Source organism: Chelativorans xinjiangensis (assembly GCF_009812055.1).
In the GTDB taxonomy this organism is placed as follows: domain Bacteria; phylum Pseudomonadota; class Alphaproteobacteria; order Rhizobiales; family Rhizobiaceae; genus Chelativorans; species Chelativorans xinjiangense.
The window spans coordinates 1-55,940 of sequence record NZ_WQNH01000025.1 but is presented as its reverse complement, the minus strand read 5'-3'; the positions used below and the strand labels follow the sequence as shown (position 1 = coordinate 55,940).

Sequence of the window (55,940 nt, the reverse complement as noted above, 5' to 3'; positions counted from 1 at the left end):
AAACTCCGCGAATGCGACACCGAACAGCCTGGCAAGCGCGATGACGTTTCCCACCCGATCGATCGGTCAGCCCCCCATAGGCCACGCCCTGTGCAGGTCGTCGATGACGAAGGCGTGCGCGTGGCGGTTGCGCCGCGCTCCCTTCAGGTGCGGATGATCGGCTGGAAGATCGTCATGCCCATGCTCGATGATTTCCGGGTCGCCGGCAGGCCATACACGCGAAGCGATCACAATTGCAGCCGCGGCAAGGGCAGAAAGCAGAACCGCGGTCGCCGGCAGGCCGATCGAGGTGCCGGCCCACCCGGCCAGCGGAGAGGCGATCAGCCAGCATGCGTGCGAGAGGGCGAACTGCGTGGCAAAAAGGGCCGGACGATCTTCGGATTTCGACGATCGGCGCAGCAGACGGCCTGCAGGGATCTGCGCTGTGGAATAACCCAATCCAATCATGAACCACAGCGGTAGCAGCCATTCATAGTCCGGCACTGCCGCAGCCGTCAGCGTGCCCCCGGCGAGCAGTGCCGCGCCAAGGAACATGGCCCTGCGATCCGGAATCGCTTCGAGCAGCCTGGGAAGCGCCAGCGCGGCGACCATCGAACCGCCGCCGAATGCCGCGAGCGCAAGCGCCGTTGCTTGTCGGTCCAATCCGAAGAGGGCTTGCACATCGCGAGCATCAGAAATACTTGGCAATTTCCATGAACTCGTCGACGGAGTCGCGCTTGCCATGCGGCAGTCGGCCGATCGTCTCATTGCAGCATCCTATCCCCAAGTGAGGATAGTACAACCTATCTCCTGCTCAGTTGCCGGCTCGGTCATGTCTTTGCCTCGATGGCGTATAGTCCCATCATCCCCAGCTCGCTGACACGCACATCCGCGAAGCCGATTTCCTGCAGCCTTGCCGCCGCATGGTCGGGATCGACCCCGCCATGCGAATGAAAGCCGAACAGCTTGGCCGCTCCGCTCGCCACGCCGAAATCGATCAGCACCAGGCGACCGCCCGGTTTCAGCACGCGCCGCGCTTCGCGGGCGAAGGCCGCCCGCGCCTCGGGGGAAATATGGTGCAGCATCAGCGTTCCCGTCACTACGTTGAAGTGTGCATCCGGGAAGGAAAGGGACTGGGCCGTGCCCTGTCTGAATTGCACCACCACTCCCGCACGTCGCGCCCTGACTGTCGCCCGTTCGAGCATTTCCTTCGAGGCGTCCACGCCGACGACCTCTCCCGACGCCCCTACCTCGCCCGCGGCAGCGATGGCGAGCGTACCCGTGCCGCAAGCGACGTCAAGCATTGCCTCACCCGGCCGTAGCCGCACGACGCCGAGCATCGCTTCACGCAGCCGCCGCTCCCGTCCAAGCGTCATCACCGATGCGACCAGGTCGTAGAAGGCGGCGCCATGGATCGTGATGCCCGCATTGCCGTGCGCGTCGTCATGCGCGCTTCCTTGGGTGGCCATGCCGTGACGGAACAGAGCGACCGCCCCTAAACCGAGCAGCAACGCGACAAGTACAGCATGCAAGGCCACGGCCCAGCTCAGCAGTCCGGTCCAGTAAGGCACCAAAGCCAGCAGGGCGATGACGAAGGCAAGCTTCGCGACAAGTATGATCCGGAAATGACCGAGCCTTGAGCCGGCCGAGGGTCCATGTACGTGCCGCAGTCCATGCATGATCTTTCTCCCGATTGGTTGAGATACTGGACGCACAGTATGATACTGGACAGTATGTCTGGAATCAGAGTTCCTAGACATCGTGAAGGCCGCTGTCTGCAACCGAACAGGCGAAGTGGAAATGCACACGAAAAGTCGCACGAATGACCGGCCGGTCGCGATCGACCGGCGCGTGGCTCGCACGCGCGCCTTGCTGAAGCAGGCGCTCGTCGAGTTGATCCCTGAGCGGGGTTTCGCTGCGATTACAGTGGAAGAAATCTGCGCCCGCGCCAATGTGGGGCGGTCTACCTTCTACACCCACTATGAGGACAAGGAGGCATTGCGTCAGGCAACGATGGAGGACCACCTCCAGAAAATTGGGCGGGCGCGCGGATCGCAGCATGAGGGCGACCAAGCCTTCGCCTTCAGCCTGCCGATGTTCGAGCATGCGCTCGAATTCGGACCCTTGCACAGGGCTTTGATTGCGGATCGGCGCGACGCCATCCACGACCAGCTCCGCGACAAAGTACGAAAGGCCGTGCGTTGCGAGCTTGCGGGCCGAACGCCCGACGGCATTCCCGATCAAATTGCGGTCGAGTTCCTGACAGGAGCGTTCCTGGCCCTTCTCGGCTGGTGGGTCGAAAGCGGGTACCCCCTTCAGCCCGTCGAACTTGACGACCATTTCCAGAAGCTTGCCACGGCCGGATTGCCGCTCACCGGCTCCGAGCAGGCTACGTCACAGGCCCACGCATAGGCCGGAACGGCGACAGAGTTCATAGACACCGCCCGACACCGATCATCATCGACATGTTCATCCTCGCCGGTGCTGGCGACCAGCCTCCGAGCCCGCTCCACGAGCTTGGCGTTGATGGCCACGATGACGGTGCTGAGCGACATGAGGGCCGCGCCGAGGGCCGGCGTCAGCAGGAGACTCCACGAATAGGCAACGCCTGCCGCAAGCGGAATGGCGAAGGTGTTGTAGCCGGTCGCCCACAACAGGTTCTGGATCATCTTGCCGTAGGTCGCGCGCGACAGCGCCAGGATAGCGAAAACGTCCCTGGGATCGTTGCGCACCAGCACGACGTCCGCCGACTCGATGGCGCTTCGGTGCCGGCGCCGATCGCAATGCCGAGATCGGATTCGACGAGCGCCGGCGCGTCATTGACGCCGTCGCCGATCATGGCGATGGTGAGTCCCCGTTCTTCCTTGCTTAGCGTCGTCGAGGCAAGGTCTTCGCGAGCATGCCGCGAACCGCGCGCGCAAGCAGTCCAGTGACGTCTATGGCGTTGGAAGCATGGGCGACGGTGTTCGACGTCGCGACGCGTGCCGCGCCAGCCTGGAGCAGCTCCTGATAGGCGTTGCCCGCGAACAGGCCGTGTACCGCAGCGCATACGGGCGGCCGCATGCCGACACGCAGGAGATGGCGCACCGTCTCGATCATCGTACGCGCGGTCGAGACGATGTCGTCGACCAACACTGGCGTGCACTCGCGCCACTCATCGATGTCCGGGACCGAAATCTCGGCGTCGCGATCCCCACGGCGGATCTTGCGCAGCACTACATGCGGCGCGCGTGCCTCGCGCGCGACCGCGGCCACCCACTGCTCGCTCTCCTCGTCCGGGCCGACGAGAAGAGGCCGCTCTACGGATTGACGAATCCACTCGGCGATCAGCGGTGCTGCGTGCAATGCCACTGCCGGCATGTCGTACAGCTCGGAGAGTAAACTGTGCCGATGAAGGTGCGGGTCGACTGTGACCAGCCAGTCGACGTGACCGGACAGAATCCTGGCGAAATAGGTCGAGGTGACCGCTTCGCCTGGCCGGAAACGCCGATCCTGCCGCATATAGGCCAGATACGGGCTCACGAGCCCCACCGATGCCGCACCCAGGTCGTGGGCCGTGTCGGCGGCAAACATGAGCGGGAGGAACTTGTCGGCCGGCCGGTCGAGCGAGCAAAGCAGCAGGACAGACCTCCCCGAAGGAGCCGTATCGTAGCCTAGATAGGTCTCGCCGTCGGGGAAGCGACGGACTTCGACGCAAGCAACCTCCCCGCCGACAGCCTCCGCCAGTGGCTTCGCGAGCGTTTCGCCTTCGCGCAGCGTGACAATGAGTGGCCGCATCACGCTTCCCTCGCCTCGATGATGTCTGCGTTCGCCGCCACGTAGTCGAGGCTGTAGGCAAGCTCACCCGGCGCCTCGGCGTGCACGGTATAAAGTGGCTCGCCGGCGTCGACCGTTGCACCGAGGCGGACGTGGAGTTCGACCCCCGCGGCCTTGTCGTCCGGCGCCCCGGCAAGCTTGGCCACCTTGGCCAGGCGGCGATTGTCGATTGCGGTGACCTTTCCGCTCCTTACCGCGAGGACGGGACTGCGGTGGGCCGCTCTTGGCGGCTCGCGCATCCCGCCCTGTGCCGCGCAGATACGCTGGAACTTCTGCCACGCCCGACCCTCATGGAGCGTGCGGGTGGCAAGCTCGGCGCCCCTGCCCTCCGCCGCGGCTCCGCCGAGCTCAAGCAGGGTCGCCGCCAGAGCGACGGACCGTTCGCGCAGATCCTGCGGGGCATTCGGCGCAGCTTGCAGCACAGCCAGGACATCCCACGCTTCGAGGGCGGGCCCGATGCCGCGGCCGACCGGCTGACGCCCGTCCGTGATGATCGCGCGCGCCTCGATATCGAACGCGCGGGCAACTGCCACAAGGCTTTGCGACAGGGCCGCCGCGGCCTCTGGGCCGCGCACTTTCGCCGTCGGCCCCACCGGCAGGTCGAGGACGACATGGGAGGCGCCTGCGGCGATCTTCTTCGACAGCACGGAGGCCACGAGTTGGCCCTCGCTATCGAGATCGAGCGCCCGCTCGACACGGATCAGCGTGTCGTCCGCGGGGCTCAGCCGCACCGCGCCGCCCCATACCACGCACCCGCCCTCCTGCTCGACCACCCGCCGCATGACCGGAAGGTCGAGATCGACCGGCGCCAGCGTCTCCATGGTGTCCGCCGTTCCAGCGGGCGACGTGATGGCGCGTGAGGAGGTCTTTGGCATGGTGAGACCGCAGGCGGCTGCGATCGCCACAACGATGGGGGTGGTCCGGTTTCCCGGAAGACCGCCGACACAATGCTTGTCGACGACCGGTCGCGTGTCCCAGGCCAGCCGGTCGCCGGCCTCGGTCATGGCCTTCGTCAGCGCGACGGTTTCGTCGTGGTCGAGCGGCCGCGCGGAACAGGCCGTGATGAAGGAGGAAAGATGGATGTCCGAATAACGGCCGGCGACGATGTCGCCGACAATTTCCTTGAATGCACCCGCATCGAGCCGCCGTCCATAGACCTTGCCGCGCACGCTCCTCAGCGAGTCCAGCGGGCGAGGATGGCTCACCGTCACCGTTTCGCCGTCACGCAGGCCGAGCCGCCGCCAGGCGGCATCCGACAGGCCCGCCTCATCGCGCGAAAGGAGATCACCCGTGGTGTGGTAGAGCGTCGCGATGACCGTGTGCCCGCCATGCGTCAGGCGCACGCGGGCATGGGAGGTGAAGCCTTCCGAGCGGCAGACCGGACAGTCGTTGTGCATGAAGACAACCGCTTCGTATTGCGTGTCTATGCCCAGCCGCCGCGCACGCAAGACGTTTGAGTCCGGGACTGGCTGCTTCGTGTCGCCGATGCGCCTTGTGCTCATGTGAGGACGGTCTCCTCCCGGTGCTCGGGCACCCAGCAGGCCCAGCCATACTCACTCTCGATCCTGTGGCGCAGCGCGTCCGCGGCCTCCGGTTCACCATGGGTGATGAAGGTCATGCGCGGCGGTTCGGCGAAGTTGCCGAGCCAGTGCATGATCTCGTCCGCGTCTGCATGTGCCGACAGCATGTGCAGGTTGTCAACCTCCGCACGGATCGGGACCTGCGCACCATGGATCTTCACGCTTTCCGCTCCGGCCGTGATGGCCGCGCCGCGCGTGCCGCCGGCCTGGAAGCCGGAAAACAGGATCGTGTTGCGCGCATCCGGTGCGTAGCGCTTGAGATGATGCAGAACCCGACCGCCGGTTGCCATACCGCTCGCCGAGATGATGACCTTCGGCATCGGATCCCGATCAAGTGCCTTCGACTCCTCGGTTTCGCGCACATAGTGCGCGACGTTGCACGACCACCTGCACTGATCGGCGGTCAGTCGGTGGTCCCCGAGATGCTTGCAGAACACCTCGCTGGCATTCACCGCCATGGGACTGTCGAGGAAAACGGGAATGTCGGGAATGCGTCGCATCTCCTTGAGGCGCTGCAGATGGAACAGAAGGGTCTGCGCCCGCCCGACAGCGAAGGCGGGGATAAGCACCGTTCCGCCACGACCCGCCGTACGAGTGATCACATCGGCAAGGGCTTCCTCCGGATCCCGCTTTTCATGCCGACGATTGCCGTAGGTGGACTCCACCAGAAGATAATCGGCATGGCTGACCGGGCTGGGGTCGAGCATCGTCGCGCTGTTCGTCCGGCCGAGATCGCCCGAAAAGACGATGGTGCGATCCGCATATTTCACTTCCACGATCGCCACCCCCAGGATGTGTCCCGCCGGCAGGAAGCGGACCGAAAGTCCGCCCGAAACCGTACGTTCCTTCCTGAACGGCACGGGTGCGAACCGCGCCAGCGACACTTCAGCGTCGCGGCGCGTGTAAAGCGGCAGTGCCGGATGATGCTTCGAGAAGCCGTGGCGGTTGGCGTAGTCGGCGTCCTTTTCCTGCAGAAAGCCGCTGTCGGGCAAAAGGATCGCGCAAAGATCGCGCGTCGCCTCCGTGCAGATGACCGGTCCCGAAAAACCGTTCCTGACGAGCAAGGGCAGGTAGCCGGTATGGTCGAGGTGCGCGTGGGTGAGGATGACCGCATCGATGCTCGCGGGATCGACCGGAAACGGCGCCCAGTTGCGCAGGCGCAGCTGCTTGAAACCTTGAAACAACCCGCAGTCGACGAGCACGCGGGCTCCGTCGAACTCAAGGAGGTATTTCGAGCCCGTGACGGTTCCGACACCGCCGAGGAATTTCAGATTCATCGGATGCTTGCTCTCCTGGTCGCTATACGGATCTGGGCCATTTACTTCCCCGCCATTGCCGGCAGGTCCACGAGATCGCGGCCGCAGTTCATGCAGAACGGTTTCGACGCGCCCGGGCGGCGCTTGGGATGGTCAGGCCGGCATTCGTCACAGGCCTCAATCGTCCGCGACCCCGCCACGCCGACTTCCGAGAGGTCACGTTGCAGCAACTCGGATACGTCGACGTGGCAGACATTCGGTTCGCGGATCAGGCGCCGGTAGAGGGCATGCGGTGTCCATACCCAAGTACGGGCGACCGAGCAGATACGCGGCAAGAGCAGCACAGTTCATCCAGCCGCGGAACTGGCCGGCGTTGCCAGGGATCGCCTCGCGCACCAGGAGCACATCTCCAAGAGCACCCCAGCGCAGAAACTTCTTCGCCTGTTCGCTCGTAATGGTCGCGGTCAGAAGCCGCGTCCACCACGGCTCAAAAAGCGTCCACTTGCAGTTTTCGGCCGGGCGCATGGCAAAGACGTGCTTGTGCCGACGATGAACGAACGGGTGCCACCACTGCTTGTAGATTCCGGAAACGAAGCACACGAACCAGTCGCCAGGTTCCAGTTCCACAAGCGATCCATCCGGGTTCAGCTGGAGCTTTGCGACCTTGGGCTGCCCGACCCGTTCGACGGCAGTCGACTTCGGTGCTACGCTAATCCGTTCGCCGTTGATTGATGTGACATGCGTATGCATGCTACCCATTTGGCGGCGCTTCCGCTCAACCGTCTTTGACCGAGATTAAATTGCAGGAGCCTTGTTTCGTCGGCCGGGCACCTCCGGCCACCTCCCGCATGCCCGTTCTCCGATGAGCGTAAGGACGGAACGACCGTGGGATTGCAGCGGGAAGTCCTGAGCAGGAGGGATGACCAGAAGTCACACATCTTCGCCAGATGAGCCGGCCACGCGTCCGGCTGGATTGCGTTGTTGAAGATCGGCCCCAGGAGATCGTCGTTTCGGATCGCGTGGTAGAAACCATGGACCACTTCACGGATCATCTATTCGTCCAGTGCGTCAGGCAGCGGCACACCATTGACGAGAATGGTCTTCTTGGTGGGAGGGGATGCGGCCATGCGTGCTCCTGGCTCGCGCCATCTCAAATTGCGTATAATGATCGTTGATCAATCGGAGATGAGGTCTCTCGCTCCGGTCCGAGAAACCGGGGCGCCAGTCGAACTGATGGTGTGCCGATCAGTAGTCGGTGAACTCCCTGAACTCGGCCGGTATGTCGTCCTTCGACACCTCCCGTTGCTCGGCTTCGTCGTGGGCGAAGGCGACGAGATTGAGAAGCTCCTGTCCGGTGAGGTTGATCTGCTCGCCCAGAAGCTCCTGCTGCATCCCGACCATCGCGCCGGCACCGCGCCACATGCGGGCAGCAAATTCGAAGGCATTCATCGGCGACGGCATGTCGGCGGCGTTCAGCGCGGGACCGATTTCTCCGCCCACGTCATTGACCTGATGGCAGGCTACGCAGCCCTTGGCCATGAAGAGCTCGCGGCCGCGATGGGCATCCATTGGCGGAACCGCCAGGCCGATATCCGTCATGACCCGGATGACGCGCTGCATGTCCTCCGGCGCCATTGACTCGATGGCCGCGAAGTCATGGCCGTGCTCATGGCCCTCGTGCATCTCGCGCATACGCCCCACCATCGTATCGGTTTCCGGCGAAGCGGCGTGTTCATCGGACCCGTGAGCGTTGGCGGGTTGCGTCATCGCAAGTGCAGCCAACATCACGGATATGGTCAGTGATCCCCGGACAAGGCGTGCCATGGTGTCCTCCGTCGATTGGTGGCCTACCGTGTGAGATGGAGACATGTGCACAAACTGCGACCGTCGTCCCATATCACTTGGATTTCTTTGGCCACGTAACGGGCAAAGCCTACATCCTTCACCGGCTTGAGCTTTGATGGACATCAATTATGCGGCACGGGAGGCGCACCGGAACTTCAAGCGTGGCACTTTTGCGGGCCTAAGCTATCTCCCTGGAGTCCGATACAGACGAGGTCGCCAGATCGGGCAGTCGGGACGGTGGTCGCCGGCGCAGGCGGCGACCAGGTCTGCCAGCGTATTGCGCATCGCCTGCATGGAGCTGAATTCGCTCGCCTCCGGGATTTCCACCCCTTCAGCGCGTGCCGCATTCACGATCGCCGTGCCTATCGGATGTTCCGAGTACTCTTCCACGGCGGCGACCAGCGCCAGCACCTCGTTACGGTCGAGCCCCTCGGTCATGACCATGTCCGTCAGGGCGGGTTTTCCCGCGGTCAGCAGAACCCCCGCGAGGAGAAGGACACCCCAAACCGCAAAACAGTGATCGATCGCAAAGACCCGCTGCCAGCTTTCGGAAAAGAATCGCGATCCGAAAACCTCCCGCTCGCAGAGCGCGCCCGATGATCATGTGTGTCGGTGTGTTCATGGCGAGCGGTGGATACGAACCGGTAAACGATCGACGCTGCCCGGACCTTATCTGGAGTCGGCGTGGGAGCAATTGAGTTGGTTTTTTCACAAAGACGATCAGATTGGTTGTGATCGTACGCTATCGGCTCGCCCGGACAGCAGCGAACGCCGATAATGCGCGATGGCCACCTCGGTGCTGGCAACAACGGACTCTCGCGACAGAACCTGGCCAAGCCAGGTTCCGTCCTTCGGGGGGTCCTCGATTTCAGGAGGCTACAATGATGACGGGATACGGAATGGGCGGCCTCGGCATGCTGCTCGTCACCGTCCTGGTGGTCCTCGCGATCGCCGCCCTGGTGAAATACCTGCGGAAATAACCGACATCCACATACACGGAGGCTTTCATGTCCTACACGCTCAATCGCAACTTTCCCGGTTCATCCTTCGCTTTTTGATCGCACGCTTCCTCGCAACCGGAAAGACCGGCAAAATGCAGATTTGACCAACATCAATGCCCGATGAGGTTCGCCAGCTAGAATTTTACGAGATCAAATGGATCTTGTGATGTTCTGGACTGCAGCATATCGAGCGAACAGATCCGCCCCGCCAAGACGGATGGGGGCATTTGTTGCACTGTTCGCGCTCATTTTCTCCGTCGCGATCACCGTCCAGTCGTTCCCCGCTGAAAACATCGAACACGCCCTGACTGTGACCGTCAGCCATACCGCTGATGCCATCGGGTCTCAATCCGGACCCTTGGATACGAAGGACGACTGCGGAACTTCGATCCATTGCCACCATGCACCAGCGGTTCTGCCACATGCATTTGTTCTCGGCGCCAGCGTCGAAGATAACCAGACGGCGCCGGCAAACGAGCACGGCGCATTCCGGCTCGTGCGGATTCCAGTTCCCCCTCCCAGATTGGTCTGACCCGAAGAAGGTGCAGCCTCATGGCTGTCCACGTCGGGGCGAGCGGCAATTGCGTGATGAAGCAAGTCCGTGCTCCGGGCTTCCGGCGGTAATCCGGGCGAGACTGGGCATATCCCGTCGTTCGCGGATCAAGAGCGCATCACCTGCGCGACTGCTCAACGGCTTCGTTCCGCTTTCCGAGAATAGGAGTGAACAGCATGAATACAGAGAAGTCCAAAGCCGTGGCGAAGACCGCCGACAACCGGCTGGTCGTTTTCGGCGTTCTTTCAGGTACGGCGGGCGGATTGGCCGAAATCCTGTGGGTCTGGGCCTACTCGGCGAACTCGCACGCGGATGTGGCAGAGATCGCACGCGGCGTTGCCGAAGCCGTGGGTGCCTACGGAATCCTCGACACGGTGACCGTCGGCATCGCGGTCCACATGGTCCTCGCCGCGCTGCTCGGGATCATTGTGGGCGCCGGCCTCAATGCGCTCCCTCTAAGGATGCGCTCGTGGCCCGGCGAGCTTGTGGTCACGGTCGGAGCCCTGGCCACCGTCTGGGCATTCAATTTCCTCGTCCTGCTGCCGGCCCTGAGCCCGGCATTCGTGACCGCCGTACCCTACTCCGTCAGCTTCATCTCCAAGTTCCTGTTCGGCTTGTCGGCCTTCCTGGTTTTCAAGCTGACGGAACCCAATCCCAAATCCTGAGCCCGGGAGAGGAACATGTCGAAAGAACTCATACTGATGATCCACCCGGCCGTCGGCGTGCTCGGTGTTCTCGCCGCGGTCTGGGTCTTCGCAGAAACCCTCAATGCCTCCGCAGACAATATCGGCCGCATCCGAACCGCGTCCCTCTTGTCGGCGGCATTCATCTGGCTGGCCTATGTCGTCGGCGGCTACTGGTATGTCGTTAACTACGCGGCCGACAAAGCCCTGATCAAGGCGGGACCCTGGCCGTTCGCCCACGAGTTCTTCATGGAGGCGAAGGAGCACGTCTTCCTCTCGCTCCTGCTCGTCGCAACGCTTCTGCCGATCGCAACGTTCGCCGACCTGAAGTCGAACCGGCCGGCGCGCCTGTTGGTCTACTGGTCCTCAGCCATCGTCGTCGCCCTCGGCCTCGGGATGGAAGGTGCTGGAGCATTCATTGCCATGGGCGCCAAGGTCGCGCTCGCCGCGCAGTGACCCGTTCCGGACAAAGAAAGGAAACCCATCATGTCAACCACACAGCAGAATGCTCCCTTAGAGATCGCGTCGAGTATGGCCAGCGAATCGCGCGTCAGCCGGTATGCGGCGGCCTTCGCCGTCTCGGCCGGGATCACGAGCGTGCTCAGCGCGCTTCTCGTCGTCCTCAAGGAAAGCAACGAAGACACCGTCCTGGCATGGATGAAGGCGGCTACCGGTCATCACTGGGTGACCCACGGGCTGATCGATCTGATCCTGTTCATCGTGATCGGGCTGTTGGTCGCCCGCACCTCCCCCGGCTTGGAAAACCGGCCGGGTGTAGTCGTCGGCTGGCTGGTTGGCGGCGTCGCGGTTGGAGCCGTGATCATCGCCGCGTTCTTTGGCTTATGACGATGGCAGGCAAACCGCCGCCGTTGTCCCGATCCAGCAATGGAGTTCATAGATGACAACAATCAGAACAGGTCTTGCGACAGCGGCACTCGTTGCGCTCCTGCTGACACCCGCGGCAGCCTCCGCAGCCACCGTCTACATTCCCGAAGGGAGCGCTGGCGAGATACTCGTCGTCGACGCCGATACTGGCGCCGTCAAAGCGCGCTGGACCGGGTTTGAGGCCGTTCACGGCTTGGCCGGCGCGCCGGGAGCCAAGTATCTTGTTGCAGGCAGCTACACCGAAGTAGCGAAAGACGAGGCCGAAGTACCGGAGAAACCGGAAGGCATTACGCAGGACGAACACGAGGCGCATCACGCACGCAAGCCTGCGCCAGCCATGCCGATGGATGCCCCAGTCAGCATCCTGACCGTTCTAGATGCGCAGTCGGGTGAAGTCGTGCGACGGATCGAAGTCCCTGGCGCCGTCCATCACGTGGCAATGTCGCCGGATGGCCGCCACGCGGTCACCTCCCATCCGACAACGGGCGGGATCGGCATCGTCGATCTGGACACCCTATCCTTCAGGATCTTCGTGCCGACCGGCCCGAACCCGAACTATGCGGTGTTTGCGCCCGATGGCCGTTCGGTCTTTGTCACGAATGCCGACAATGGAACGGTCAGCGAAGTCGATATCGAAAAGGGTTTCGTGAAGCGCAACATCCTGTCCGGCGAAGCGCCCGAGCACGTCGTCATCTCACGCGACGGCGAGCATCTGTACGTCGCCGACGCGTATGCGGGTGACGTGCACGAGATCGCATTGCCTGCCGGCAGGATCGCACGGACCTTCCCGGTCGGCGGCGAAATACACGGGCTGGACCTCTCGGATGACGGCGAGACGCTGTTTGTAAGCGGGAAAGGCGAAGACAAGCTCGTCGCGGTCGCCCTGGACACAGGCACGCAGAAGACCACTACGCTCGCGCCCTCTCCTTATCACCTGGCGACGGTCACCAGCACGGGCGCGCTTTTCGTTTCCAGCCGCGAGGAACCGAAAGTCTGGATCGTCGGGCAGTCCGGCATGGCCGTGCGTGGCGAAATCGCCGTTTCGGGCGAGGGCCACCAGATGGTCGTGCTGCCCTAACCGCTCCCGGGACAAGACGAACGGAGGCATCGATGGACTGAGGAGTCCCGCCATGGAAACGGATCAGTACCCGACCAGCGAGATCACAAAGCGCGACTTCCTGTATGTCGCCACGGGAACGGCCGCGGCGATCGGCGCAGCAGCGGCCGAGGGCGTGTTGAAGCAAGCCCAAGCCCGAAGGCGGCAGAAGCGGGTTGTGCGTCCTCGGTATTGCCCGGGACGTATACCATTGCTCGATGATCAAGAGAACCACTGCCTAGTGCAAGGCGATCTGCAGTCGCGTGTATCGGGTGGCTGCCTGATTGACTGATGAGATCGAGGACATGACCGGGCTGTTGTCGCCTGTTGGCCGTGTAGACGCAAGTCTGGCGACGCCGGCTCTATGCGGGCCTCGACTGTCTGGTTCGGCTCCTCATCCCCCATCACGTCACGAACAGGCGTGTCAGACACCTTCCGCGCGTATTGCCTTTCGGTGATTAGACCAAATGGCATGGGCTAAAGGCTGTCTCTTCATTCATCGCTCCCTGCGCGCGGCCACGGCCACACCGTCAGCGATGCTATCGCTAGGGTGCAGGATCACCTGTTCGCCGGGTGACAGTCCGGCAAGAACTTCTGCTGTTCGATCCGTGCGTCGCCCGATATCCACAGTGGTGCTTCGCGCGCGTCCCTCTCGGACGACGTACGCTGCCCAACCGTCTCCGCGCCGGAAGAGGGCAGCCACGGGTACTGCGAGCGCATCCGCGGAACTCCAGACGGTGACATTGACGATCACCCGGAAGTCGTGCCCGAGCCGTGGCCAGGCTTCCGGTGAATCGACCAGCTCGATGATGCTGCCTACGCGCTGCTCCTCGATGCCGAGGGCGGAAATCTTGGTAAAACCAGCCGGGTCGATGCGCCTGACCCTACCCCGAAGCGGCGGTCCGCCCCAGCCATCGATGCGCGCGGTAGCGCCAGGCTCGATCCGCGCAGCCTCGCTAGAGAGCAGGTTGACTACGACCTCGAGATCGCGTGGATCACCGATGTCGATCAATGGCGTGCCTGGCTGGACAACGGCCTCGCTCTCCTGGTGGATGGCGAGGACGCGGCCCGATACCGGCGCGCGAAGCTGGATGCCCCACGCCGCATCCTGAGAATCCGCCTTTCTTCTAGGTTCCATCAGGCGTGCCGCCAAGCTCGCGTGCTCGCTGCGCCGCACTGCAAGCTGAGCCTTGGCGCTGGCGAGCGCATGCTCGGTCGTCTCGACATCGACTTGCGCCTTCTCCATTGCCTGAGCGGAAACCACCTTGCGACGCGCAAGCGTCTCAGCCCGTTGAAGCTCGTCCCGTGCGAATTCGAGACCCCTTTCGATCCGATGCATCTCATGTTCGGCCAACTCTACGGCCGACTCAGCGGCGGCGAGCGCGGCCCGAAGCTCCTCGCGCGAGCGTATGTCGAGAAATCCCGGTGCCGTCGCTTGCATCACAGCGACCACCGTCTCATCCGCGACGACCTCGTCACCCACATGCCGAGGCGTCCTCAAAACCTTTCCTGCGATGGGAGCGGAGACGGTGTATATGTACCGCACGCGCGTTCTGCCTTCGTCCTCGATCGTCACTTCCATCGGTGCGCGGACGATAGATGCGAGGTCGACCGGAATTGGCTGGGGCCAGGCAAACCAGACAACACCGGCAACCGCTGCCGCGGCTATCAGGAGTCCTGCCGTTCGTTTTATCCAGATGCGGCGCATGGTTCAGTCTCTCGTTTTCAGGACGGCGACAAGGTCAAGCCGGTTGATGCGCTCGCGGACGACGAGCGCAGACAGCAGGGCGGCGGTGACAACGATTGTGCTGGCAAGCACATAACTCAAAGGCTCAACGATCAGCGGCGTACGCATCAGTTCGCCGGCCATTTCGGTGTTGATTAGCCACGCCAGGCCGTAGCCGATCATCCAGCCTGGAAGCTGGGCAATCAGGGTGAGAAGCGCGAGTTCGAGAAACAGCAGGCGGAAAACCTCGCCGCGGTGGAAGCCGAGCACACGCAGACTGGCGAGTTCCCGTGCCCGCTCCGACAGCGAAATTCGTGCACTGTTGTAGACAACGCCGAAGGCAATAGTCGACGCAAGTCCGATGTAGATGCTGGCCATCGTCGTGACGATGACAGCCAATGCTTCACGGAAGTTCACCAACGAAACACGCTGCAGCGCTACGCCGCTGACGGTCGGCATGCGTCTGAGCGCCTCGTAAAGCGCATCGAGCATGCTCTCGTCGAAGCTGAGATGAATACTGTTGACGGCGGGCGCTTCGCGCATCAGCCGCGCCAGCGCTTCCGAGTCCATCATGGCGTTGATGCCGAAATAGTCCTCGACCCGCGCCGCGACGGGAAGAGACACGGTCCTGCGGCTCCCTTCAAGCAGATCGATCTCGACCAGATCGCCGACGGTTGCATCGAGAATGCCGGCAAGCCAGTCGGAGATCGCCAGGCCCGCTTCGGGCAGCACGACAGGCCGCAGATTGATGTCGATGATGCGGCTGAGATCGGCGTCGCGCGGCCGGCCGCTGAGCATTACCCGGCGCTCCACATGCCCTTTGCGAACGCGGATCGGCACCTCCCGATAAGGCTCCACGGCCAGAACGCCCGGCAGGCGTGCAACTTCGAAGACGGCCTTGTGCGGCCGCTTTTCGACAAAGCTCACCGTCGCGTCCTGCCGATCGGCCATGAAATATGTCACGTCGACAAGCTGCTCCATCGCTCCATTGAGGAACAGCGATACGATGAGGATGCCAGTAGCCAGCGCCATGCCCAGCGTCGTCAGGGCGGAACGCACCGGATGGCGCGTAATGTTGCGCAGGGTCATCACGACGGGTTGAGGAAGCATACCGCGGACGGCAAAGCCGTGCGGCAGCAGGCGGCGGAACCGCGGCGGAGCCGGTGGTTGCATGGCCACGGCAGGCGACAAGCCGATAACCTCGCGCAGGGCGCGTACGGCGCCAAGCATCGCCGCAGCAAGGCTGAGGCCCGCGGACAGCGCGTAGAGATCGGGATTCCTGATGAAAAGGAGGAACGGGAAGTGGTAATACTCGGCGAGGAGACTGGTGACGTAGCCGCCGAGCCAGGTTCCGGCAGCACTGCCGATGGCAATGCCGACAAGGCTGATCGCAATGACGAACTTCAAATAGTGCCCGGCGATGGCTGTGTTGTCGTAGCCCACCGCCTTTAGGAGCCCCACCTGCTCGCGCTCAAGCACAATCAGACGGCTGAGCGTGAGATTGACGAGGAAGGCCGCGACGAGAAGGAACACGGGTGGCAGCGTGCGGCTCATGTTGCCCAGCATATCGAGCGAGTGGTCGAGGAAGGCGTGCGAGGTCTGATCCCTGCGCCCATGCTCTCCCGATCCGCCGTAGCGGTCGAGCATGGCGTCGAGACGGTCGATGACCTCAGGCTCCGACGCGTCCGGCAGCAGCTTAAGGGCAACCGAGGAGAAGGCGCCTTCCAGGTCGTAGATGCTGGCCAGCGCTCGTTCCGACATCCAGATGATGCCGAAGCGACGGTCGTCGGGCATGATGTCTCCCGGCCCGATCGTGTAGACGAACTCGGGCGAGAGGGCGATGCCGACAACCGTCAGGGGCCGCTTGCGGCCGTTCAGGATTGCGGAGAAGCGCGAGCCGGGCACAAAGTCGTGCGCCCTGGCGAAGCTCTCGCTGACGACAACCTCCTCGGCTCTGTCGGGTTCCGGCATCTGACCGAGCCGCAGGTAGAGCCTGTTCACCTGCGGTTCGCGGTTTTCGGGTAAGGAGATGAACTGGCCCGTGGCCGGCTCGCGCATGCCGGGGATATCAAGCAGCGCCAGCTTGGCGATGCGCGCTTCTACAGCGACCACGCCGGGAATCTCTGCGATTCGTCCGACAAGCGACTTCGGCGCACGACGGACGGACGCAAAGACGTCAGCGAATTGATAGCGTTCGTAATAGGCTCGGCGGGTCTCGTCGAGCGATTGGTAGGAGCCCACCGCCATGAGGAGGGCGGCGACCCCGCCAGCGATGACAAGCGAGATCGCCAGCGCCTGCGCCCAGAGCCGCCTGATGTCACGGAGGAGTTTGCGGTCGAGCATGCGCATAGCTCACCAACTCACGCCGCTTGCGGCGAGCCGCACTTCATTCTCGTGAATCGCAGACACACGGCCGTCCGTAAAGGAAATCACACGGTGGGCCACGGCCTGGATACCGGCATTGTGCGTAATGATGAGCGTCGTCGTGCCGAGCTGAGCATTGATAGCAAGCAGCGCCTCGATCACCCGGATGCCGGTCTTTGAATCAAGCGCTCCGGTCGGCTCGTCGCACAGCAGCACGTCCGGCCGCTTGGCGATCACGCGCGCGACAGCCACGCGCTGCTGTTCGCCACCGGAAAGCTGGGCCGGGAAATGGTCCATCCGCGCTTCCAACCCGACGAGCGCCAGCGCATCCTCCGGCTCCATGGGATTGTCTGCGATCTCTGTTACCAGCGCGACGTTCTCATAGGCCGTGAGGCTCGGTATCAGGTTGTAGAATTGGAAGATGAAGCCGACGTGCCGACGGCGATAGTCCGTGAGCGCCTGATCGCCTAAGGAGGTAAGCTCCAGATCCTGAAAGAGCACGCGGCCGCTCGTGGCGTGATCGAGGCCGCCGATTATGTTCAAGAGAGTCGACTTGCCGCTTCCCGAGGGGCCGAGCAGGACAACCACTTCGCCGGCCCGGACATCAAGGTCGACACCGCGCAGTGCCTGGACCTCCACCTCGCCGGAGAGGTAGATCTTGGTCAGCGCCTGCGCGGTAAGGACCGTTTCTTTCATCTTCGCAATGACCTCCCTTCCAGCGGGAGAGCGCTCATTTCCGTTGGGTATTTCAACCGAAGCATCGCTTCCCGTTTTCCGACGAGCGGCACGGCGGCCTCGGTCAGGATCGTTCGGACGCCGAGAGGGGATGGTCATCTACGATCGCGTTTCGACGCCCGTTGTTGACACCGCCACTTGCGCCGGCGAGGACGCCGTCAGCCAATGTGGATCACGCCGCGCTTTGCGCACCGCTCACCACCGATCTCCCGGCGCTGTCTTCCGCATCGCTGAAGAGCGTCTTCAGTTCCTCCCCGCTCAGCGTCTCGCGAGCCAGCAGCACCTCCGCCGCCTTGTCCAACGTCTCGCGCCGCTCTTCAAGCAACGATGTCGCTCTCTCCAACGCCGCGTTCACGAGTTCGCGCACGGCGTCGTCGATCCGCTGGGTGGTGCTCTCGCTGTATCGCCGCTCAAGCATTCCTGGCATCGGCGCAGTGCCGAGAAAACGGTTGGGTTCATCCTCGTAGGCGATCGGGCCAAGACCTTCAGCCATGCCGAAACGGGTCACCATGCTCCGGGCGATGTCCGTCGTCTTCACGAGATCGTCGGCAGCCCCGGTGGAAACCTCGCCGAACACGATGCTCTCGGCCGCCCGCCCGCCGAGCAATACCGCCATCCTGTCTTCCAACTCCTTCCGTGACATCAGATAGCGGTCCTCGGTCGGCCTCTGGATCGTGTAGCCGAGCGCGCCGACGCCCCGCGGGATGATCGACACCTTGTGCACTGTGTCGGTGCCGGGCAGGGCCATGGCGACGAAGGCATGGCCAAGCTCGTGATAGGCAACAACCATGCGCTCGTGCGGATTGAGAATCCTGCTCTTCTTCTCCAGCCCAGCGACGATGCGCTCGATCGCACGGGTAAAGTCGGCCATCGTGACTGACTCGCCTCCCCTCCGCGTTGCCAACAGCGTCGCTTCGTTGACGAGATTGGCGAGGTCGGCTCCGCTGAAGCCCGGGGTTATCGCAGCTATCTGATCGAGGTCGGTGTCCGGCGCCAGGTTGACTTTGTTTGCGTGCACGCGCAGGATTTGCGCCCGTCCGATCTTGTCGGGGCGGTCGACCAGTACCTGCCGGTCGAAGCGCCCGGCGCGCAGCAGGGCGGGATCCAGGATTTCCGGACGGTTCGTCGCGGCAAGCAGGATCACTCCCTCCCGCGGATCGAAGCCGTCCATCTCCGAAAGCAACTGATTGAGCGTCTGCTCCTTCTCGTCATGGCCGCCGCCCCACGGAAAGGCGCCACGCGCCCTGCCGAGAGCGTCGAGCTCGTCTATGAAGATGATGGCCGGCGCGGCCTTGCGCGCCTGCTCGAAAAGGTCGCGCACCCGCGCGGCTCCGACGCCGACGAACATTTCGACGAATTCGGAGCCACCGATGGAGAAGAACGGCACGCCCGCTTCTCCTGCCACAGCGCGTGCAAGCAGCGTCTTGCCTGTTCCCGGCGGCCCCACGAGCAGAATGCCCTTGGGCATACGCGCGCCGAGCCGGCTGTGCCGGGGCGGATCCTTCAGGAAGTCGACGATCTCCTGCAACTCGCCCTTGGCTTCATCGACGCCCGCGACGTCGTTGAAGCTCACCTTGATGTCCGTCTCGACATAGACCTTCGCCTTGCTCTTCCCGATCGACATCATGCCGCCAAGCCCCTGCCGTTCTGCGATACGGCGAAAGACGAACATCCACAGGCCGAAGATCAGGGCAATGGGGATCACCCAGGACAGGAGATCACGCAGAAACGTTGTCTCGACAACAGCAGAAAACGGCACATCGTACTGATCGAGGCGCGAGGCCAAGGCCGGATCGACCCGGGTTGCGACCACATGCTGCGGTCCGTCCTCCGCTGCGCCTTTCAGCGTGCCCCGGATCTGTTGTGAAGTGATGACCACCTCGCTGATCCGGCCGTCTTTCAGAAGGGACTCGAATTCGCTGTAGGGAACGGTGGTCACATGGTTGGTTTGCGACAGCAGCAGCTGAAAGACCGACATGAGCAGGAGCGCCGCCAAAACATACCAGACATTGAAGCGTGTCTGCTTGTCCATGGATTTTCGCTCTCCAGACCAACGGCCTTGTCTTGCTGCAAACAAGTCTACCGGCACCGCGCTCCACGCGGATTGAGCGAGATCAAGGCCGGAGCAGCGTGGCAGTACTCTTTTGGTGCGGATGCTAACCTGACGCCGCCGACCGCAAAGAGAGCGCTTGGCTCAACGACGTCAACTGGTGCTGCGGCGTGATCGACTCGCGAGGATATGTTGCTGCCGCTTCGAGCCCTCCGCATAGCAGCTGCCTTTGCCGGCCTGCTCATGCTTGCGGTTCGCCGGCGCCTATGGCCGAGTGCTCAGGGACAGACCGTGCCACAGCGATTTCGCAGCACGCTCGAACGACTCGGCCCCACCTTCGTAAAGTTCGGCCAGGCTCTCAGCCTGCGGGGAGACCTGCTGCCCGACGACTACCTTATCGCGCTCAGCGATCTGCATGACAAGGTAGCTCCTTTTCCCTCCTCTGTAGCACGCGCGGAAGTGGAGCAGGGCCTCAAGCAGCCGATCGGGACGCTTTTCGCGGAATTCGAGGATCAGCCGATGGCGGCGGCTTCAATCGCGCAGGTCCATAGGGCCCGGCTGAAGGATGGGCGTCGCGTCATCGTAAAGGTCCGCCGCCCCGATATTGCCCCGCAGATCGACCGTGACATGCGCACCCTCATCGCGGTCGCGCGCTTTGTCGTGATCGTCGCACCGCGCCTGTCGCGCTTCCAGCCGGTCCGCCTGGTCCAGGAAATCTGGACGAACCTGCGCAAGGAGACAGATTTCCGACAGGAGGCACGCAATATCCGGCGCTTTGTCGAAGCGTTCAAGGACTGGGCCACCATCCATGTGCCTGATGCTGTGGACGACCTCGTCTCCGAAGCTGTGCTTGTCCAGACACTGAGTGGTGGCCACCGGGTCGATGATCCGGCCGTCAGGCCGGATGGGCCGCGCCTCGCACAAGTCCTGGTCGATGCCTACCTCCATCAGTTCTTCGTCGTTGGGCTGTTCCACGGGGACCCGCATCCAGGAAATCTCTTCATAACGCCCGAGGGACGCATCTGCTTTCACGATTTCGGCCTGGTCGGCTATCTGAGCCGGGAGACACGGAGGGGACTGGCGATGTTCCTGCAGGGCTTCGTCCATTCGGATCCGGAATGGACCCTCGATGCGGCAATCGATCTTGGCATCCTTGGCGGACAGATGGATCGTGCGGAATTCGTACGGAGCATTGAGGAGATCCTTGGTGACTACGCCGGCCGCCCCCTGAAGGACTGGTCGCTGGCCGAGGCCTTCCTACAGGTCACCCGGCTCGGTAGCGGCCAAAACATCGGCGTGCCCCACAATCTACTGATCCTGATGCGCGCGCTCTTCATTGGAGAGGCCACGCTCAGAACACTCGATCCGGATCTCCGGATCCTTGATACGCTGGTCGCGCGTGGCGAGGAGATGCTGAAGGCGCTCATCCGAGAAAAGCCGCCGTTGGGCGATCTTGCGCGGCTCAGGCAAGAGATCGCACTCGCCGCACAGGACGTGCCGGGCTTGCTGGCTGTTTGGCTCCACAAGATGCAGCGGGAAGGCGGTCGCGTCCCGATCCGCATCCAGCACGAAGGACTGGAATCACTTGGGCGGGAGATGAACCGCGGAAACAACCGGATTGCAGTCGCGATGGTGACGCTCGGGCTCTATGTCGGGTCGTCGTTGCTCATGCTCCACAGTGTCGGTCCTCGCGTGTTTGGCGACGTGCCGCTGCTGGCGGTGATCGGCTATGGACTGGCGCTGTGGCTCTCTTGGCATCTTGCTCGCTCAGTCCGTCGCACCGGCGGCCTTTGATCCGGGAAGCCGATATCGCATTTGACGCACGTCAAGGACGCCGGATCGGATCTGCATCTGGCTTTTCGTATGATTATGCATGGCGGACATGACAGCGTGTGGGGCTGGAGAGGGCTGCATTGACTATGGATTGTTGCGCCAGGGGGCTATCAGCCCTCGGCGTTGAGAGCCGGCTTCTGTTTCCAGTCGCGAGACTCTGCTGCCGCGCGCGACTGCAGCTGCGACCACGTCGATTACCGTTGCAACTGGCGCGAATGCCGGGCCGAGCTCAGAGCGAAAGCTCTCTCGAGATGACGAGCTACAGTTTCGAACGTGTGCTACCATACGATAGCGAGGTGCTCTTCGATATCGCCGCCGATGTCGAGCAGTACCCGGAATTCTTGCCCTCGTGGAAGGCGGCGCGCATCACCAGACGCGAAGGAAATACCTACTGGACCGACCAGACCATCGGTCTTGGTCCTCTGCGCGCGAGATTCGGGCTCGAAGACGATTCTGAGCCCGCCTCAGCGGATCGAAGTGGTTTCGAGCGAACCGCCTTTTCGGTCGTTCTGCTTATCCTGGATCTTCGACCCGTACCCCGATGGGCGGACGCGGATAACCTTATCTGCGCAATTCGATCTCCGTTCCAAGGTCCTTGAGAGGATGGTCGAGCCGATCCTGCGCGGCATCACTGTAGCAACCGTTACCGCCTTTGAAGCGCGAGCGGCGCGACTGCATGGGGATCGCTAAGCCTTCTGGAAGCTTGGCTGGAAAGATCGCGTTGGCCATGGATTGGCTTATGCCTCTCGATAGACCCCGCGCAAAACATCGCTGCGCTCATCCGGCAGGATCTGACCTCCCAGCCTGATCGCTGTTTGACCAGGATCAAGGGATTGGGCCGGCACCGGCGCCTAGGATGAAAGTGAGCGTTGCCCCGTTCCTTCAGTGGGCGCTCGATATTGCCAGTGCCTCAGGGCCAGCCCGGCGCCGTGGGGGAACGAGCACGATCTGGACGGCGGTGCTGAGCTTCAACCAGGCCGAAGGAGACACGCATGGCCGAAGCGAAAGAAGCTACGAGGGAGGATCTCGAACTGAGGCTACTGGAGCAAGTCGAGCCGCGGGCCGCCGAGCGTCGCCACATCGACATGACGATGGGCGGCATGACCTGCTCGCATTGTGCGCCAGCCGTCGAGAAGGCGCTTCAGGCGATCGATGGTGTGATCTCCGCCCACGTCAATCTCGCCAACAAACTGGCAACGGTCGACTACCACCCGGCCCGCGTCAACGCCATGGACCTGGTAAAGGCCATCCGTACCGCCGGCTATTCGCCCGGGGCTGCCACGGTCCGCATCCCCATCAAGTCGATGCACTGCTCGTCCTGCGAAATGCGCATCGAGCTCGCCCTGCGGATGACGCCGGGTGTGCTCTCGGCGCGGGCCAATCTCGGGACCAGCGCAGGGGACGTGGAATATGATCCGAGCACGGTCGATTTCGAGGCCATCCGGCGTGCCATCGAGTCGTCAGGGCACAAGATCGCGGAGCCCAAGGCGGCAGCGATCAAGGCGGCGGTCGAAGAGGATTCCGATCCGGAGCAGATCGTGCGCGAGGAAGAATATCGCATGCTGCTCGGCGTGCTGAGTCTGCCCTGTCCGAGACGCGCTGAACTGGCCATCACCGGAGGTCCCACGCCTCCAGAACGATCACTGTTCCCACGTCCCCGATCACCTGGCGGTTTGAGGTTGTCCGCGCACAAGCTCCGTTGAGCTGCGCAAGGCGGCCTGGCGTTCATGGATCAAGGTGACAACATGCCAGACGGTTCCTCCAGCAGCGCCCCCACGCGCGACCCTGCACAGCTCAAATTGACGATTGGGTTAATTGCAGGCATTTGGATCGCTTCCGACATCGGATACTATTTCCTGCTGCCCGCGCTGGGAGAGAAATCCGACTATAATGATGGCCCGATAGCAACCGCGCTGTACTACTTTTTTTGGACAGGCATCGGGATCATCGCATTCTGGCCCCAGTATGCCAGCTGGCCTCTCTACGCCAGATGGGCCACCTTCGAGAATCGCCTGACGAGTATCATCGTATGGTCTCTCGCTTTTGCAGTGAGCGTGATGTTCGCGGCCTATCTGCTTCCTGCCTTGCCCCCGTTTGACCCGCACGAAGGGATCAATCCACCGGAGCTTCCGCTTGCCACGCCTTGGTACTTCCTGCCGAAATCGATCGAGATCCTTTTCCAGCAGCTCCTCGTCGTGGCCCTCGTTCTCACCTTGTCGGCCGAAAACTGCAGCCTTCGCAAAATATCGCTCTGTTGCGCGACCTTGTTCGGCTCGGCGCACGTTCTATTGGCCTTCGGTGATGTATCTTGGGGGTATGTTGCGCGATTTTCGATACTGGCCGCTGCCTTCGGGCTCGCCTTTCCATACCTGATCCTAAGAGTGCCGAACGGTTTTGCCTATTCATATGTAACGCATTGGGGCTACTACGCGGTGACCGTCGTGATGGCGCGTACATTGGGGCCCGGGGCGATTCCCGATCTCGTAAAAGGATTGTTGGGTTGGTCTTAGGCTTTTGCGGTCCCGCGCTGCTCATCCATCAGGGACAGGTGTCGCGGGCGTGGGAGCGAGGGTGCACCGCGATTTGTGGAAGCTTTGGACCAATCGGCTGCCGAGAAGGATGCGAAGCATGAGCGCGTGGCAGAGTGGTGCCCCGAAATGGTCCACGAGGATTTCGTTCAAGGCCAATCTCTTGGTCGGTGCCGGATTCATTATGCTCCAGGGGCTCGTTCTTCTTGCCATGGGCCAACCGGCAATCTGTGAGTGCGGCTATGTAAGGTTCTGGTCCGGCGCAGTCTTGGGCCCGGAGAATTCCCAACAACTCACCGACTGGTACACCTACACGCACGTTATCCACGGGCTTGCGTTCTATCTGCTCCTCTGGCTCATGGCGCCAGCTTCCCCCATCGGCCTTCGCTTTGCACTTGCTGTCGGGCTCGAAGCCGGCTGGGAGGTGTTCGAGAACACGCCCCTCATCATCAATCGGTACCGGGAAGCGGCGCTCGCGCAGGGCTATTTCGGCGACAGCGTCATCAACTCCGTATCCGACACGGTCGCAAGCGTCGGCGGCTTTGTCCTCGCGCGGACATTGCCGGTGTGGACAATCGGCGTGCTTAACATCATACAGCTCATCTACCCGAGCAAAGCCATCTCAAACTGGCAGGTTGGAGGCTGAAAAAACGGTGGGTGCAGCGCCCTCGCCGCGCAGCTCAGATTCGAGCCGCCGCTTTTGGGCGCCGTGCGGAAATCGGCCTCAGGCGCACTTCGACCTTGTGCATCTTGCCGTCGCCCGGCAGTGCGACAGGGCCGCTATGCGCCTTGCCGTCGACCTTTATCTCGACGCGGCCGTGGCCGATTCTCCCGGGATCCTTGACGGCGATATTCAACGTGCCGCCGGACGTCCTGATTTCCGCCTTGAAGCCGCCCCAGCCCTTGGGCAAGGCCGGATCGATCGCCAGCTGCCCGCACCTCATTTTCAGCCCAAGGATCGCCTCGACGCCGAGACGCCAGGTCCATGCGGCTGCGCCCGTATACCAGGTCCAGCCGCCTCGGCCCGTGTGCGGATCGACGCTGGCGATGTCGGCCGCCACCGCATAGGGTTCGACGCGGTAGTGGTTCGCTTCGGTCCGGGTTGACGCATGGCTGGCAGGGTTGAGGAAGCTGAAAATCCTGGCCGCCTCGTCGCCTTCGCCCAGCCGGGCGAAAGCATGACCCAGCCATGCCGCCGCATGCGAATATTGCCCGCCAGTTTCGGGGAAAGTGGACGCCCCTCTCCCGCCGCCCGCCGGACACGACCGCGAGCCTCCTGCCGGCGAATGCTCCACTCCACCGGATCGGCCGGCCCATCCGACCGCGGTGGCAGGCCCAGCACGTGGAGAAGCGTCAGCGGCGCGTTCAGCGCGTCCGCTATCGCCATGGCATGGGGGATGAGCCTTCGCGCCGATGCGGAGGCGTCGAGACAAGCCAGAACAGGCGAAGACGCTGCCGACGACGATCGTTCGGAGACTTCCGTGTTGGATTGGTGAACATGGTTCGATACGGACGGCGATGCCAGCATACCGGCCTCCCTAATGGTAGGCTCGCGCGGGAGGAGAACGGTTGCGATTGCGCGGTCTTGGCGGGCTTTCACCGAGCCGGCGTTCCCGCGTCTGGTACTCGTCACCGCGGAGCAGATCTGTTGCGTGTCGGTCGATGGCGAAACTGTGCGCCGCCCAGCCGCGCCGATCATTGATCCGCGTCAAACCAGGTCGAAATGTGAAACCGATTGACGATGTGACGAATACGGACCCGCGCTTCCCGGCTACCCATTGAGACAGATCAAGGCGGCGCGGAAGGAAGCTGCCTTTCCTGTACCTGAAACCAAATAAGGATCCGAATCGACGTTGAGCATGTGCTTGCGGTTCATGCGCGGACTGGAACGGCTGCGTCGATACAGTCGGCCGACTTTGACATCGATTGCCGCGTGATATCGCAGTCGCGGCGATGGCATCACCAAGCTATCGGTCGCTCAGCTTGCAGCGTGAAGCTCTGCACCGGACGGCCCGAACTGCGTCGCCGATGCACACCAGATCGCCTTCCCTGTTGCGAAGATAGGCGTCGATGGCATATCGCGCCTCGGTCGGGACTGCGACATGCAGGTTCATGACCATTTCTTCTCTCCAAGATCCGGTAGCAGCGGCGGACCGGCACCGTCTCGGCACAGCGCACCCGCCTCATCGCCTGACGACATCAAAATGCTTCCGACGGCGGCCGACATTGACCTTCATCAACAACACTCCCGAAACGTCACAGCGTCGCCGCCCGGGGTGGTTTCTGTCATCCAATGGCGACGTCCAGGAACATCATGACCACCAGCCCGATTGTCAGCCCCAGGGTGGCCTCCTTCTCGAAGCCGTTGCGGTGTGTATCCGGGATGATCTCATGGCTGATGACATAGATCATCGCACCGGCCGCAAAGGTCAGGCCCCATGGCAGGAGCAATTGTGACAGGCTGACTGCATAGGCACCCGCGAGACCGGTGAGCGGCTCGACTAGGCCGGTGAGGCTTGCCACCGCGAAGGAATGCAGTCTTGAATAGTCGCAGCTCATCAGGGCGAGCGCCACCGCCAGCCCCTCGGGCAGATTCTGCAGCCCGATCCCGATGGCGAGGGTGGTGCCGCCAGCAGTATCACCGCCGCCGAAGCCGACGCCCACGGCAAGCCCTTCGGGCGCATTGTGGATCGTGATTGCGATGACAAAGAGCCAGATACGGGCGAGCGCCCGGGCTTGCGGCCCTTGCCGCCCCTGGAAGAAGTGCTCGTGGGGAACGAACTCGTTGATCGCGGCCATCGCGGCTGCGCCAAGGGCCACCCCGGCCGCTGCGACCGCTGCCGGAAGCATGTTTCCCCCGTATATCTTGCCCGCGGTCTCCATGCCCGGAAGAAGCAGGGAAAAGAACGATGCCGATAGCATCACGCCGGCTGCAAAGCCGAGAAGCACGTCGTTCAAACGTTGCGAGACGGACCGGCCCAACAAGGCGGGCAAAGCGCCCACGCTTGTCATCAGACCGGCGAGGAAACTGGCGAGAAAGCCAATAGCGACCATATTCATGGTTTCACCCCGCCCCAGCGCGGGAGGTCACCTCGCCTGCCGGTTGATCCGAGCAACCAGCGATCATGCTTCTTGGAGACCTGCCGGCGCATGCGTCCGTCTGTGTGCGACTACGCACGGGGCTCGGCCCTTCACAGCTCGACGAGCGCTGCAGGCACGGTGAGGGATAAAGAAGGCCGCCTTCACCACTAGCGCACGATGATGGTGGTGCAGGGAGCCAGATGAGCCACCTTGTGGCTCACGCTTCCAAGCAAAAGGCCCTGCAGATCCCCGAGACCCCGACTGCCGATCACGATCGCGCCGGCGTCTCGGGCTTTCGCCGTGTCGACGATCCCCCGGGCCGCGTCGCCCTCGACGACGAGGCTCTCAACATCCAACGCGCCCTTGGTTTGCGCGAACTTTGCCCCCTCGGATGCGATACGCTCGGCCGCACTCCTCAGAATGTCGGCTTCCGTCACGCGTACTTGCTCAATGCGCTCTAGTTCCTGCATTTCTGGAGAGATGCGCCCACTGCCATGCACCCGCTGGACATGAACGACCAGTAGCCCTGCGTTCTTCGATCGGGCCAAATCCGCCGCAAACTCGAGGGCCTTGAAAGCGTGCTCGGAACCATCGGTCGCGCACAAGATGAGCTTTGTGTTCATGCTGCTCGCTCCATGTTATCAGGCAATGTTGATATGTGTTGCCATGACGCGTTGCTTGCTCCCACAGTGTGCGGAAGCTGAACATGATCGGCGGTAGCCCGCTTTGACGTGCGTCAAGAAGGCGTGGGAGAGACGGTCACGGAGGTCGTTGAGCCATGGCCCGCAAGAGCGCTGCCATCTTGCCGTTCAGACGGCGAGGCGGGAAAATGCAGGTTCTCCTCGTGCATCTCGGCGGCCCGTTCTGGCAAGAACGGGACGACTGCGCCTGGTCGATCGCGAAGGGAGAATACAGCGATGACGAGCAGGCTGAAGCCGCGGCGCGTCGCGAATTCGCGGAAGAGACCGGATGGGGTGTAGCGGATATGTTGATTCCGCTCGAAGATATCCGTCAGGCCGGCGGAAAATCCGTCACCGCCTTTGCGATGGTATCGGATGAGGCAATGAGTCCAACAATACCGGTGAACAGGTCCTTCGCCGGGATGCCCAAGGAAGGACACTCCGTGAGCTATTATTTCAGCAAGACGATCGACATGCCCTTCGACGAGGCGACGGTGCATGTGACGAAGGCGCTCGCCGCCAAGGGTTTCGGCGTGCTTAGCACCATCGACGTGCGCGCGACCATGAAGAACAAGCTGGGAGAAGAATTCAGGCCCTATACGATCCTGGGCGCATGTAACCCGCATTTCGCATGGCGCGCCTTGCAGCAGGAAGACAAGATCGGCACCATGCTGCCATGCAACGTGGTCGTCAGCGAAGTCGCACCAGGCAAGACCGAGGTCGCGGCGGTCGATCCGCTGGCATTGATGGCCGCGGTGGACAATCCGGCGCTGGGCGAGATCGCCGGTGAGGTCCAGCACCTGCTGCGTGACATGATCCGGGATTTGTAGCCGGTGCGTGTCTCGGCCGCGCCAGAGCCGTCCATCTTCTCCGAGTCCCTTCTCAGACGGGCACTGCTTTTCCTCGCTCTGCTCGGCCTGGCCGTCGGCTCGATCCTGCGCTTCACGATCGAGCCGCCGCTGGCCTTCGGCATGCGGCCGGAAACGATCTGGGCAGCAGCGGCCCTTCCCGTCGCAGCGGTGCTCTTCGTCTCCATCCTGCGCGATTTCTGGATCGGCCGGTTTGGCGTCGATGCTATCGCGCTCATCTCCATCTCCGCGGCGCTGCTGCTCGGTCAGTCGCTTGCAGCGATCGTCGTGTCGATCATGTATGCCGGCGGAACGGTCCTGGAGGACTTCGCCCGCGGGCGCGCCGAGCGTGACTTGACGGCTCTCATTGACCGGTCACCGCGCTTCGCGCACCGCAAGGCCGGACCGTCACTGGAGACGGTGCCCATCGAGGACGTCAGGCCGGGAGACGAACTACTTGTGCGGGCGGGGGAAGTGCTGCCGGTGGACGGCGTGCTCCTCGACACTACGGCGCGCATCGACGAGTCGGCCGTCACAGGCGAACCGCTGCCGGAAAGCCGCCGCGAGAGCGACCTCCTGCGTAGCGGCACGGTCAATGCCGGCGAGGCCTTTGCGATGCGCGCCTCCGCGCCCGCCGACCAGAGCACCTATGCCGGCATCGTGCGCATGGTCGCCGCAGCGCAGACCGCAAAGGCGCCGTTCATCCGCATGGCCGACCGCTACGCCCTCTTTCTTCTTCCGACGACACTGTTTGTCGCCGGCATCGCCTGGTATGTTTCGCACGATCCCATCCGCGCGCTCGCGGTGCTCGTCGTCGCCACCCCCTGCCCGCTCATCCTCGCTGCACCTGTAGCCTTCATCGGCGGCGTCTCGCGGGCGGCACGTGGTGGCGTCCTCATGAAGGGCAGCGCGGCGCTCGAGGCGCTCGCGCAGGCGCGCACCGCGGTCTTCGACAAGACCGGTACGCTCACCCACGGTGGGGTTCATCTCATCGAGGAGGAAACGGCACCCGGGCAGAACCCCGACGATGTGCTACGGCTCCTGGCGTCGCTGGAACAGGCCTCGCACCATGTCGTTGCTGGTTCCATCATCGGCGAGTCGCGCAAGCGTGGCCTGGCCCTCGCACACCCCTGTGTGGTGCGGGAACATCGCGGATCCGGCCTGGAAGGGGTCGTGGAAGGCACGCGAATCCGCGCCGGCGCGCGAAGATTCGTGCTCGGAAGAAGCCACCCGCCCTTCTGGATGCTTGACAGCGAGGAACGGTATCGTGGGCAGCCGGTCCTCAGAGTCTATGTCGCCCTGAACGGCCGCCTCACTGGCACCTTCACCTTCGGCGACGCGGTGCGCAGCGATGCAAAGGATGCGCTTGGTGCCCTCAGGTTGGCCGGCATTAAGCGGACCGTCCTCTTGACGGGAGATGACGCGGAGACGGCAAAACGTATATCGGCGGAACTTGGGCTCGACGCGGTGATCGCCGAAGCCACGCCCGCGGACAAGGTCGCAGCCGTCCGCGATGAGATGCGGAACGCCCCGACGATGATGATGGGCGACGGCATCAACGACGCGCCGGCGCTGGCGACGGCAACCGTGGGCGTGGCCATGGGAGCCGGCGGCGCCACGGCATCCTCGCAGGCCGCAGACGTCGTGGTCCTGACCGACCGGTTGCTGCCGCTCGGCCACGCCATGACGATCGCGCACCGGACGCGCGCCATCGCCATGCAGAGCATTGTCGCAGGGCTGGCGTTGTCCGGCATCGCCATGATCGCGGCTGCCTTCGGACTGATCACGCCGGTCGCCGGCGCCCTTCTGCAAGAGGGTATCGACGTGGCAGTGATCCTCAACGCCCTGCGCGCGCTCGGCGGGAAGACAGCATAAAGAGATGACTCCTCGCCAGGGTCCCAATCATCGGATTTTTCGAACAACCGACAACGGCAGTACATACCTTGACCTCGCGCAATGCTCGGGACGGGTTAATTCTGTCTGATTGGCTAGCTGTCCGCGGAAGGGACCGAAGAGGATGATGGATTCGACTATGGCATCGAGATTGGACAAGGATCGACGCTGGGCGCGACCTGAAAACGATTGTTGCGGACATCCTCTCGCATGTCACAGGCGTACGGGCGGATCAGGCGCCTAGCGAGAGAACAGAGGCTTGAGTTCCTTCCAGGGCCGGGTGTTCAGAACATCGGCTGCTTCGATCCATCCGCGCCGCGCCTGGTCGACCCCGTAGCGCATGGCGTTCAGCCCAACGGTCGAATGGGCATCCGTCGAGATCGACAGTTTCACCCCAGCCTCCCTTGCCTGCCGGCAGTGGACGTCGTCGAGGTCGAGCCGCGTCGGGTGCGCGTTGATCTCAAGAAAGCAGCCGCGTTCCCTGGCGCCGTCGATCACGCGGTCGAGGTCGACGGCGTAGCCGGGGCGCTCGCCCAGAAGGCGCCCCGTGGGATGGGCCAGGATGTTGAAGCAGCGGTTGTCCATCGCCCGCAGAATCCGGCGCGTCTGCGCTTCGATATCGAGGTCGAAGCGGTAGTGGACGGCGCAGACGGTAAAATCGAGGCGCTTGAGGATGCTGTCGGGCAGGTCGAGCTTTCCGTCCGCCAGAATGTCGACCTCGCAGGACTTGAGCAGTTGCAGGCCTTCTACGTGGTCGTTCAGCCGGTCTATCTCATCGAACTGAGCGGACAACCTCTCCGGATCGAGCCCGTGTGCCACCGTGGCGTGCTTGGAATGGTCGCTGACGGCGAGATACGGAACGGATTGGCGCCCTCTATCTCGAGGAGGTCAGCCATCCGATTGAAGAGCGCAGCTATGTCGGCATTGTGCACGGCCATCTGTTCACTTTGGCTTGAATGAAAGGCGCCGCGTTGATTGGCGTCAAAACCTCATCGAGAGAAGAGCGCTATCCTTCATTCTCTTTCGTGAAAGGAGGAAGCAATGAGAGTCTGGGAAGCCATGCACAAGAGCGCCACCTGGGTTCCGCCGACGATGCCCGTATCCGAGATCGCCAAAATCATGAAGGAACAGGACATCGGCGCCCTGCCCGTCGGCGAGAATGACCGCCTGATCGGAATGGTGACGGATCGCGACATCGCCATCCGCGCCCTGCCGAACGGCCGCGACATTTCGGCCTTGACCGCGCGAGACGTGATGTCCGCAGGCATCTCCTATTGCAGGCCGTGAGCGAACACCACGCTTGAGGCTCGGCCTAATCGCGGCGCGCTGATGCCTCTTTACGGGCGAGTGTGTGCCTGCTCGTCCCCTTTCGATTGAGCAGCGGGAACGTAACTCATGGAAACACCGGTCGAGATGGACTTTCACGGGGTGGAGGGCTCACCCTGGATTCAGGACTTGCTGGAAGAGCACGTGCGGGAACTGGAAAGCCGTTACGGACGGATTACAAGTTGCCGCGTTGTCGTGACCGGCCCTGGTCACCGCCATCGTTCGGGCGGGCTCTACGACGTCCGCGTCCATCTGTCTCTGCCGGAAGGCAGGGAGGTTGCCGTCGACCGGGTGAACCACAGCGATGAGCGCTACTCCGACATCCGCTTCGCGATCAACGACACCTTCAAGCGGGCGCGGCGACAGCTCCAGGATGAGGCACGGAAGCTGCAAGGTCAGACGAAGCATCACGAGCCGCAGCCGACCGGCACGATCGCTCGCATCGACCCCTCGGGCGAGTTCGGCTTCATCGCGACCCAGGACGGCGAGGAAATCTACTTTCACCGAAACAGTGTCCTCGCCGGTGCATTCGACCGGCTCAAGCCAGGAGTGCGCGTGACCTTTGCCGAAGAGGAAGGCGAAAAGGGGTCGCAGGCGAGCACCGTCAGGCTGATGGGAAAGCACGGCCTCAGATGACGGCCTCAGGCAACCCCTCCCGCGTGGCAGGGTGGGAGCACTTCCACCACGACGCGGATATCGGCGTGTGCGGATATGGCGGCTCGGTCGCGGAAGCCTTCGAGCAAGCCGCATTGGCGCGTATGAGGCCCCTCATCCGTGTCAAAGGTTGACCGCACCGACCCGCCCTTGATCTCCGTCAATGCCCCACCGAGCCATTCCTCGAAGATGGAAAAAGACGAAGAGGAGGCGCAATGTCCGGCATCGAGGCCCTGACCAAAGTATCCGAGCGGCGCATCCGAAAGGATCCGGTCGCCCTTTCTCCGCGGCCGAACCTACTCGACTACGAGGCGGAGCGCTCGCGCTTCGACTGGGCCGACGCGTGGAAGCTCCTCGACGGCCTGCCGGGCGGCAGGGGCTGCAATATCGCCCACGAGGCCGTCGACCGCCATGCGACGGGCGCCCTGGCCGACAAGATAGCCATCCGCTGGATCGGCAAGACGGGTGCGCGGCGCGACCTTACCTACAGCGACCTTTGCCGCGAGACGAACCGCTTCGCCAACGCGCTCGCCGGTCTCGGCGTCACGCCCGGGGAGCGGGTTTACGTGCTCATGGGAAGGCTGCCCGAACTCTATGTGGCCGTACTCGGCACGTTGAAGGCGCGCTGCGTGGCCTCGCCGCTCTTTTCCGCTTTCGGCCCTGAGCCGATCGCGACGCGGATCGGCATCGGCGAGGGCCGCGTCCTCGTCACCACCCCGGAGCTTTACCGCCGCAAGGTGGAAAGCGTGCGCGAGAAGATGCCGAGCCTCGAGCATGTCATCCTGGTCGGCGACGGCGTGGCCGAAGGCCCCGGCCTCCACCGCTGGTCGGTGCTCGTGGACGGCGCGTCGGCGGACTGCGAGATCGGCCCGACCGGTGCCGAGGACATGGCGCTCCTGCACTTCACCAGCGGCACGACGGGACGGCCGAAGGGCGCCATCCATGTGCATGGCGCGGTGGTGGCGCATCATGTGACGGGCTTTTATGCCCTCGACCTGCATAAGGACGACATCTTCTGGTGCACCGCCGATCCCGGCTGGGTGACGGGCACGAGCTACGGCATCCTGGCGCCGCTGACGAACGGGGTCACCAGCATCGTCCTAGAAGCCGAGTTCGACGCCCAGACGTGGTATTCCACCCTCGAGCGCGAGCGCGTCACCGTCTGGTACACCGCGCCCACCGCCATCCGCATGATGATGCGGCTCGGCGCGCAAGCCGCCAAGAGCTATGATCTGTCCGCGCTCCGCTTCGCGGCAAGCGTCGGCGAGCCGCTCAATCCAGAGGCGGTGGTCTGGGGCCTGGAGGCCTTCGGCCTGCCCTTCCACGACAATTGGTGGCAGACCGAGACCGGCGGCATCATGATTGCCAATCTGGCCGCCCTCGACATCAAACCCGGCTCCATGGGCGTGCCGCTGCCCGGCATCGAAGCGGCGATCCTGCGCCACAAGGACGGGCGGAACGTCGAGGTGATCGACGAGCCGATGATCGAGGGCGAACTGGCGCTCAAGAGGGGATGGCCCTCTATGATGCGGGGCTACCTCAACGAGGAGGAGCGTTATGCCAAGTGCTTCGTCGGCGACTGGTACCTGACGGGCGACCTCGCCAGGCGCGACGAGGATGGCTACTACTGGTTCGTCGGCCGCGCCGACGACGTCATCAAGTCGGCGGGACATCTGATCGGCCCCTTCGAGGTCGAAAGCGCCCTGATGGAGCATCCGGCGGTCGCCGAAGCCGGTGTGATCGGAAAGCCGGATCCTACCATAGGCGAGATCGTCAAGGCCTTCGTCGCGCTGAAGCCCGGCCGAGAACCGTCGGAGCAACTCCGCAAGGAGCTTCACGGCCACGCGCGCAAGCGGCTTGGGCCGGCGGTGGCGCCCAAGGAGATCGACTTCTGCGCGAACCTTCCCAAGACGCGCTCCGGCAAGATCATGCGGCGGCTCTTGAAGGCGCGCGAACTGGGCTTGCCGGAGGGTGATCTGTCGACACTGGAAAGCAACGAGACATGAGCCAGAAGCCGCATCTCGACCGCGAGCACGGCCAGCACTTGTTCCGCCAGATGCTACGCATCAGGCAGTTCGAGGCCAGATGCGCCGAGCTGTACCAGGCGCAGAAGATCAGGGGCTTTCTCCACCTTTATGACGGCGAGGAGGCGGTTGCCGTCGGCGTCATGCAGGCGCTCGATGAGCGCGACGCGGTGGTGGCCACCTATCGCGACCACGGGCACGCGCTCGCCAGGGGCCTGCCGATGGGCGCACTCATGGCTGAAATGTACGGCAAGGTGGAGGGCTGCGCCCGCGGGCGCGGCGGCTCGATGCACTTCTTCGACCGCCGAAGGCGCTTCTACGGCGGCAATGCGATCGTCGGCGGCGGGCTGCCGCTCGCCATCGGCATCGCCATGGCCGACAAGCAGCTCCACCCGGGCGCCGTGACAGCCTGCTTCTTCGGCGAGGGCGCCGCCGGCGAAGGCGCGTTTCACGAGAGCATCAATCTTGCCGAACTCTGGGACCTGCCGGTGCTCTTCGTCTGCGAAAACAATCTCTACGCGATGGGTATGCCGCTCGAACTCGCCGAAGCCGAAACGGACATCTTCCGCAAGGCGGCCGCCTACCGCACGCCGACGGAAGCCGTCGACGGCATGAACCCGGTCGTCGTGGAGGCGGCGGCCAGAAAGGCGGTGGCATCGATCCGGGACGGCAACGGTCCCTACTTTCTCGAATGCCGGACCTACCGCTTCCGCGCCCACTCCATGTTCGACGCCCAGCTTTATCGCACGCGCGAGGAGATCGAGCTTTGGAAGGAGCGCGATCCCATCCCGCGCACGCAGAAGTGGCTGGAGGAAAACCACATGATCTCGCCGGAAGAATTGCGCGAGATCGAGGGGCAGGTCGAGGCAGAAATCGAGGAGGCTGTGGCCTTCGCGGAAGAGGGAACCTGGGAGAGCGTCGAGGATCTCGAGCGCTTCGTGCTAATGGACGAGGTGTCGGAATGAACGACCGGAGCGCCAGGGAAGGCATGAACCGGATGACCTATCGCGAGGCATGCCGGCATGCCATCCGCGACGCGCTCATCAACGATGCGCGCACCTTCCTGATGGGCGAAGATGTTGGACTCTATGGCGGCTGCTACGCCGTCTCCAAGGGCCTGCTCGACGAGTTCGGGCCTGAACGCATCCGCGACACGCCGCTGGCCGAGGGCGCCTTCGTCGGCGCGGGCATAGGCGCCGCGATGGCGGGGCTCAGGCCCATCGTGGAGATCATGACCTGCAATTTCAGCCTGCTGGCGCTCGACCAGATCATGAACAACGCCGCCACCATCCCGCACATGTCGGGCGGGCAGTTCGCCGTGCCGCTGGTGATCCGGATGGCGACGGGCGCCGGACGGCAGCTTGCCGCCCAGCACTCGCACAGCCTGGAAGGCTGGTTCGCCCATATTCCCGGCCTGAAGGTGCTGGCGCCCGGCACGGTCGAGGACGCACGGTACATGCTGAAGGCGGCGCTCGCCGATCCCAATCCCGTGCTGATTTTCGAGCACATCGTCCTCTACAACGCCGAAGGCGAGCTGGACCCGGACGTGATGGAGGTCGACATCGCCAGGGCGAAGATGCGCAGGCCCGGACGCGACGTGAGCATCCTTGCCTACGGCAACAGCCTGCCGAAGGCTCTTGCCGCCGCCGAGACGCTTGCCGAAGAGGGAATCGATGCGGAGGTGGTCGACTTGCGCGTGCTGCGTCCTCTCGACAATGCGACGATCTTCGAAACCGTCGCCCGCACCCGGCGCTGCGTCATCGTCGACGAGGGCTGGAAGAGCGGGTCAATCTCCGCCGAGATCGCCGCGCGCCTGTCGGAGGAGCTGTTCTTCGAGCTTGATGCCCCGATCCGGCGCATCTGCAGCCGCGAGGCGCCTGTCCCCTACGCGGCGCATATGGAGGAGGCGGCGTTGCCGCAGACCGCGCAGATCGCGGATGCTGCCCGCAATCTGGTGAAACCGCGATGAGCGACTTCGTGATGCCATCGCTGGGCGCCGACATGGAGAGCGGGAAGCTTGTCCAGTGGCTCGTCAAGCCCGGCAGCGCGGTAAAGAAGGGCGATGTCGTCGCGGTCGTCGAGACCTACAAGGGCGCGTTCGAGATCGACATCTTCGAGGATGGCGTCGTCTCGGAGTTGTGCGCGAAGGAGGGCGAGGAGTTGCCGGTCGGTGCGCTTCTTGCGCGCATCGCCGCGCCGGGAGAAGAGCCCGCCGTACCCGCAAAGGCCGCCGAAGAAGAGCCGAAGGTTCCCATCAAGAAGCCGGCCGCACTCAAACCGGCACCTGCGAAGGCTGCCCCCGTGCCTCGGCCATCGCCGGTGCCATCCCGCGGACGGACAAAGATCAGCCCCGTCGCCCGTCGTCGAGCAGGCGAACTCGGCATCGATCCGGACATGCTCAACGGCACCGGCATCGACGGCTCGGTCACGCTTGCGGATGTGGAACTGGCGGCAGCAAAGGGCATGTCGGCAAAGGCGCCCTCCCCCGCCGCCGCTCCCGCCGTGCGCCGGACGGGCTTCGACCCGGACCAGATGCGTCAGGCCATCGCGACCGCCATGGCGCGCTCGAAGCGGGAGATTCCGCATTATTATCTTTCGAGCACCATCGACATGAGCCGGCCGCTCGCCTGGATGGAAGCCTTCAACAGGGAGCGCAGGCCCGAGGAGCGGCTGCTGCCGGCCGTCCTCTTCCTCAAGGCGACGGCGCTGGCGCTGCGCGAGCATCCGCAACTCAACGGCTTCTGGGAGAACAACCGTTTCCGCCCGGCCGACGGCATCCATATCGGCTGGGCGATTGCGCTGCGCGGCGGCGGCCTCATCGCGCCCGCTATTCACGAGGTGGACCGGTACGCGCTGCCCAGCCTGATGGAAGCGCTGCGCGATCTCGTGGCGCGCGCCCGCGGCGGCGGCATCCGGGGCTCGGAGATGATGGACCCGACCTTCACGGTCACCAGCCTCGGCGAGCGCGGCGCGGAATCGGCTTTCGGGGTCATCTATCCGCCGCAGGTCGCCATTATGGGCTTCGGCCGGACTGTCGTGCGTCCGTGGGTCGTCGACGGGGATGTCACCGCCCGCCCCCTCGTCACGGCCTCGCTTGCCGCCGACCATCGGGCGAGCGACGGCCATGCCGGCGGCCTGTTTCTTTCCGCCGTCGACCGCTTTCTGCAGGAGCCCGTATCCCTATGACCGAAGCTGAAATCCGCAAGCTCGCCAGCGAGATCCTTTCCGACATCGCACCGGAAACGGATCCGGCAGCACTTGCCGGCGGCAGCGACATCCGCGCAGCACTCGACATTGATTCCATGGATTTCCTCAACTTCATCATCGCCCTCAACAAGCGAACCGGCGTGGCGATCCCCGAAGAGGACTATCCGAAGCTGTTCACGATGGACGGCGTTGTTGCATATCTCGCGGGGAGCGCGTAGCCGAAGGGTGCGCGCGATGAACCTGACGGCAAGCGGCAACGGCATGAAGTCAGACCCATTGGAGGCGGAAGTCTCGCGCTTCATCTGGGAAAGCAAGTATCGCGGCCGTGCGGGCGACAGGATCGTGGACGACACGGTCCGCGACACCTGGCGGCGCGTCGCCCGCGCAATCTCCCGGGCGGAGCCGGCGGACCGGCAGAGATGGCAAGCCGCCTTCCTGACCCTGCTCGACGGCTTCCGCTTCCTGCCTGGCGGACGCATCCTTGCAGGCGCGGGCACCGGGTTCAAGGTGACGCTCTTCAATTGCTTCGTGATGGGAACGATCGGGGATTCCATCGACGGCATCTTCGGCGCGCTGCGCGAGGGGGCGATCACCATGCAGCAAGGCGGCGGTGTGGGCTACGACTTCTCGAGCCTGCGCCCGCGCGGCACGCCAGCGCGTGGGGTCGGCTCGATCGCCTCCGGCCCGGTCTCCTTCATGGGCCTGTGGGATTCAATGTGCGCGACTATGCTTTCGACGGGCTCGCGCCGCGGGGCGATGATGGCCACATTACGCTGCGACCATCCCGACATCGAGACCTTCGTCACAGCCAAGCAGGCGCCGGGCGCGCTGTGCCATTTCAATCTCTCCGTGCAGGTGAGCGATGCCTTCATGGCAGCCGTGCGCGCGGACCGGGAGTGGGCCCTGGTCTTTCCGGCAGCCGGCGGAGAGCCACCGGGCGAGGAGGTCGTCCTTCGCGACTGGACCGGCCGCGAAGGCGCCATGCGCTGCCGGGTGCATCGGCGCCTTAGGGCACGCAATCTGTGGGACAGCATCCTGCGGGCGACCTATGACCATGCGGAACCGGGTGTCCTGTTCATCGATTGCATCAATCGGCTCAACAATCTTCACTATCGCGAGCGGCTCACGGCGACGAACCCCTGCGGCGAAATCCCCCTGCCCCCTTATGGAGCCTGCGACCTCGGCTCCATCAACTTGACCCAATTCGTCCGCGAGCCTTTCAGCGCCGGCGCCCGGCTCGACGAGGATACGCTTGCGGAGACCGCGAGGCTTGCGACCCGTTTCCTCGACGACGTGATCGACGTGTCACGCTTCCCCTTGCGCCGAGAGGCAGAGGCGGCCCGCAACACGAGGAGGATCGGGCTTGGCATCACGGGATTGGCCGATGCCCTCGTCATGCTCGGCCTCGACTACGGCAGCGAGGAAGCACGGGCGGTCGCGACAGGAATCATGCGGACCGTCTGCCTTGCCGCCTACCGAACCTCGATCGAGCTTGCCGCGGAGAAGGGCATGTTTCCAGCCTTCGCCCGAGACGGCTATCTGTCGAGCCCGTTCATTGCCGGCCTTCCTGCAGACATTCGCGATGCCGTCGCAAAGCACGGCATTCGCAACAGCCACCTGATCGCCATTGCGCCGACCGGCTCCATCAGCCTTCTCGCCAACAACATATCGAGCGGGATCGAACCCGCCTTCGCGGCCGGCTACAGTCGCAACGTGCTGGACGCGTCCGGTGATGTCCGTGCCTTCGAACTGACCGACCGAGCGGTGGCGTCGTGGCAAAGGACTCGGCTGCCTTCGCAGAGCCGGCTGCCGCCCGCCTTCCGCTCGGCTGCCGAACTTTCTCCCAGGGAGCATCTTCTGATGCAGGCGGCGCTGCAACCCTTTGTCGACAACGCCATCTCCAAGACGATCAACGTCGCGGAAGAAACGTCATTCGAGGACTTTCGCGGCGTCTACGACATGGCGTATGACCTTGGCCTGAAGGGCTGCACGACTTTTCGCGTCTCACCTGCCCGCGCCGCGATATTGAGCGCTGGAAACGAGGGGGCCAATGCGCCGCATTGCTGCGTCATGGAGCGCGAGGCTGATTGACGCGCCGGCTGGAATCTATGACGGCACGACCCACCCCTCGCTGGTCTTGACGTAGGAACGCTTGACGGCGCCCCAGGCAATCCTGTGCGATGCCGCCTCCTGACGTGGATCACCCTCATGCGCCGCGAATGCTTGGTTGAACGCCTCGCGATAGATATCCTGCGCATGCTCCGGCAGGGATCGTCGCACCGATGGCGGGAGGTGAGCATTCGTGGCGTAGGGCACTGGCCGCTCCAGATTCTTGCTCTGCAACCGTGCGCATTTCCCTCTTCCTTCGGCAATTCAGGCTCAATCCGGCCAGAGATAGTGAAGCGCAGGTGGCGTTGCCGCCTTTGCATTTTCGAGCTCCGGGGCGGACAGCCGTGCTGCCAGCAAGGCAAGCAGCGCACGGGCGACCCGTTCGGCGTCGATCGCGGGACTCCGATGGACGCCGTCGTGGATCCGTTCCAGAAATGCACCCCTGCCTCGGGCAGCAGCGTGTTGGCCGGGATGCCAGCCCTCATAGTAAAGTCCGCGCAGCAGCGGCGGTAGTTGCGCGCCCAAGGAGATCGCTTCGTCTCGCCCCAGAGCATCGCGAAGCGCATGCAAGCCTGCAACGAGAGCCAGGTAGGCATGGTCACTCTCGTGCCATCCTAGGCGCTGCATCAGGTCATCGATCCAGCTTGTGGTGTCCTCGACAGCCTTGCGCACCTCTTGGGTAACTGTCACCGGTCGATCTCTCCTCGTGGCGTCTACGCCTTGACCTCGATCTCGTTGACGACGTCATCAACTCCGAAGACGTACCAGGCATCGGCTTCGGCCGCGTAGCGCATCTCGCTCGCCTTCACGAGTCCCGTGAGGCGAGCGATCCGGCCTCTGATACCCACACGAACCTGGGAGGCATCCACAAAGCGGTCCTTCTCAAGAGCGATGCGAACCGCTTCCTCGATGAGAATCGGAGCATCCTCTTCCGGCGGATTGACGGCGATTCCGTTGATGACGTCCCGGCTCCCGGGCACCCACCATGCAAGCACACCAGCCAGACGCTTCGATGTGAGGCTCGGCACCGAACCGTTCAATGTCACGACGCCGTTCTCGACTTCGAACTCGATCGTGCCAAATTCGTGATAAGGCGAACCACGAACCAAGACCGCCCTTTCACCTTGCCTTTCGGCTATCCGCGCGCCTGTGAATGCCGACTCCTGAATGAAGGTTTTTCGCAGATGATCGAGGATACCGTCGTCGCTCATCGGAACGGGCGGCCGCAGGTGGAGCCGATCGACGATGCCGTTGATACCGGGAATCGCTGCAAGCCGCTCCAGAGCGAGCCGCTTCTGCGCGACCGTATTCACTTCTCCCTCGATCAGGATCGCTCCATCGGCTTCGAGCCGGATAAGGTCTGGCTTGAACTGCCGACCTATGCGCGGCTCGCTCCGCAGTGCCTTGAGCGCGTGCTGCACAAGTTCGGCATCTTCCATCACCTGGTTCTCCGCAAGCCAATTCCATTACGGCGAGAAGCCGGAACGTCTCGCTTCTCGAGCCCGTTCCGACACGATCAGGTGATACTCTTGGCGTTGAAGCCGGTGAAAAGCGTGCTTGCAGACAGAGCCATCAGGATGACGCCGATGATGACAGAATTCCAGACAAACGGCGTCATTTCTGCAAAGCCCAGGGCCCAGGGCGCAATGACGAGCCATACGCCCAGGAAGACCTCCACCCATTCTTCCCACAACTGGTCCGAGGCCAGCGCCACAATGCCCATGATGACAATTGCCGCGCCGACGACGTAATGGCTCCACGCCGCCATTCCCGTGACCGCAGAATCGGGAAAGAAGTACGGGATGACCCAGGGCGAAAGAAACACGTAGAATCCAATCAGGGTCGTAATCCAGTCCTGCCAACGTTGTTCGTTCATTTTGACCTCCATTACGATCGCTCAGGCATTTCGCCCACCTAGCTGCGGCGCGCGATCTCCGGCCACAAGCTTCTGAGCGACACCGGCCACTGATCGATGATCTTTGCCGTCTCGCCCGGATCGAGTTCCTTGAAGATGACCGCGAAGACGCCGCGCGCGACTGTGAGGGCGTCCATTGGAAATTTCGGCGGCAACTCGCTTGCGACATGGTCGCAGAACTCGTTGACCGTGTGGTCTTCCCTCGGCTTTCCGGCAATCCGCCAGCCCTCGTAGTAGAGTCCGCGCACGACCATCGGCAGTTGGGCGCCAAAATGCACCGCGCTTTCAGGTGTAAGCCGGTCACGCAGCGCGTGCAACGTGGCCCTCAGCGCGCTGTAAGCGTAGCGTCGCTCCTCGAAGTGAAGCTGCTCGGCAACAGCCTTGAGCCAAATGTTGGCCTCCTGCACGGTGTGATCGAAGGTGGGATGTCCGCTCGTCATGGTCAACTCTGTTTGCTCCAGAGGTCCGACCTACCGAACACCGGGAGTATCGAACCATGCCGTCTGTCTTATCGACCAAACTAGCCGACGCATCCCGAACCTTCATTGATGCATATCAACGCCGCGAGGGCCGATGCGGAAACCTTCGCTGTATTGACCTCCGTCAACGCAGAGGGTCCCGTTCCACTGTCATGCTGTTATGATCACATGTGGCGCGGAGACCGCCGGGAGGGTAGACGATGAAGCCTACGGAGAGAGCCAAGACCACCCATCCATCCGGCAGACGGATCGCCGGCCGTGCGCAGGAAGATCGTGTCGATGATCCCTACCAACGGCAGCAGAAGCCGCGTGGTCCTGCCGTCTGTCCTAAGTGCGGCGCCGCCTTCAAGGACGGGCGATGGCAATGGATATCCACGCCGACCGATACCGGGCACGAAATTTGCCCCGCATGCCGGCGGATCGAGGACGGCTATCCCGCTGGCGTCCTCACCCTCACCGGGCCCTTCGCGATACAGCATCAAGACGAAATCCTTCGCCTCGCACGGCATCAGGAGGAGCTGGAGAACCGGGAGCATCCCATGAACCGGATCATGGGCATCCGCAAGGACGAGAGCATGATCGAGATCACGACGACGGACATCCATCTGCCGCGCCGCATCGCCGAGACTGTCCACCGCGCCTTCCATGGAAGGCTTGTCTACCGTTACGAGGCGGAGCCCTACTCCCTACAAGTCAGCTGGTCGCGCGAAGAGGCAGGTGTGTAGAAATATCGCGAGATTGATGGAGATCTTCTCTGGCGGACAATCTGATCATTTGCTGCTTTTCTGCCAATGCCGAGCCGAACACCGATTTTCGGCGCCTCGTCGCCACGCTCGGCGAGGCGGTCCAGCTCATGCCCTCGGTGTGGTATGTCGCCTCGTCATATAGGGCAGGAGAAGCGGCAGCGATCCTGAGGTCCACGAGGGCCCTACAACCTCCCTTATCGTTGTGAACGCATCGTCCGACGATCTGGCGTGGTTCAATCTGGCGGTGGGAGAGAACGTGCAACAGCTATGGCACAGAGTGACAGGCCGTCCCAGCCGAATGTGAGGAGGCCCCTTGCCCAGATCAAAATGGTTTGCACCCGCATGCCACCTTGCCCTCGAAGCCCAAGGTGCTCCTGATGGCTGTTCGGGCGTTGCCAATTCCGCAAGATCGGGTTGCCCCGGAGCGAGTTAACATGGCGGCGCCACCGCATCTCGTGCTTTTATCAGCGCTCTGAAATCTGGGTCCTTTGGCACGACCGTCGCGGCAATTTCAAAACTCATCTCCAAGCGCCTCGGAAACCATTGATAACAACACAACAATGTTCGGATCTCGCAGATCACGCCGGCAGAATGGTGAGATCAGCTTCCCGGCCTTCAGGTCAACTTCCCTCCGGGACAAAACGGCCTCGCCGCGTTCTTGCGCAGCGATTTACGAACTGGGGGCATCGGGTAACGTTCTGCACCAACTCACCGAAGAATCGGTCGGGCCCGCAACGTGTATCCTACAAGCCTCAAAGTTTCCTTCGAGGTCGCTCGGACAACGCGGCGAGCCCGTCTGTCATGTTTCATTGGCACATCGGTTCATCAGCTCTTTGGCTCCTCATCCGCTTGGATGCCTTGCCGCATGGCCTTAGCCAACTTGTCTCCGCATAACATTAGCAAAACTAACAGCCGGCCGGATATCCTCATTGATTCAGATCAACGGCATCAAGAAAATTTGCACGCGAGGGCGCTATTTGGCTGCTTCCTGCCGCGTCTTCCCAAGCCGCCGGCTTGCTCTGCCGCCTCTAGATGGGTGGTCGCGTCCTCGTCGCTCCACTGTCTGAAATTCAAGTAGTGGAAACCAATCGCCTGGACCAACGCGGACTGCTCGAGGCAGATCACTTCATTGGCTTCCGCCTTAGCACGGCGATCGTTTCAGGCGGTGCGACCGGGATCTGCCGCGCGACAAGCAGGATGAGACCCGCATTGCCTCGCCTGAGGAGCAAAGTCACATGCGCCTCAGCTTCAACAGCTTAGATCACGATGACGCTTCGTTGAATCGCCATCCCGATCTATCCCTTTGTTTCAGCATGATCTTTTCCGAAAACCGGTATCCACTTTTCGGGATCATGCTCTAGCTTCCGCGGCTCACTGACCGGCAAAATCAGGAGTAGCCCGATCGCGAAGAAACCAATGATCGTGGCAAGTCCTATCCGCTGGCTGTCGCTCGCAGAGGTGGCAAATGCAACGATGGCAGGCCCCAGAAAAGCTGTCGCCTTCCCCGACAGGGCAAACAGGCCGAAATAGGCGGCGCGCCTCTCGCTAGGCGCAAGACGAGCCATGAGTGAGCGGCTTGCCGCCTGCGCCGGTCCCACGAAAAGGCCGATGCCGATGCCCGCAATCCAGAACCAGACTAGGGTTGTTGCAGCCACAGCAGTAATTGAAGCCGCAATCAACCCGATCAGCGCAATGATAATTGTGGGTTTCGAGCCGAGCCAGTCGTCAACCCAGGCAAATGCGAGCGCTCCCGCTCCGGCGGCCACGTTGAGCGCGATGCCGAACGTGATGACCTCTGCAAGGCTAAGGCCGAACGCGCCTGCAGCATAGACTCCACCAAGGGCAAAGAGCGCGACCAGCCCGTCCGCATAAATCATGTGTGCCAGCAGGAACAAAGCGATAGGCTGGTTCTTGCCAAGCTCGGCAAAGGTTTGACGCGTCTCGCGAAGCCCGAACCGCAGCATCTGCCCGATTCCCCTTCCAGACGACGGGCGATCCGGCGTGAAAAGAAACAGCGGAAGCGAGAAGATTGCGAGCCAGAGCGCGACCAGCGGCCCGACGATCCGCACATGCTCCGCCGAGTCCCGGTCCAGGCCAAATGGCGGTTGCTCCGGCCCGATGAAGATCACCAGTGCTACGCCGAGCGCGACGAGGCCACCGGCATAGCCTAGTCCCCACGCCCAGCCCGACAAGCGACCGAGACGCTCCTCCGGTACGATATCGGGCAACATAGCATTGTTGAACACAATGCCGAACTCGAAGCCGATGTTGGCGATAACGATGCAGGCGAGGCTGAAGGCGAGCCAAGCCGGAGACGGCTCAGCGAACCACAGAAGCGCCGTGCCGAACACGCATATCGAGGTGAAAACGAAGATCCAGGGCTTGCGTCTGCCACTTGCATCGGCGATCGCTCCAAGCAAAGGAGCGAACACGGCGATGACAAGGCCGCTGCCGGAGATCACATAGCCCCAGACGGTTTGGCCCGCGACTGGATCTGCCACCAGAGCCGTCTGAAGATATGCGGGAAAGACAAACGTGATGATCAACGTCGTGAACGGCGAATTGGCCCAGTCGTACAGAGCCCACGACCAACGTCCAAGCGCCACTTTCTGGTCGCGCGATACGTCGTCCGGGCCCTCTATGGAGGTCATCGGAGCCCACCATTGGCTGGTGGAGGTCTCGATGTCAGCTTGGGTGCCCACAAAATTGCACTCTCGCACGAGCCAAGGACCCAATCGACGACAAACTTCCGATTATATCCCCCATGTCCAATGAGATGGGAGTTGCAAGCGCGCCTTGCATCTCGATTGCGGCGTGGCAGTCGACGTCCCAATGCGGCCTTGGCATCGTGTCGCACAGTCACCCTGGAAGACCGAACCCTCATGTCAACAGCCGCAGTCGATTGACTGCGGCCAAGAGCACCGATAAAGAAAGAACTACGAGAATGATGCCCGCGAGGACGGCGTTCGCTGTCAGCGCCGTGATATTTGCGAAGCCAAGCACCCAAATCCCGACGATAACGATCGCCCAATCCTGCCAACGCTGCCGGTTCATTGCAGCCTCCGCGCTCTCTCCTCCCTGCCTTCGATAACTGTTTCAGTAAAAATCTTCCCTCCCGCTCCAACCATGATTCAGATCAACTCTCCGAGTGCGAATGGTTGAGGCACGGTGGCGGAAATCGGTGGAAGGAGCATTGCTGCGGAATCTTCAAACTTCCGCTTCAGGCAGTGTCGGTTTTACCATCTCGCCCAGGTCAGGCTCTCCACAGCGGGCGAGCATTTCTTTGCGTGCCGTGTCCCGGAGAAGCAAAACTGACGCGAAATCGGTTCCCGGCGCCGTGACCGGCGAGCCGATCTCGACGGTGACCGGGGTCCACCTTGGAAACCATTGATCGCCGCGCAGCATGGATCGCGTTCCATGGATGGTGCCGGGCAGCACCGGCAAGTTTGTTTCAGCCGCAATCTTGAAGGCCCCAAGATAAAAGGCCGAGAGCCCTGGTCTGCGTGTGAACGTGCCTTCAGGGAAAAAAACTAGAATGCGCCCTTGCCGGGCGACGGCGATCAACGCCTCGGCGTCGGAGAGGCTGCCAGCAACATCGTACCGCTCGACGAACAATGTGCCCAGTCGACGCAAGAACGGTCCGGCGAAAAACTGTCCGGCCAGTTCTTTCTTGGCAACGAAAGCTGGTTTGCCTGGGAGAACCGCTGACAGGACCAATGCGTCCATGTAGCTTGAGTGGTTGAACACGAGCATTGCGTTCTGCCGTGGGATATGGTCGATGCCGTACACCGTGACGGTCACGCCGGCGGCGGCAAGTGCGGCCCGGGCGATTGTCCTCACAGCAACCCAGCGCCAGTCGCTTCGCGGCAGAACCATCACAGCCAGCCACGCCAGCAGGAAGCTGCACGCCACGACCATCCACCACCATCCGGCGTAGACAACGTCGGCGGCGAGCCGGCGCAAGCGCCTCATTTGAGGGACCACCCCCGAAAGCGATAGTCGAAAGACCTGCCACCAGAGTGTACGCTGCCGTGTTCCCATTTTGCCACTCTCGTAAAGCTCCTTCGCCGCGCTGCGACGTATCTTCCCACTCGACGTCTTCGGCACGGTCCTCGGCGGCGCGAGAACGATGTCGTCGGGAGGTGTTCCGGCGATATCTGTCACTACCTCATGAGCGCGCGCCTGCAGTGTCGCCTTAACGGCTGGATCGATCTCGCGTGTTTCCGCCACGACGATGACACGCTCCGTTCCAGAGGCTTGATCGGGAACGCCGAACACCGCGACGCCCCCTTTGCGCACGCCGGGGATGTCTGCGACGGCTTCTTCGATCTGTTGAGGGTAGATGTGACGTCCCGCGCGGATGATGATGTCCTTGACCCGGCCTGTGATGTAAATGTCCCCCTTCGCCATGTAGGCTCTGTCCGCGCTATCGAGCCAGCCATCGCGAAGGAGCTCGCGTGTCTTCGCATCGTTCCGGAAGTAGCCCGATGTCGCCGATAGTCCGCGGAATTCGAGTCTGCCCTCTCGGCGTTCGCCAACCTCGTAGCCGGCCGCATCGACGATGCGGATTTCATGTCCTGGCAGCGGCTGGCCGCAGGCGACGATTTCGAGCGGCTTCGTATCGCCTGGATCGGCGGGCGCAGCGATCCCATTGCTGGCCAGTGCGCTGCGATCCACGCGATCGATGATCGGCGGGCGGCCTAGTGGGGGAAAGGCTAGCCCCACTGAGTTTTCGGCGAGGCCGTAGACGGGCGCCATCGCATTTGGTTTGAAGCCGTAACGTCCAAATCTTTCGATGAACCGGCGCAGTGTTTGGACGCTGACCGGTTCTGCCCCATTGGCGACCATCCGTAGCGAGCTGAGATCTAACCCTTTGAGATCAGTGTCCTCGATCTTGTTGAGACACAATTCAAATCCGAAGTTCGGAGAAGCGGAAAATGTGGCGCGAAACCGGTGGATGGCCCACAGCCAACTCCCCGGCCGCACGAGAAAACTCAGCGGCGACATCGCGTAAAGTGGAGCGGCATAATGAAGGCATCCAAGCCAAGCGCCGATCAGGCCCATGTCGTGGTAGAGTGGCAGCCAGCTGACAAACACATCAGCCGAACTCGCCTCCATCACGGAGCCCATTGCGCGGATATTGGCAAGCAGGTTGGCGTGGCTGAGCACCACGCCTTTAGGGTCTCCGGTGCTGCCTGATGTATATTGAATCAAGGCTGTCGAATGTAGATCGCCGCGCGGCGGCAACTGCATGACTGCAGGTTCGGTGCCGAGGCTTGCGACGCTCTCGACGCTGTCCAAGGTTTCCAGTTGCGCTCGCAGCAGAGCTGCCGCAGCCTTTCCCTCCGGCATGGTGACGAGTATGCGAGCGCCGGCATTGCGGAGGATACCCGCTTGGCGGCGCAGGTGATCCTCAATCTGGGTCAGCCGCATCGGCGGATAGATCGGCACCGGTATTGCTCCCGCATAAAGAATGCCGAAAAAAGCTGAGAAAAACTCAAGGCTGGTGGGCAGCATCAAGGCGACCCGATCACCTGGCTGGACATCGCGCCCGATCAGGCCCCCAGCAACGATGTGAGCTGATTTCGCCAGTTCTGCATAGGTCATCGCACCCAGTATTGTTGCGTCGTCCTGCAGGATCGTCAGATGCAGGCGATCTGGGTGGCGTGACACATGCCAATCGAGAACTTCGACGAGCGTCGTAGCCTCGCTGGCGGCCGGGACAAGTGGCAGGGCGGCGGCGGCAAGCATGCGCGTCGCAACCCGCCTTGGGCCAGCCTGCTCCAGCGCGTCGATCAGATCGCTGACCGTATCGGCCTCTCCGACGATCTGAACCGGCAGTTGCACGCGGAAGGCACGCTCGATCCGCAAAATCAGCTCGGTCCTGCCGAGGCTGTCGATGCCGAGGTCTCTTTCGATCCTGCTCTTGGGCCGAATTTCAATCGCGTTTGCACGTTGCGGATGAAGCTCACGCACAAGTTCGCGAACAACTGCAATCAAGTCACGCTCGCGCGATTTTGCGTCATCGCTCATGCATGGCAACCATTGTTGCTTCTTTTATGCCGCAATGCTAACGGCCGCGGCTATTTAGGCCTTGATGTGTGTCAACGCGCCACCGAGGCCAAGAATGCGTCCGCTCGGTACCGAAAACGGGCGAGCTTGCGCCAGTAGGCAAATTCAACCGCAACGACGGGCAATATTTCGCCATTGTTGATTTCGATCAAACCGTTGGCACTGCATTGCCGCACAATGAAGCTCTAAAGGTTGCTGTGTCATGAACAGGTCGATTCCAGATCGCCACATGCTAGGCGACGTCGCCGTTCAGGCAGGAAGCTTGCCCAAAGGCTTGTTGGCTATAAAGGCCAGTATCCTGTGGCCTTGGCATCGCCGCGCGGCGGCGTTCCAGTCGCTGCTTGACCTGCCACTGAACTTTCATCCAGCGGCGATTAGAGCTTCAGCCGTTTCTGTTACGCCATGGGGCGCGGGGTGAGCAACCGGCGGAGGCGCGGAGCCTTCGACTTGCGCAGCGCTGGAGCCGGTTGCGGCGAGGATCTCGGCGTAGGCCGCCGTGGTCCGATAACTGAGCGAGGAGTGAGGCCTCGCTGTGTTGAAATCCTTCACCCAATCAGCAATGGCGCTGCGGGCATGATCGAGGCCAAAGAACAGGCTTTCGTTCAAGAGCTCATCGCGCATGCGGCCGTTGAAGGATCGACATAGCCGTTTTGCATCGGCTTGCCGGGAGCGATGGAGTGCCATTCCACCCGATGATCCTTCGACCAGGCGAGGATCGCGTTTGAGGTGAACTCGGTGCCATGGTCAGAGACGATCATGCCCGGCTTGCCGCGGCGGCCGATCAGATCGGTCAGTTCACGCGCGACACGTCGGCCGGAGATCGAGGTATCGACGATGGCTCCCAAGCACTCACGCGTGACGTCGTCGACAATGTTGAGCACGCGGAAGCGCCGCCCGCAGGCGAACTGATCGCGGACGAAATCCAGCGACCAGCGGGCATGGGCCGCGCTTCGACCAGGATCGGGGCGCGTGTGCCCACGGCGCGTCGCCGGGCCCGCCGCTTGCGGACCGCCAAACCTTCCTCGCGATAGAGCCGATAGATGCGATTGATCCCCGATGGCTCGCCCTCACGTCGGAGCAGGATGAACAACCGCCGATAGCCGAAGCGCCGACGTTCATTGGCAAGCTCACGCAACCGCCCGCGCAACTCCGCCTCCGGCGGACGGCAAGAGCGATAGCGGATCGTCTTGCGATCGGCTCCGACGATCAGACAGGCCCGCCGCTCCGACAGGCCCATGGCGGACCTCAGATGCGCGACGGCGTCGCGTTTTGCAGCGGGCGCCCTACCATTTTTTTGCAAGAAGCTCTCGAAGAGCAGAGGCTTCGAGCATCATTCTCGTCTTCCAGAGCCTTCAGGCGCTTGGCGTCGGACACGTCCATCCCGCCATACTTCGCCTTCCAGTTATACAGCGTCGCCTCGCTGATCCCATGCTTGCGCGCCAGATCTCCTGCCTTCGCGCCCGCCTCGTGCTCGCGCAGCACCGCAATGATCTGCTCTTCTGAAAACCGCTTTCTCTTCATCTGTCCGTCCTTCAAACGAGGGCCGGACTCTCTTATGACCGTGGTCAAGAATGATAGATGACCTTTTTCGCCCCATGTCTTTACCACAGGTTGTTGCCGTTGATGGGGGCAGCACGGGGACGGGATGGGCCTTGAGACGACGGTCGATCACACTCTTATCCGCGGGTTGGCTACCGCACTTCCGTAACTCGTCTTGGGCTATCCTCGTCTAAAGATCGGGCGTTGGGACAATGCCCAGCCACATAGAGTCCACGGGAATTCCCCACCGTGGCCACATCCCGTCTCCGTGCTGCCCGGCATGATCCGCCGGGCAGACGCTTGCCGGGAACCTGACCGCCGATGAAGCCGCGACCGCATCGTCAGCGTACCGGTTCGACCTGGTGACCGATGGCCCACAGGAAGGCTGCCATCTCACGGGCGATCGCCGCAACGACGATGGGCGCCTTCTTGCCGCCCGCCGTCAGGAGACGGTACCGCGCGCACAGTCGCGTCTGCGCCTTCCAGGCAACGTCCCGCACCGGCTTTGGCAGGCCCTCCAAGCGCACGCGAATGGTCTCCGTGACCCTCGCCGGGTAGCGATAGGCCCAGGCCCCCTCCACCAGGACGCGGCGGGCACGTTGGTTGCCGGCCAGCGTTAGGCCGCCACGCTTGACCGCGTCACCGGTCGAGCGCTCCGAAGGCACCAGACCGAGAAAGGCCATCAGCTGCCGCGGAGTGTCGAAGCGGCGCACGTCGCCGACTTCGCTGAGGAAGGTGACGGACGAGGAAGGAGACGCCTCGCAGCGCCTGGTAGGCGGCCACCACCGGCGCCATCGACCAGCTCGGCACCAGTTCTTCCAGTTGCGCATCCAACCGCTCCTGCGAATCGGTGATCACGTCGACAAGGTCCTGGAACACGATCTGCTGCGCCGGGTGCTCGAACTTCTGCGCCGCCAGCCAGCGCGCATGCGCCCGGCTCCAATTCTTGCGGCCGGCAAAGACCCGGCCATGGCGCAGCAGGAAGGACAGCAGCTGCTGGCGCTTCTTGCGCAGATCCTCGCTCGCCGCGCACCGAACCCGCACCAGATCGCGCACTGCTTCATGCACCGCGTCAGGAACCCAGATCCCCTTCAGCTCGCCAGCCCGCAACAACCGCGCCAGGCTGACAGCGTCGAGCCGGTTCGTCTTGACGCGCTCGCCCGCGCGCTTGGGGATCAGTGACGGCGCGACGACATCGCAGCGATGGCCGAGATCGACGATCTGGCGATACAGCCCATAGCCGGTCGGGCCAGCCTCATAGCAGAAATACAGGCGAGCATGCCTCTTCTCCAGCTTGCGCACGAACCGCTCCACCGCCGCCGGCGTCGTCTCGATCTCGCCGAAATAGCGCACCTCGCCATCACGCCCGCCCTCGGCGATCGCAATCGCATGCTTGGCCTTCGACACATCGACACCGACGAAAAGAACGTTATCTTCCTTCATGGCCCGTCCTTACTTTGCTTGGGGCGCGGCTCGGCACGCCCGAGCAACCCCCGTTTGCTTTACAGCCGCAAAGACTAAGGGGCGGGCCGCTTCTCACACCACGGTCATAACGTCTAATCCAAACTGGAGGAAATTGCCCGTGGCAGGTCAGCACCAGCAATTCCAGCGACCTTGGCTCCTGACTGGTTTGAGTTTGGCGAGACGGATCCTCTTAGCCCTTCATGCTCCGCGCGGTGCGCATTAGGCAGAGTTGTGCAGAAGCAATACCTGCGGTCACGCACGTCGATGGAACCGGTCGATTGCAGACACTGACCGAGGAAGACAATCCGGAATTTCACGCACCAGCACCGACAGGTCGGCGGCGCTTCGGCCCGTCCATCCATCGGGCAGATAGATCGTCCTCGCCTCGTCGTCGTAAATGGCGACGATGTTGTGTTGCTCGTCGTTCCGGCGGTCGGACGGCACCTCCCGGAACCGCAGGCCTTTCATAGGCGCGCGGAAGCATATGTGACGGCGGGCAATTCGTCGGTTTCGGGCAGGCCGAACTCGGCGGAAAGCCATGCCGTTATCCCTTTCAAGAGGGCCTGCTGAGCAGAATCGGCCTTTGGACCGATGGTAAAGGTATCCACCATGACCCTGAACCCCGATCCGGGCAGCACTACCTCCCGCAGGATGCTGGCGGGAACCGGTTCTGCCAGCTTGGGTTCAGTGGCGGTCGCGGCAAATGTGGCGAATATGCCAGCTGTGCTCAATACTGAGGCCGCTACAAGCTCTTTGATTGAAAGCATCATTTCCCATCTCCATGTCGGCAGTGAGACCAGTGGCCAGCATTGCTGGCTTAACCGGTGCCGTGCACTGAACACGGGTGGGGTGGATCGAATGTGAGGCGAGCGTGATTCGGATGTTAAACCGCTGCGGAGGCACGCCTGCAATTCATCGCTTGTCACGCATAGATCATCAGGGAGGGCTAGCACTGACCTCATGTGCGTTGGGGGCGATGTCGTTCCGAATCTCCGGCAGGCTCTGTGATCATGTGACGGAAAGATCGCGGTAGTTCACCACGATCTCGTCCTGCTCGATGAGGATCATCAGCGCGTCCTATGCAACTGACGAAGCGGTGGAACTTTTCAATCCCGGAGGCCGCTTTCCGGCGCTTCTGGTGGGCGACCATGGTAGCGCCGAACTGCCTCCGGAATTTGGCTCACCCCGGACTGTCGCAGGATGACCTCGGCAGATCACCGCGCGCGGGGCGGATCACAGCGGCAGGTTGCGCTGATCGGCGATGGCCTCCATCGTGATGTAGGAGGTCACTGTGTCGAGCTCGACCTTTTCGATGATCATTTGATAGATGCGGTCGAAGGCGTTCATGTCTTCGGCCATTACCTTGAGCATGTAATCGTAGTCACCCGCGATCCGGTAAAAATCGATTATGTTGGGAATGGTCGTGACGGTGCGGCGGAACGTCTCCAACCATTCGCGGGAATGGTGCCGGGTGCGCACCATGACGAACACGGTCAGCCCCAGCCCCACTTTGGCTGGGTCGAGACGGATGGTGTGGCCCTCTATCAGCCCCTTCTCCTGAATGGCTTTCAGCCGGCGCCAGCAGGCATTTTGCGACAGCCCGACCTTTTCGGCCAGTTCCCGCTGCGACAGCGAGGAATCCGATTGAAGGACCCTCAGGATCGTGCGATCGATATGATCTATCTTTAGCCTACTCATGGGGTCATTTGAACGATAATCAGGATATTTTCAACAGAATATGATGTTGTTTTTGTCATCGCGTGCGACATACGATCTTTCCAATCCTAGAACGCACGCCGGGAGCGCAGGAAAGATCCGCATGACATCCGCTTTACCGCAATCGCCTCTCGCCCGATTTGCCCGCAGCCTTGTGTTGCCCGACCCGGTCGCCGCGCTGCGTGGCGGCGTGATCGGCGAAGGCACGGACGTGGCCGGGCCGTTCGGCTCCAACCCCCTGGTCTATGCCGACTATGTCGCCTCCGGTCGGGCCTTGCGGCAGGTTGAAACCTTCGTCATGGAGGAGGTCCTGCCCTATTACGCCAACAGCCATACCGAAGCCTCGTTCTGCGGCGAGGCAATGACGCGGATGCGGCGAGAGGCGCGGCAGACCATCGCCAGGCTCACCGGCGCGACCGAAGACCATGCCGTCGTCTTCACCGGCGCGGGGGCAACCGCCGGGCTGAACCGGCTCGTGCATCTCTTCGGGCTCCCCGATGTGGTGCGGCGCGGCGCACGTCCGGTCGTGTTCATCGGGCCCTACGAACACCATTCCAATATCCTGCCTTGGCGCGAAAGCGGCGCCGAGGTCATCGAGATCGAAGAAGCCCGGACGGGCGGTCCCGACCTGGCGCATCTGCAGGATAGGCTGGCTGCGACCGCAGACCGGGACCTTCGGATCGGCGCCTTTTCGGCGGCCTCCAATGTTACGGGGATCCTCGCCGATACCGATGCCGTGACGGCACTCTTGCGCCGCCATGGCGTGCGGTCCGTCTGGGACTTCGCGGGCGGCGCACCCTATCTGAAGATCGACATGCGTAGCGGCACCGATTGCGCCAAAGACGCGGTGGTGCTCTCCACGCACAAATTCCCGGGCGGCCCGGGTGGCTCGGGCGTGATGATCCTGCGGCGCGATGCTGTGACGCGCCACGACCCGGTGGCCCCCGGCGGCGGCACGGTGCGCTTCGTCTCACCCACCGCTCACGACTATTCCGGGGACCTCGCGACGCGGGAAGAGGCGGGAACGCCCAATGTGATCGGCGATATTCGCGCGGCGCTCGCCTTTCTTGTCAAGGAGGCGATCGGACAGGACTTCATGGACCGCAGGCATGACGAACTGAACGCCCGCGCGCTCGCCGTCTGGCGGGACAATCCGAATCTGGAGCTTCTGGGCATCGACCGCGGGCCGCGCCTGCCGATCTTCTCCTTCCGCGTGCGCGATCCGAGAACGGGCGGACACATCCATCAGCAACTGTTCACCCGGATGCTGAGCGATTGCTACGGCATCCAGGCGCGCGGCGGCTGCGCCTGCGCCGGTCCCTATGCGCACCGGCTCCTGGGGATCGGGCCGGAGCGCTCGGCCGAATTGCGCGCCGCGATCCTGAACGGGCAGGAACTGGAAAAGCCCGGCTGGACACGGCTCAACTTCAGTGCGCTGCTCGACGACGATAAGGCAGACTTGATCATCGCTGCCGTCGATGAACTGGCCAGCGACCCTTACCCCATGGCAGACCTTTATCACGCCGACCCAAAGACCGCGCGGTTCAAGCCGATCGCAGAGGCGGCCTGATCATGTGCCGATGGGCCGCATGGTTGGGTAAGCCGATTCCTGCCCCAGGAAGTGCAACTTTCCACCAAGCTTCAGACCTTCGCCCGCTGACCATGTGCGTCTACTCAGGTGGTTTGCTGCCCTCTCATCGATCGTTGAAGGCGACCGCCTGCATTGATACGTCTTCGCTGTGGCACTTGAGCGAAGTTATGATGCAAAGCGCCAGTTGACCGACCGCTCGGGCTTGTACGAGCAGAACACCCCAGTGCGCAGACTATTGGCAAGATGTTTGCCGAGCGGCTCGTGCGCTGCCTCGGGCGCGGCAGGAGGAGGCGGGCGAAATCGCCCGTTTGTTCCTCATCTCCTCGGATGGGCTTGCTGCCAACATCTGGAGCCGGATGGACATGCCTGACGTGTCGCTGGAGGAGGTCGGCGCGGCCCGCTACGCCCGCACCGCTACAGCGTTTTCCTACGAGAACTGCCTCGTCTCCGTGTGCCGTGGCGAGATCGTCGGCATGGCCTACGCATTTGCCATGTCAGTGGAGGAAACCGGGAGCGAAGAACACGACCCGGTCTTGCGGCCTTATGCGGAACTGGAAGATCCCGGTTCCCTCTATCTCTCAGAGCCTGACCTGAAAAGAATGGAGTGATATCAGTAGGTTGTGATTCCGTCGGATTTGCAAAGATTCGATGGAGGACACGATGCCT

Annotated in this window: 54 protein-coding genes and 5 pseudogenes; 29 read left to right on the top strand and 30 right to left on the bottom strand. The window is 62.7% G+C overall.

Annotated elements, in window-relative coordinates; genetic code table 11:
* Positions 1-66: 66 nt before the first annotated feature.
* A pseudogene (locus GM910_RS15895) lies at positions 67-660 on the bottom strand (MFS transporter); the annotation flags it as partial.
* 149 nt (positions 661-809) lie between these two features.
* Positions 810-1,658: a methyltransferase domain-containing protein gene (locus GM910_RS15890; RefSeq protein ID WP_159588906.1), complete on the bottom strand. Its 849-nt coding sequence runs from the start codon at positions 1,656-1,658 to the stop codon at positions 810-812.
* Positions 1,659-1,779: 121 nt separating this feature from the next.
* On the opposite strand from GM910_RS15890, the gene GM910_RS27745 reads away from it, so the two are divergent.
* Positions 1,780-2,391: a TetR/AcrR family transcriptional regulator gene (locus tag GM910_RS27745; RefSeq protein WP_343032993.1), complete on the top strand. Its 612-nt coding sequence runs from the start codon at positions 1,780-1,782 to the stop codon at positions 2,389-2,391.
* Here GM910_RS27745 and GM910_RS27640 read toward each other — a convergent pair.
* From GM910_RS27640 to GM910_RS15850, 7 genes are all read right to left on the bottom strand, one after another.
* Positions 2,295-2,717: a hypothetical protein gene (locus GM910_RS27640; RefSeq protein WP_201285518.1), complete on the bottom strand. Its 423-nt coding sequence runs from the start codon at positions 2,715-2,717 to the stop codon at positions 2,295-2,297. The two genes, GM910_RS27745 and GM910_RS27640, sit on opposite strands and share 97 nt — an antisense overlap.
* A 130-nt stretch (positions 2,718-2,847) precedes the next feature.
* Positions 2,848-3,756 (bottom strand): ribose-phosphate pyrophosphokinase, encoded by a 909-nt coding sequence (locus tag GM910_RS15875; protein WP_201285517.1) that lies wholly within the window; start codon positions 3,754-3,756, stop codon positions 2,848-2,850.
* Positions 3,756-5,297 carry a thymidine phosphorylase family protein gene (locus tag GM910_RS15870; protein WP_159588900.1) on the bottom strand — a complete coding sequence of 514 codons (1,542 nt, stop codon included), beginning with the start codon at positions 5,295-5,297 and terminating at the stop codon, positions 3,756-3,758. The genes GM910_RS15875 and GM910_RS15870 overlap by 1 nt, the downstream gene beginning before the upstream one ends.
* Positions 5,294-6,652, bottom strand: a complete 1,359-nt coding sequence (locus GM910_RS15865) for an MBL fold metallo-hydrolase RNA specificity domain-containing protein (RefSeq protein ID WP_159588898.1) — start codon at positions 6,650-6,652, stop codon at positions 5,294-5,296. Before GM910_RS15865 ends, GM910_RS15870 begins: the two co-directional genes overlap by 4 nt.
* A 195-nt stretch (positions 6,653-6,847) precedes the next feature.
* Positions 6,848-7,390 carry a hypothetical protein gene (locus GM910_RS15860; protein WP_159588896.1) on the bottom strand — a complete coding sequence of 181 codons (543 nt, stop codon included), beginning with the start codon at positions 7,388-7,390 and terminating at the stop codon, positions 6,848-6,850.
* A 486-nt stretch (positions 7,391-7,876) separates the two neighbouring features.
* Positions 7,877-8,455, bottom strand: a complete 579-nt coding sequence (locus tag GM910_RS15855) for a c-type cytochrome (protein WP_159588894.1) — start codon at positions 8,453-8,455, stop codon at positions 7,877-7,879.
* Positions 8,456-8,659: 204 nt separating this feature from the next.
* Positions 8,660-8,914: a hypothetical protein gene (locus GM910_RS15850; RefSeq protein ID WP_159588892.1), complete on the bottom strand. Its 255-nt coding sequence runs from the start codon at positions 8,912-8,914 to the stop codon at positions 8,660-8,662.
* A 729-nt stretch (positions 8,915-9,643) separates the two neighbouring features.
* On the opposite strand from GM910_RS15850, the gene GM910_RS15845 reads away from it, so the two are divergent.
* From GM910_RS15845 to GM910_RS15820, 6 genes are all read left to right on the top strand, one after another.
* On the top strand, positions 9,644-10,009 hold the full coding sequence (locus GM910_RS15845; RefSeq protein WP_159588890.1) for a hypothetical protein: 366 nt from the start codon (positions 9,644-9,646) through the stop codon (positions 10,007-10,009).
* 197 nt (positions 10,010-10,206) lie between these two features.
* A complete protein-coding gene (locus tag GM910_RS15840) occupies positions 10,207-10,695 on the top strand; it encodes a hypothetical protein (protein ID WP_159588888.1) in 489 nt (162 codons plus the stop codon).
* Positions 10,696-10,710: 15 nt separating this feature from the next.
* Positions 10,711-11,169, top strand: a complete 459-nt coding sequence (locus tag GM910_RS15835; RefSeq protein ID WP_159588886.1) for a hypothetical protein — start codon at positions 10,711-10,713, stop codon at positions 11,167-11,169.
* A gap of 30 nt (positions 11,170-11,199) precedes the next feature.
* The gene (locus tag GM910_RS15830) at positions 11,200-11,559 is read left to right on the top strand and encodes a hypothetical protein (RefSeq protein WP_201285516.1); all 360 of its coding nucleotides are present in this window, start codon (positions 11,200-11,202) and stop codon (positions 11,557-11,559) included.
* A gap of 52 nt (positions 11,560-11,611) precedes the next feature.
* Positions 11,612-12,676 (top strand): YncE family protein, encoded by a 1,065-nt coding sequence (locus GM910_RS15825; RefSeq protein WP_159588884.1) that lies wholly within the window; start codon positions 11,612-11,614, stop codon positions 12,674-12,676.
* 52 nt (positions 12,677-12,728) lie between these two features.
* Positions 12,729-12,986: a ubiquinol-cytochrome c reductase iron-sulfur subunit N-terminal domain-containing protein gene (locus GM910_RS15820; protein WP_159588882.1), complete on the top strand. Its 258-nt coding sequence runs from the start codon at positions 12,729-12,731 to the stop codon at positions 12,984-12,986.
* A gap of 204 nt (positions 12,987-13,190) precedes the next feature.
* On the opposite strand, the gene GM910_RS15815 is transcribed toward GM910_RS15820, so the two are convergent.
* The 4 genes from GM910_RS15815 to ftsH form a co-directional block, all read right to left on the bottom strand.
* Entirely contained in the window at positions 13,191-14,402 is a 1,212-nt protein-coding gene (locus GM910_RS15815; RefSeq protein WP_159588880.1) for an efflux RND transporter periplasmic adaptor subunit, read from the bottom strand.
* Between the two features lie 3 nt (positions 14,403-14,405).
* Positions 14,406-16,769, bottom strand: a complete 2,364-nt coding sequence (locus GM910_RS15810) for an ABC transporter permease (protein ID WP_159588878.1) — start codon at positions 16,767-16,769, stop codon at positions 14,406-14,408.
* Between the two features lie 3 nt (positions 16,770-16,772).
* The gene (locus GM910_RS15805; RefSeq protein ID WP_159588876.1) at positions 16,773-17,480 is read right to left on the bottom strand and encodes an ABC transporter ATP-binding protein; all 708 of its coding nucleotides are present in this window, start codon (positions 17,478-17,480) and stop codon (positions 16,773-16,775) included.
* 211 nt (positions 17,481-17,691) lie between these two features.
* The gene (ftsH, locus tag GM910_RS15800; protein WP_159588874.1) at positions 17,692-19,551 is read right to left on the bottom strand and encodes an ATP-dependent zinc metalloprotease FtsH; all 1,860 of its coding nucleotides are present in this window, start codon (positions 19,549-19,551) and stop codon (positions 17,692-17,694) included.
* A gap of 207 nt (positions 19,552-19,758) precedes the next feature.
* Between ftsH and GM910_RS15795 the strand changes: the two genes are divergently transcribed.
* From GM910_RS15795 to GM910_RS15775, 6 genes are all read left to right on the top strand, one after another.
* Positions 19,759-21,363, top strand: a complete 1,605-nt coding sequence (locus tag GM910_RS15795) for an ABC1 kinase family protein (protein ID WP_159588872.1) — start codon at positions 19,759-19,761, stop codon at positions 21,361-21,363.
* 125 nt (positions 21,364-21,488) lie between these two features.
* Positions 21,489-22,001 (top strand): type II toxin-antitoxin system RatA family toxin, encoded by a 513-nt coding sequence (locus GM910_RS27855; protein WP_425482693.1) that lies wholly within the window; start codon positions 21,489-21,491, stop codon positions 21,999-22,001.
* Positions 21,925-22,092: a hypothetical protein gene (locus GM910_RS27850; RefSeq protein ID WP_425482692.1), complete on the top strand. Its 168-nt coding sequence runs from the start codon at positions 21,925-21,927 to the stop codon at positions 22,090-22,092. The genes GM910_RS27855 and GM910_RS27850 overlap by 77 nt, the downstream gene beginning before the upstream one ends.
* A 302-nt stretch (positions 22,093-22,394) precedes the next feature.
* Positions 22,395-23,105, top strand: a complete 711-nt coding sequence (locus tag GM910_RS15785; protein WP_159588868.1) for a heavy-metal-associated domain-containing protein — start codon at positions 22,395-22,397, stop codon at positions 23,103-23,105.
* A 24-nt stretch (positions 23,106-23,129) separates the two neighbouring features.
* Positions 23,130-23,912, top strand: a complete 783-nt coding sequence (locus GM910_RS15780) for a hypothetical protein (protein ID WP_159588866.1) — start codon at positions 23,130-23,132, stop codon at positions 23,910-23,912.
* 118 nt (positions 23,913-24,030) lie between these two features.
* Positions 24,031-24,576 (top strand): DUF2585 family protein, encoded by a 546-nt coding sequence (locus tag GM910_RS15775; RefSeq protein ID WP_159588864.1) that lies wholly within the window; start codon positions 24,031-24,033, stop codon positions 24,574-24,576.
* A 34-nt stretch (positions 24,577-24,610) separates the two neighbouring features.
* Here GM910_RS15775 and GM910_RS15770 read toward each other — a convergent pair whose 3' ends face one another.
* The 4 genes and pseudogenes from GM910_RS15770 to GM910_RS15760 all read right to left on the bottom strand — a co-directional run bounded on the left by GM910_RS15770 (position 24,611) and on the right by GM910_RS15760 (position 27,634).
* Positions 24,611-25,225: a GH36-type glycosyl hydrolase domain-containing protein gene (locus GM910_RS15770; protein ID WP_246226174.1), complete on the bottom strand. Its 615-nt coding sequence runs from the start codon at positions 25,223-25,225 to the stop codon at positions 24,611-24,613.
* A gap of 20 nt (positions 25,226-25,245) precedes the next feature.
* Positions 25,246-25,317 (bottom strand): annotated as a pseudogene (locus GM910_RS27845) (hypothetical protein); the annotation flags it as partial.
* Between the two features lie 899 nt (positions 25,318-26,216).
* Complete coding sequence (locus GM910_RS15765) at positions 26,217-26,990, bottom strand: ZIP family metal transporter (protein ID WP_159588862.1); 774 nt, start codon at positions 26,988-26,990, stop codon at positions 26,217-26,219.
* 188 nt (positions 26,991-27,178) lie between these two features.
* Positions 27,179-27,634 (bottom strand): universal stress protein, encoded by a 456-nt coding sequence (locus GM910_RS15760; RefSeq protein ID WP_159588860.1) that lies wholly within the window; start codon positions 27,632-27,634, stop codon positions 27,179-27,181.
* Positions 27,635-27,789: 155 nt separating this feature from the next.
* On the opposite strand from GM910_RS15760, the pseudogene GM910_RS27635 reads away from it, so the two are divergent.
* The 3 genes and pseudogenes from GM910_RS27635 to GM910_RS15750 form a co-directional block, all read left to right on the top strand.
* A pseudogene (locus tag GM910_RS27635) lies at positions 27,790-27,954 on the top strand (NUDIX hydrolase); the annotation flags it as partial.
* A 180-nt stretch (positions 27,955-28,134) separates the two neighbouring features.
* A complete protein-coding gene (locus tag GM910_RS26960) occupies positions 28,135-28,521 on the top strand; it encodes a DUF302 domain-containing protein (RefSeq protein WP_201285522.1) in 387 nt (128 codons plus the stop codon).
* A gap of 3 nt (positions 28,522-28,524) precedes the next feature.
* Positions 28,525-30,414: a heavy metal translocating P-type ATPase gene (locus GM910_RS15750; RefSeq protein WP_246226173.1), complete on the top strand. Its 1,890-nt coding sequence runs from the start codon at positions 28,525-28,527 to the stop codon at positions 30,412-30,414.
* Positions 30,415-30,672: 258 nt separating this feature from the next.
* Here the strand turns inward: GM910_RS15750 and GM910_RS15745 are convergent, their stop codons facing one another.
* Positions 30,673-31,251 carry a PHP domain-containing protein gene (locus tag GM910_RS15745; protein WP_246226171.1) on the bottom strand — a complete coding sequence of 193 codons (579 nt, stop codon included), beginning with the start codon at positions 31,249-31,251 and terminating at the stop codon, positions 30,673-30,675.
* A 222-nt stretch (positions 31,252-31,473) separates the two neighbouring features.
* Here GM910_RS15745 and GM910_RS15740 point away from each other — a divergent pair, with 222 nt between their 5' ends.
* From GM910_RS15740 to GM910_RS15700, 9 genes are all read left to right on the top strand, one after another.
* Positions 31,474-31,719, top strand: a complete 246-nt coding sequence (locus GM910_RS15740) for a CBS domain-containing protein (RefSeq protein WP_159588856.1) — start codon at positions 31,474-31,476, stop codon at positions 31,717-31,719.
* 108 nt (positions 31,720-31,827) lie between these two features.
* Positions 31,828-32,394, top strand: a complete 567-nt coding sequence (locus GM910_RS15735) for an HPF/RaiA family ribosome-associated protein (protein WP_159588854.1) — start codon at positions 31,828-31,830, stop codon at positions 32,392-32,394.
* Positions 32,391-32,546 carry an archease gene (locus tag GM910_RS15730; RefSeq protein ID WP_159588852.1) on the top strand — a complete coding sequence of 52 codons (156 nt, stop codon included), beginning with the start codon at positions 32,391-32,393 and terminating at the stop codon, positions 32,544-32,546. The genes GM910_RS15735 and GM910_RS15730 overlap by 4 nt, the downstream gene beginning before the upstream one ends.
* A gap of 81 nt (positions 32,547-32,627) precedes the next feature.
* Positions 32,628-34,418, top strand: coding sequence for an acetate--CoA ligase (gene acsA / locus GM910_RS15725; RefSeq protein WP_159588850.1), 1,791 nt, complete (start codon positions 32,628-32,630; stop codon positions 34,416-34,418).
* Positions 34,415-35,401, top strand: coding sequence for a pyruvate dehydrogenase (acetyl-transferring) E1 component subunit alpha (gene pdhA, locus GM910_RS15720; protein ID WP_159588848.1), 987 nt, complete (start codon positions 34,415-34,417; stop codon positions 35,399-35,401). The genes acsA and pdhA overlap by 4 nt, the downstream gene beginning before the upstream one ends.
* Positions 35,398-36,405, top strand: coding sequence for an alpha-ketoacid dehydrogenase subunit beta (locus tag GM910_RS15715; RefSeq protein ID WP_246226169.1), 1,008 nt, complete (start codon positions 35,398-35,400; stop codon positions 36,403-36,405). Before pdhA ends, GM910_RS15715 begins: the two co-directional genes overlap by 4 nt.
* Entirely contained in the window at positions 36,402-37,622 is a 1,221-nt protein-coding gene (locus GM910_RS15710; protein WP_159588846.1) for a dihydrolipoamide acetyltransferase family protein, read from the top strand. The genes GM910_RS15715 and GM910_RS15710 overlap by 4 nt, the downstream gene beginning before the upstream one ends.
* Positions 37,619-37,861 (top strand): acyl carrier protein, encoded by a 243-nt coding sequence (locus GM910_RS15705; protein WP_159588844.1) that lies wholly within the window; start codon positions 37,619-37,621, stop codon positions 37,859-37,861. Before GM910_RS15710 ends, GM910_RS15705 begins: the two co-directional genes overlap by 4 nt.
* 16 nt (positions 37,862-37,877) lie before the next feature.
* Positions 37,878-39,734 carry an adenosylcobalamin-dependent ribonucleoside-diphosphate reductase gene (locus tag GM910_RS15700; protein WP_201285515.1) on the top strand — a complete coding sequence of 619 codons (1,857 nt, stop codon included), beginning with the start codon at positions 37,878-37,880 and terminating at the stop codon, positions 39,732-39,734.
* A 15-nt stretch (positions 39,735-39,749) separates the two neighbouring features.
* Here the strand turns inward: GM910_RS15700 and GM910_RS15695 are convergent, their stop codons facing one another.
* The 5 genes from GM910_RS15695 to GM910_RS15675 all read right to left on the bottom strand — a co-directional run bounded on the left by GM910_RS15695 (position 39,750) and on the right by GM910_RS15675 (position 42,107).
* On the bottom strand, positions 39,750-39,959 hold the full coding sequence (locus GM910_RS15695) for a ChaB family protein (RefSeq protein ID WP_159588930.1): 210 nt from the start codon (positions 39,957-39,959) through the stop codon (positions 39,750-39,752).
* 63 nt (positions 39,960-40,022) lie between these two features.
* On the bottom strand, positions 40,023-40,442 hold the full coding sequence (locus GM910_RS15690) for a DUF2267 domain-containing protein (RefSeq protein WP_159588842.1): 420 nt from the start codon (positions 40,440-40,442) through the stop codon (positions 40,023-40,025).
* A gap of 23 nt (positions 40,443-40,465) precedes the next feature.
* Positions 40,466-41,191 (bottom strand): BON domain-containing protein, encoded by a 726-nt coding sequence (locus tag GM910_RS15685; protein ID WP_159588840.1) that lies wholly within the window; start codon positions 41,189-41,191, stop codon positions 40,466-40,468.
* Between the two features lie 77 nt (positions 41,192-41,268).
* A complete protein-coding gene (locus GM910_RS15680) occupies positions 41,269-41,628 on the bottom strand; it encodes an SPW repeat protein (protein ID WP_159588838.1) in 360 nt (119 codons plus the stop codon).
* 38 nt (positions 41,629-41,666) lie between these two features.
* Positions 41,667-42,107: a DUF2267 domain-containing protein gene (locus tag GM910_RS15675; protein WP_159588836.1), complete on the bottom strand. Its 441-nt coding sequence runs from the start codon at positions 42,105-42,107 to the stop codon at positions 41,667-41,669.
* 239 nt (positions 42,108-42,346) lie between these two features.
* Between GM910_RS15675 and GM910_RS15670 the strand changes: the two genes are divergently transcribed.
* Positions 42,347-42,871 carry a BCAM0308 family protein gene (locus GM910_RS15670; protein WP_159588834.1) on the top strand — a complete coding sequence of 175 codons (525 nt, stop codon included), beginning with the start codon at positions 42,347-42,349 and terminating at the stop codon, positions 42,869-42,871.
* A gap of 1,316 nt (positions 42,872-44,187) precedes the next feature.
* Here the strand turns inward: GM910_RS15670 and GM910_RS15665 are convergent.
* From GM910_RS15665 to GM910_RS15645, 5 genes and pseudogenes are all read right to left on the bottom strand, one after another.
* Positions 44,188-45,543, bottom strand: coding sequence for an MFS transporter (locus GM910_RS15665; protein ID WP_159588832.1), 1,356 nt, complete (start codon positions 45,541-45,543; stop codon positions 44,188-44,190).
* A gap of 229 nt (positions 45,544-45,772) precedes the next feature.
* Positions 45,773-45,946, bottom strand: coding sequence for a hypothetical protein (locus tag GM910_RS15660; RefSeq protein ID WP_159588830.1), 174 nt, complete (start codon positions 45,944-45,946; stop codon positions 45,773-45,775).
* 153 nt (positions 45,947-46,099) lie between these two features.
* Positions 46,100-48,925: an AMP-binding protein gene (locus GM910_RS15655; RefSeq protein ID WP_159588828.1), complete on the bottom strand. Its 2,826-nt coding sequence runs from the start codon at positions 48,923-48,925 to the stop codon at positions 46,100-46,102.
* Positions 48,926-49,324: 399 nt separating this feature from the next.
* Positions 49,325-50,485 (bottom strand): annotated as a pseudogene (locus GM910_RS15650) (IS3 family transposase).
* Positions 50,486-50,844: 359 nt separating this feature from the next.
* Positions 50,845-51,946, bottom strand: a pseudogene (locus GM910_RS15645) (IS110 family RNA-guided transposase).
* A gap of 221 nt (positions 51,947-52,167) precedes the next feature.
* On the opposite strand from GM910_RS15645, the gene GM910_RS27840 reads away from it, so the two are divergent.
* A complete protein-coding gene (locus GM910_RS27840; RefSeq protein WP_159588826.1) occupies positions 52,168-52,437 on the top strand; it encodes a carbamoyltransferase C-terminal domain-containing protein in 270 nt (89 codons plus the stop codon).
* On the opposite strand, the gene GM910_RS15635 is transcribed toward GM910_RS27840, so the two are convergent.
* Positions 52,432-52,737: a hypothetical protein gene (locus GM910_RS15635; protein WP_159588824.1), complete on the bottom strand. Its 306-nt coding sequence runs from the start codon at positions 52,735-52,737 to the stop codon at positions 52,432-52,434. The two genes, GM910_RS27840 and GM910_RS15635, sit on opposite strands and share 6 nt — an antisense overlap.
* 463 nt (positions 52,738-53,200) lie before the next feature.
* Positions 53,201-53,665, bottom strand: coding sequence for an Lrp/AsnC family transcriptional regulator (locus GM910_RS15630; protein ID WP_159588822.1), 465 nt, complete (start codon positions 53,663-53,665; stop codon positions 53,201-53,203).
* 121 nt (positions 53,666-53,786) lie between these two features.
* Between GM910_RS15630 and GM910_RS15625 the strand changes: the two genes are divergently transcribed.
* Positions 53,787-55,253: an aminotransferase class V-fold PLP-dependent enzyme gene (locus tag GM910_RS15625; protein WP_159588820.1), complete on the top strand. Its 1,467-nt coding sequence runs from the start codon at positions 53,787-53,789 to the stop codon at positions 55,251-55,253.
* 383 nt (positions 55,254-55,636) lie between these two features.
* Positions 55,637-55,882: a hypothetical protein gene (locus GM910_RS15620; protein WP_201285514.1), complete on the top strand. Its 246-nt coding sequence runs from the start codon at positions 55,637-55,639 to the stop codon at positions 55,880-55,882.
* Positions 55,883-55,940 lie beyond the last annotated feature (58 nt).

Excerpts from the sequence above, each read along its gene's own strand:
- acsA (WP_159588850.1), top strand. The coding sequence starts at position 32,628 with ATGTCCGGCATCGAGGCCCTGACCAAAGTATCCGAGCGGCGCATCCGA.
- GM910_RS15860 (WP_159588896.1), bottom strand. The coding sequence starts at position 7,390 with ATGGGTAGCATGCATACGCATGTCACATCAATCAACGGCGAACGGATT.
- GM910_RS15665 (WP_159588832.1), bottom strand. The coding sequence starts at position 45,543 with ATGACCTCCATAGAGGGCCCGGACGACGTATCGCGCGACCAGAAAGTG.
- GM910_RS27745 (WP_343032993.1), top strand. The coding sequence starts at position 1,780 with ATGCACACGAAAAGTCGCACGAATGACCGGCCGGTCGCGATCGACCGG.
- GM910_RS15815 (WP_159588880.1), bottom strand. The coding sequence starts at position 14,402 with ATGCGCCGCATCTGGATAAAACGAACGGCAGGACTCCTGATAGCCGCG.
- GM910_RS15700 (WP_201285515.1), top strand. The coding sequence starts at position 37,878 with ATGAACCTGACGGCAAGCGGCAACGGCATGAAGTCAGACCCATTGGAG.
- GM910_RS15870 (WP_159588900.1), bottom strand. The coding sequence starts at position 5,297 with ATGAGCACAAGGCGCATCGGCGACACGAAGCAGCCAGTCCCGGACTCA.
- GM910_RS15760 (WP_159588860.1), bottom strand. The coding sequence starts at position 27,634 with ATGAACACAAAGCTCATCTTGTGCGCGACCGATGGTTCCGAGCACGCT.
- GM910_RS15675 (WP_159588836.1), bottom strand. The coding sequence starts at position 42,107 with ATGACGAGCGGACATCCCACCTTCGATCACACCGTGCAGGAGGCCAAC.
- GM910_RS15740 (WP_159588856.1), top strand. The coding sequence starts at position 31,474 with ATGAGAGTCTGGGAAGCCATGCACAAGAGCGCCACCTGGGTTCCGCCG.
- GM910_RS15795 (WP_159588872.1), top strand. The coding sequence starts at position 19,759 with ATGTTGCTGCCGCTTCGAGCCCTCCGCATAGCAGCTGCCTTTGCCGGC.
- GM910_RS15620 (WP_201285514.1), top strand. The coding sequence starts at position 55,637 with ATGCCTGACGTGTCGCTGGAGGAGGTCGGCGCGGCCCGCTACGCCCGC.
- GM910_RS15670 (WP_159588834.1), top strand. The coding sequence starts at position 42,347 with ATGAAGCCTACGGAGAGAGCCAAGACCACCCATCCATCCGGCAGACGG.
- GM910_RS15775 (WP_159588864.1), top strand. The coding sequence starts at position 24,031 with ATGAGCGCGTGGCAGAGTGGTGCCCCGAAATGGTCCACGAGGATTTCG.
- GM910_RS15715 (WP_246226169.1), top strand. The coding sequence starts at position 35,398 with ATGAACGACCGGAGCGCCAGGGAAGGCATGAACCGGATGACCTATCGC.
- GM910_RS15635 (WP_159588824.1), bottom strand. The coding sequence starts at position 52,737 with ATGATGCTTTCAATCAAAGAGCTTGTAGCGGCCTCAGTATTGAGCACA.
- GM910_RS27840 (WP_159588826.1), top strand. The coding sequence starts at position 52,168 with ATGCTCCGCGCGGTGCGCATTAGGCAGAGTTGTGCAGAAGCAATACCT.
- GM910_RS15680 (WP_159588838.1), bottom strand. The coding sequence starts at position 41,628 with ATGAACGAACAACGTTGGCAGGACTGGATTACGACCCTGATTGGATTC.
- GM910_RS15705 (WP_159588844.1), top strand. The coding sequence starts at position 37,619 with ATGACCGAAGCTGAAATCCGCAAGCTCGCCAGCGAGATCCTTTCCGAC.
- GM910_RS15735 (WP_159588854.1), top strand. The coding sequence starts at position 31,828 with ATGGAAACACCGGTCGAGATGGACTTTCACGGGGTGGAGGGCTCACCC.
- GM910_RS15765 (WP_159588862.1), bottom strand. The coding sequence starts at position 26,990 with ATGAATATGGTCGCTATTGGCTTTCTCGCCAGTTTCCTCGCCGGTCTG.
- GM910_RS15855 (WP_159588894.1), bottom strand. The coding sequence starts at position 8,455 with ATGGCACGCCTTGTCCGGGGATCACTGACCATATCCGTGATGTTGGCT.
- GM910_RS15660 (WP_159588830.1), bottom strand. The coding sequence starts at position 45,946 with ATGAACCGGCAGCGTTGGCAGGATTGGGCGATCGTTATCGTCGGGATT.
- GM910_RS15780 (WP_159588866.1), top strand. The coding sequence starts at position 23,130 with ATGGATCAAGGTGACAACATGCCAGACGGTTCCTCCAGCAGCGCCCCC.
- GM910_RS15875 (WP_201285517.1), bottom strand. The coding sequence starts at position 3,756 with ATGCGGCCACTCATTGTCACGCTGCGCGAAGGCGAAACGCTCGCGAAG.
- GM910_RS15820 (WP_159588882.1), top strand. The coding sequence starts at position 12,729 with ATGGAAACGGATCAGTACCCGACCAGCGAGATCACAAAGCGCGACTTC.
- GM910_RS15850 (WP_159588892.1), bottom strand. The coding sequence starts at position 8,914 with ATGACCGAGGGGCTCGACCGTAACGAGGTGCTGGCGCTGGTCGCCGCC.
- GM910_RS15810 (WP_159588878.1), bottom strand. The coding sequence starts at position 16,769 with ATGCGCATGCTCGACCGCAAACTCCTCCGTGACATCAGGCGGCTCTGG.
- GM910_RS15840 (WP_159588888.1), top strand. The coding sequence starts at position 10,207 with ATGAATACAGAGAAGTCCAAAGCCGTGGCGAAGACCGCCGACAACCGG.
- GM910_RS15625 (WP_159588820.1), top strand. The coding sequence starts at position 53,787 with ATGACATCCGCTTTACCGCAATCGCCTCTCGCCCGATTTGCCCGCAGC.
- GM910_RS15845 (WP_159588890.1), top strand. The coding sequence starts at position 9,644 with ATGTTCTGGACTGCAGCATATCGAGCGAACAGATCCGCCCCGCCAAGA.
- GM910_RS15830 (WP_201285516.1), top strand. The coding sequence starts at position 11,200 with ATGTCAACCACACAGCAGAATGCTCCCTTAGAGATCGCGTCGAGTATG.
- GM910_RS15655 (WP_159588828.1), bottom strand. The coding sequence starts at position 48,925 with ATGAGCGATGACGCAAAATCGCGCGAGCGTGACTTGATTGCAGTTGTT.
- GM910_RS15865 (WP_159588898.1), bottom strand. The coding sequence starts at position 6,652 with ATGAATCTGAAATTCCTCGGCGGTGTCGGAACCGTCACGGGCTCGAAA.
- GM910_RS27855 (WP_425482693.1), top strand. The coding sequence starts at position 21,489 with ATGGATTGTTGCGCCAGGGGGCTATCAGCCCTCGGCGTTGAGAGCCGG.
- GM910_RS15630 (WP_159588822.1), bottom strand. The coding sequence starts at position 53,665 with ATGAGTAGGCTAAAGATAGATCATATCGATCGCACGATCCTGAGGGTC.
- GM910_RS15710 (WP_159588846.1), top strand. The coding sequence starts at position 36,402 with ATGAGCGACTTCGTGATGCCATCGCTGGGCGCCGACATGGAGAGCGGG.
- GM910_RS15730 (WP_159588852.1), top strand. The coding sequence starts at position 32,391 with ATGACGGCCTCAGGCAACCCCTCCCGCGTGGCAGGGTGGGAGCACTTC.
- ftsH (WP_159588874.1), bottom strand. The coding sequence starts at position 19,551 with ATGGACAAGCAGACACGCTTCAATGTCTGGTATGTTTTGGCGGCGCTC.
- GM910_RS15890 (WP_159588906.1), bottom strand. The coding sequence starts at position 1,658 with ATGCATGGACTGCGGCACGTACATGGACCCTCGGCCGGCTCAAGGCTC.
- GM910_RS15825 (WP_159588884.1), top strand. The coding sequence starts at position 11,612 with ATGACAACAATCAGAACAGGTCTTGCGACAGCGGCACTCGTTGCGCTC.
- pdhA (WP_159588848.1), top strand. The coding sequence starts at position 34,415 with ATGAGCCAGAAGCCGCATCTCGACCGCGAGCACGGCCAGCACTTGTTC.
- GM910_RS15685 (WP_159588840.1), bottom strand. The coding sequence starts at position 41,191 with ATGGAAGATGCCGAACTTGTGCAGCACGCGCTCAAGGCACTGCGGAGC.
- GM910_RS15835 (WP_159588886.1), top strand. The coding sequence starts at position 10,711 with ATGTCGAAAGAACTCATACTGATGATCCACCCGGCCGTCGGCGTGCTC.
- GM910_RS15785 (WP_159588868.1), top strand. The coding sequence starts at position 22,395 with ATGGCCGAAGCGAAAGAAGCTACGAGGGAGGATCTCGAACTGAGGCTA.
- GM910_RS15805 (WP_159588876.1), bottom strand. The coding sequence starts at position 17,480 with ATGAAAGAAACGGTCCTTACCGCGCAGGCGCTGACCAAGATCTACCTC.